This window comes from Mucilaginibacter sp. (assembly GCF_039207105.1).
Taxonomy (GTDB): Bacteria; Bacteroidota; Bacteroidia; order Sphingobacteriales; family Sphingobacteriaceae; genus Mucilaginibacter.
In genome coordinates this window covers 1-51,611 of the sequence record NZ_JBCECK010000026.1, presented here as the reverse complement: position 1 = coordinate 51,611, position 51,611 = coordinate 1, and the positions used below count along the sequence as shown (strand labels likewise).

Below are 51,611 nucleotides of genomic sequence, written 5' to 3'. Positions count from 1 at the left end.
GTGTTTATGTGTATCGTAAACCCTCCGGGTTTTCGCCCACAACACTTTCTTGCCCCTTTTTCATTCATTCGTACCTCATAAATGGAAAAATAGCGGGGTGAGAAAAATTCGCAACTCATTTTTCTTAAATCACTATATAAAGCTTATGAGCAGGAACAAGGGTGGGCGGCCTCCCAAAAATCAGGGCCAAAAAATTAAGCAAGCTCATATCAGGTTAACCGAAGATCAACACAAACAATTGCTTGATTTAGAAAACCAGATTGGTGTTAACCGCACTGATCTTTTCATTAAGCGTGTGTTAGAGAATCAGGATTATATAGTTACCCAGGACGTGATTGTTCAGCTTGCTAAAGTAGGCGCTGAAATGGGCAAGATTGGCAGCAATATTAACCAATTGGCAAAGCATGCCAATACTGTTATTAAAAATCAGCCTTTGTCACCTGCTGTAGTTGGTGCGTTCAATAGTTTATTGGAACTGCATATAGCTCATGAAGCGGATTTATATAAAGTTTTAAGACAGATGTACCGGGTCATGAAAAAATAGTATGATAGTCAAATTTCTGAACAGCAACAGTTCTTTCAATGGCGTTAGTTATAACACCAACAAAATGGACAAAGATAAAGGGGAGCTGATGAAAACCGAAAATTTCGGTTATCTGCAAAACATTCCAAATGTTATGCCCGAAGAATACAAGAATTATCTCCGGGCTTGGTCAAGTACAAATTCTTCCATAACCGATAAACAATTACACGTTGTTCTCTCCGCAGAAGGCCGCGAATATGATAAGAAGCAGTTAACTAACATGGCTGATGCTTTTATGAAAGCAATGGGTTATGGAGGGAATCCTTATATGACTGTTTTCCATAACGATACTAATAATAACCATGTTCACATTGTCAGCAGTAGGATAGATCATAACGGTAAAAAGATACATGACTCCTTCGAGCACAAGCGAGCCATGACAGCAATACAAAAGATAATTGATAATGACATTAATTATTCAACCGTTGCACTTGTTCAAAAAGCTTTCGATTATAACATTTCGACCGTTCCACAATTTAAACTCCTTTTTGAGCAATCGGGCTATTCAGTATCGTACAACGATAAGGAAATGACCTTACGCAAATATGATGACATCCAACAGAAAATATCGATGGATAAGGTAAATAACCTTATTGCAAAAAGCATCATAGATGGCGTAAGAGTGCAACAATTAAAGGCCATATTTCAAAAGTACAAGAGCCGTGTAGATACAGCCGTTAAGATCGTGTATGAACCATCTAAGTACGACAGTAAGAAAAAACCAATCGGCTATACATCAGAATTTGCAGCATTACTTAAGCAAAAATTCGGAGTTGAAATCGTTTTTCATGGTAAGGATGGGAAAGAACCTTATGGCTATACAGTAATAGATTATAAAACCAATTCGGTTTTAAAAGGAGGGGAGATATTGCCACTTAAAGAATTATTAAACAATAGCGGGTCAAAAATTGAATCAAATAAGCCTAACCCACCAATCAATATTAGTATTGATGGATTTAAAGAAAAAGAAGCATCGGTGAAGATTTTTGGAAGCCGGTTAGGAAACATCACATTTACCGCAATTCCCAAAGAACAGCTCGCACTAATTAATGTCGTTCTCAAATCTGCACTGTATGAATATAATTCGTTAGGTGAGGGATTAAGCCGCCATCAAATAGAAGTCCTTTCAGATAAAAAAGAGTTATTTGTTTTTGACAAACGGAACAATGTAGTCATTGATGCCAAACGAGTTCTAAGCGCCTCAGACTATGCTTTAATGGCAAGGCGATCAGGTATAAAATTACCGCAAAAAGAAAAGGAAATTTTACTTCATACAGATACCAGTAAAGCCTACTCTTTAAAAGGAATACTTAAAAATCATGGTGCAGCTACTTATCAATTTGAAAAAGATGCTAAGCCAAGCTACTTTATAGAACTTATAAAATTTGATGGTACTTCAAAGATAGTTTGGGGTATAGACCTCAAACGCGCTATTGCACAATCAGGTTACCAAATTGGAGATAACGTTCAACTCAACTTTAAGGGTTCCAACGCCGTGCAAATTCAAGTACCAGTTAAAGATGAACAAGGAAAGATTACCCACTTTGAAGATAAGGTCGTTAACCGGAATGATTGGGAAATTTCAGCACCCTATGAAAATTCGGAACCTGATCATTATAACAATGATAATACCGCTGCCCAAACGCAAAGATCGTCTGATCAAAGGTCGTCGGTAGAAAATTCTACCCACGATGAAAATCTATTGTTAGATGCAATTCAGGGTTTTGAATTAAGCATAGCTGATGATATTGATGATGAACAGATCAACGGAAGAAATAGGCGCAGGAGTAGGAAAGCACGAGTAAACACCAGATAAATCAAAATAACATGATAACACTATTCGGAAACCAAAAGGGCGGGGTAGGTAAGTCTACGCTCGCGGTTTTATTTGCCAATTACCTGTCATTGGTGCAGAACAAAGAGGTCGTTCTATTCGACATGGATAACCAACGGTCAATCTATAATAAGTTTCAAGCAGCCCAGGTTTTGGAAAATAAGCCTTTGTACGAAGTTGAGATTGCCGAAATGGAGCAATTTGAAACGATAAATTCAATCGTCAGGGAAAGGCCTAACCTTATAACACTCTTAGACGTGGCGGGCAACATAGAGAACGATAACTTAATGCCGATTTTCAAAGGGGTTGATCTAATCATCTGCCCATTTGCTTATGATGAATTTTCAGTTGGTGCTACAATTGATTTTGCAGAGGTTGTTCGGACACTAAATGAGGAGGCTATAATAATCTTCATTCCTAACCGGATAAAAACGAATGTAAAATATGAAACACTTGAAAGTGTAAATAAAGTGCTGGCTAATTATGGGGCTGTTACTAAACCTATTCCCGAAAGGATAGACTTTCAAAGGATAACAACGTTTGAAACCCCGGCAAGTATTATCCAGGCGGTATCGCCTGTATTCGATCTAATTTATAATGGTTTCATCAATCAAAAATTAGGGCTATGGGCGAAGGTATAAAGGATATAACAGAGCGAGTACGTAAAGAACGGGAGCAGGGGTTGGCTAAAAATACCACGCTGCTACCGGAATCGCAGCCCAATAGTTCGCCGTTAACTGATGCAGCCCCTGAACCAACCAGGGAAGATTTAAACAACCTGATAGCTCAAATTACATCGGTGAAGGTTTCTGGTCAAACGAAAATGGTTATCAGGTTTGACGATAAACACATACCTGTGCTTAACATGCTGCAACCGGCATTAAAAATTAATGTGGTTCAGTTTGTAAACTATTTGGTAGAAAGTTTTTTTGAAACGAATCCTGATACAAAAACCCTTATGAAAAACCGAGTTAAAAACTCACTCAAAGACATTTAATTATGAATTGGTCAAAATTTACAATCCTGCTTTTAGTTGCTTATGTAGCATATTATTCAATCGCGATTATTATTGATCTGATAAAAAGCAAAAATGTACGGCCTATATCTACAGATGGGGACGTTTTAACATTCAGCGAGGAAATACAACCCACACCGGTCGAACACGAAGAAGAACCGGCCATTGTTCCAGCTGCTATCATTCAAGATGAATTGGAAAACGACAGCCAAGCAGCGGTTTGGGACAGACAAGAAGAAGATACCGAGGAATTAAACATTGTTTCGCATAATGTAAATAGTTCAACGGGAGGAATTACTCAAATGGCCGAAATCATCAAACTCGCCCAAAACAACACAATTGATTATAAGCGTTCACTCGTTTTCTGATTATGAGATATTATAAAAAAATTTACTTCATAAGGGCTGCATTGACAGCCCTTTTTTGTTTCCTAATCCTTCAATCGCAAGCTCAGGGCCCGCCTGGGCTTGAAGAATTTGGGGATGCAACCAGGATGGTAAAAAGTCAATATCATGCCCTCACCTATACAGCTTCTATATTGGGTGCCATTTTTGGTTTAGTAGGAGGACTAAGGGTTTATAATAACTGGCAGTCGGGTAAACATCACATCGATGCGCAGGTAATGGGTTGGTTAGGCGCTTTTATATTCCTTCAATTGATTGCCGTCATAATGGGAGGCATTTACGGTGTCTAAATAAAATACTATCATTTCAATCCCGGAGCGGGCACAGATCAGGCCAGGCCTGCCGCTAAACTGATAGCAAAACAATAAAACAGCTCGAAGATCCGCAGCTCAATTTGATAGCATTTCTATTTCCTGCAGCCAGCCAGGCCAAAACAAATTGATAGTAAAACTATCATCCAGCTTCACAATTCACAAAAGTTTATTCAATCAAATCATTCAATTTTTTAATCCATTAAATTTTATCTGTTATGAAAATCTCTAAAAAAGTAAAGAAAGGTTTAGCCGTTGCAACTTTAGTCGCAGTTTCCGCAAGCCAATCAATGGCACAAGATGGTGTTACCGGTATCAATGCCGCGAATACCTCACTTCGCCAGTATGTTGACCCTGTATCAACTTTATGCCTTGCCATCGGTGCGGTTGTTGGCATCATTGGCGGTGTTCGCGTTTATATTAAATGGAATAGCGGCGATCAAGATATCAATAAAGAAATCATGGGGTGGGGTGGTTCCTGCCTGTTCTTAGTCTTGGTGGGAGTTATCATTAAAGCGTTCTTCGGCGTGTAATGGCTAAACAATTCAACATTTATAGGGGGCTGCAAAAGCCCCTTATTTATCGTGGTTTTCAAGGAAAATTCATCGGTTGGGGCGTGGCATCCCTTGTGATCAGCTTGGTTGCCGGTGGTGTAGTCGGAAGCTTAACGAGTATGGCCTATGGCGGGCTAATTTGTGTTGGAGGATTTGCAGGAGGCTTGTTTTTCACTGCCCAACAGCAAAAGAAAGGGCTACATTTTAAAACGAGGCATACAGGCATATTCAAGTTTGGTACTGATTTTAAAAAATTGAGAAATGGCACAAAAACGTAAAACAGAGTTCACATTACCATATTTTGGTATTGATGAAAACGATAGATATCCAACCCTATATAACTTAAAGGGTGATTACGCTGTGGTTTTCAGGCTTAATAATCCTGTTCTGCAATATTCAGCAGACCCCGGCGCTTACGACGGTTCACACCAGTTATTTGTTAACATGACAAAAATTTTGGGCGAGGGATATGTTATTCAAAAGCAAGATATTTTAACCAAAAAGATTTATAATAAAGCGGATAGCACCGAGTATTTGCAGCAGAAATATGACGAACATTTTAACGGTCGCGAATACACCGATCTTACAACCTATTTAGTAATTACCCGTAAGGCTAAACGGGGTTCATTTTACACCTACAACAAAAAGAACTACACCGATTTTGAGCAAAATATCGGAAAGTTGGATGATCTGTTAAAGAGAAATGGCTTACAGCCTCAAATCTTAAACAGAAATGAAATTGATCTTTACGTGAAACGCATACTTAGTATGAACTTTAAGAATGATTACGTTTCACTTAATAATATGCGAGCTACGGATATAGAAATACAGATGGGCGATATTGCCGTCCGTAGCGTTCCCCTGGTTAATATCGATACCATCGATTTGCCGGAAAAGATTTCTACCCACATAGAAAGAAACGACAAAGATACTCTCAAAGGGTTCCCCATTGATACAATGGGTTTCTTATACAACGTTCCACTTTACCAAACTATAGTTTATAATCAGGTAATCGATATACCGGCCCAGAATATTACACAACGAAAATTAGAACTTAAAAGAAAAAGACATTCCGGCATTCCCGACCCAGCCAATCTGATGTGCGTTGAGGACATTGATAACCTCCTGGTAGATGTAGCAAGGGAAAACCAAATGCTCGTTTATTGCCACTTCAACATTTTAGTTTGCGCTTCACTGGATAACATTCAGCAAACGTGTAATTATATTGAAAGCTCTCTTTTTCAGCAAGGCATCATACCTAATAAAAATGCTTATAATCAAATGGAGCTGTTTAGAACGGCGCTGCCATGTAATACAGTTGAATTAGATGATTACGACTTGTTTTTGACTACTTCCGATGCTGCTCTTTGTTTTTTTTTTAAAGAAGCCCTAAGTAAAGATGAAGTGAGTGGCTTTCAAATTCGCTTTACTGATAGACAGGGCATACCGGTAGCTATCGACCCCGCAGACCTGCCAATGCGAACCAATAGAATAAATAATAGAAACAAATTTGTGCTTGGCCCCAGTGGTTCGGGTAAGTCTTTTTTTATGAATGCGCTGATAGAGCAATACTGTATGTATAATAATTCAGCAAACCCCAAGTGGTTGATGGATGTGGTAATCGTTGATACCGGTCACTCATATTCGGGCCTGTGTTCATATTATGGTGGTAAATACATTACCTATAGCGAGGAAAAGCCAATTACAATGAACCCTTTTGCAATCAGTGAGGGTGAATACAATATAGAAAAGAAAGATTTTTTAAAGACCCTGATTAGTCTTTTGTGGAAAGGTGCAGAGGGCAGTGTTAATCAGGTTGAAAGTGATGTTATAGCCCAGGCCATTTCATCCTATTACAGCAACTATTTTTCTAAGCCGGTTTTTGAAGATGTTTCAGAGGAACAGATGAATGAGATTGAACGTCAGGCAAGGATTGATGCAAATAATACGGATTTTTCTGCCAGAGCCAATGAGCTTGTCGAAAAGGATATTGAGCAAATGAAGGCGCAAGCCCAGGAACTTACCAATAACTTTGTCGGTAGCGACGATAATAAAGTGACTTTTTATCAGAATGAGTATAACCGCCTGTATCAAGAAAATACACAAAATACAATTCAATGGTTAAAAGATGCCGAAGCAGACGAACTATATAATCTCCGGTACTTTGAAGCGAAAGAAAAAGCAACACTGGACTTCAACCGGCGAACCGTTAGCGAGTTAAACTTTAATTCCTTCTACGAATTTGCTCTTTACAAAATACCTGAAATCAAGCAACAGGAAAATATACCTTTTGATATTGACGAGTTTAGGTTTGTACTCAAAAAATTCTATAAAGGCGGCGAGTTTGAAGCAATTTTAAATGAAGAAGCCGATAGTTCTATGTTTACAGAATCATTCGTAGTCTTTGAAATTGACAGTATAAAGGAGCACAAAACGCTTTTTCCCATCGTCACACTCATAATTATGGACGTATTTATTCAGAAAATGCGTTTCAGGACGGAGCAACGCAAGGCATTGATTATTGAAGAAGCCTGGAAGGCAATTGCATCGCCTTTAATGGCCGGTTATATTCTTTATTTGTACAAAACGGTAAGGAAGTTTTGGGGTGAAGCAATCGTTGTTACCCAGGAACTGGGAGATATTATCGGGAACGCCGTGGTTAAGGATAGTATAATTAATAACTCTGATACTACCATGCTTTTAGATCAGTCCAAATTCAAAGATAATTTCGATGAAATTGCCAAGCTGCTATCTATCAATGTACATGAGCGTAAAAAGATTTTAACGATCAACCAACTCGACAACCAGGAAAACCGAGGACGTTTCAAAGAAGTCTATATAAGGAGGGGAGCAACCGGTGAAGTATACGGCGTAGAAGTTGCCCTCGAACAGTATTTGATCTATACTACCGAAAAGCCAGAGAAAACAGCAGTAGAATATTACAGTAACTTCTATGGCAGCTACAGGGATGGTATAAATCATTTTGTTAAGGATTTAAAACGTTCAGGCTTAAAACTCCCGGACTTCTTTAATAAGGTAAACCGTGCCCGTAAACCTATTTATGAGGCTGTCGAAAATGACGTACTACAATTAGTCGGTTAATTCATCCCCATTTATTTATGAAAACAAGATTTTTATTAATGCTTGTGCTATTCTTAATAGTGAGGGTAGTTCAGGCGCAAGTACTTTACATTGACCCTGCCACCTCTGCCGCACAATTAGCCCATGCAGCTATTATTAATTCCCAATTAAATACCACCAAAGATAAATTAACACTTGTAGAACAGGGGCAGCTTGCCGTAACCGGTCAATTAGGAATTGTGAACGATATGCAATCCAAAATTTATAAAGGTCTTTCGCAGGTGTCATCAATTTTAACCACCCTGGCGGATGTTCAGGAGATTTCCCGAATTACCATAGGCATGACGGATGATATTAATAAAGGATTAGCCGTTGCTGCCAAAAATCCGGTTTTGTTGGTTTTCGCCCAGGAACAGGCGAATTACTTCTATACGAGAGCCGCAAAGCTGGCTTTAGAAGTAAGCCAGTTTGCTTTAAAAGGCGGTGGGGATAATTTAATGGATAGCGGAGAACGAGCAAAGCTTATAAATAAGGTTTTGACGGAAATGCTTATTCTAAGATCATTAACGTATGGTATGTATCGCGCCATGTACTATGCCCAAATGAGAGGGGTTTTACGCTCACTCAACCCATTTCAGGGATACGTTAACATCGATCAGCAAATCATGGACGATATTCTTAATAAACGCAAGTACCTAAAATAATGAAGTATGAAACGAGTTTTATTTACGCTGCTTGTTGGGGTAATTACCTTACAGGCTAAAGCACAACTGAATGTGCCGTTGTTGCACCAGTTGGTTGATAATAGTCAAACGGAGAATAAGAAACAGATCGCCGCAAAAGATGAACAAGGTAAATCAACCGCCATCGAGGCCAGCAACAGAAGTTTAACCGCTCAGCTCAAATCCAAATACAGAACCTTGCAAGAGCGTTTTGCCAAAATGAGTATCGTTTTTGATGCTGCCAATATTGGAATAAGCGCAACCCCTCTCGTTAAAGAAATCATCAAACAACAACAAGTTATTGTCACCTATGCGCAAAGCGACCCTCTTTTATTACCGGTTGCTATGGATAGCGAGGTCATTTTTGTACAGCGAGCCAACTCGCTTGTAAACTATCTCATTGGTTTGTGCGCAACTATTGGTGATATCAATCAGATGAAAGTAAGCGACCGCAGGATTTTATTTCAATTTATTATAGAAGAACTTAAAACCATATCCTATATGGCCGGTGGTGTCGCCAGATCATTACAGGCAGCGGTCATTAAAAGTCGCGGTACCGATCCGTTTTCGGGTTATGTAAATCAGGAAATGAATATTGTCGATCAGATCATGATTAATGCAAAAACGTTGGCAAAATGAAGCGCACAACACTAATTATAGCTTTACTTTTCGGTGTAAAGGTTAGCTATTGTCAAAGGATTGTGTTTGACCCCGGCCATTTGGAAATTGTAAATTCAAACGCAGCCACACGGCTTGCCGCAGAACTTTCGTATGATAACTCACTTGAGCAAATCCATAAAAATACTGATGATATCGCGTTGAATCTTTCCAGTGTTGCATTGGTTCAAACGATGATACATCGCTCCTTAACAGAAGTTAATGAAGCGCTTAAAGATGGCATCCAAATTAAGCAATTAGGAACCTTAGTCGCCAGTATCACTAAATATAGCAATCAAGCACTTGATTTAGCTAAAGATAACCCGGAGTTGATGCTTTTTGCCGAATCAGCTACACAGCAGATGAAGGAGAGGGGAATTAAAATTGTTACCGAAGTATCGACAGTAGTCTTACAGCAAAAAGAAGATTTACTCATGAATTATAACGTTCGTGATGAACTTATCAGGAAAGTAGTCAACGAGCTGCAAATAATGAACGCCCTGGCGTATGGGATATGGCAAAATATGTACTGGGCAAAAGAACGGGGAATAATCAAAAGCCTGAATCCCTATCGCCAATATGTGGCTAAAGATGATGCCATAATGGATGATATACTACGTAAACGTCGAATCATAAAGTAATTAGTCATGAAAAAATCTATCTACCTACTCTTGTTCTTTGCAGGGGGAAGCTATTCATGTTTTGGACAAATGCTAATTCATGACCAAGCAATTATCAATCAGGAAGAACGAATGGTATATAAACAATGGGATAAAAGCAAATTTACCCCTGAATTTAAATGGTATAAACCAAGCTCGTATTATGCCTATTCACTCACATGGTTACTTCATTTAGGTTATAAAAATGGCCCCGATTTACGCCCACTTCGGGCCGGTGGTGAACAAACCCAAAGACTTGCTTTAGCAGCAGCTATGCAGGTCACTAATAATTATTATAAGAAAGAGGCCGACACTTTGAGAAATACGGCCATAGCTGAATTTGCCAATTATTCAGGTACGGTATCAGCTGCCGACCCATTATATATATTATTTTATAAAAAAGAACTCGCACCATTGGATAACATTGTAGGTAACGCATTTGTGAATGTTCCTGCTAATGTTATTCAATATATGGCAGAAAGTGGTGCCTACAATTGGTATCTAACTGAAATGAATAGCCTGAAAGAACGATACGACAATGCCAGGCGCGTAGACATTGACCGAGGCCAGCGCATCTTACTGTACCATCGTATCATGTTAGAGCATCGTAAGCTGGCTGATAATTGGAAATACAAATTATCAATGGCACAAACCATGGTGGATTACCAGGCTAAAATGAAAAATAAGAACGATAAGGCCAGTGATTATTTTAATGGCTCTACGAAAACCGAGGACGAAATCATGAACCAAATTCTAAGCAACCGTAAAACTCTCAAACCATGAAAAAGAAATATATCATTTTAATTATCCTGTTGATTGGGATATGTACAAGTTTGGGGGTCAAAGCCCAAACGCCGGTGCCCCCTGATCAGTACAAGGATGCCATAGGCTTTTTACAGGGCAATGATGTTTATGACCGCCCAGTAATGAAGTTTTTTGAAGGAATGCGCGATTATGCCTTTGGCAATTTTGCTGCATTTATTTATGATGCCCAGGGCTTGGCCTGTATTTTTATGCTTATGTTTTTCTCTATCAAATCTTATGAAATGATGTCAGGAGATAAACAGTTGGAGGTTATGCCGCTTTTAAGGCCATTCGGTTTAATGATGGTCATCATGTGGTGGGGCGTTTTTTGCCGTGTGCTCGCCTATCCTACTGATCTTGTCGCAGCTAAGGCCGAGGCGATGTTTGGTGAGCAACAAGACGAAATAAATGCCATGCGGCTTGAACGAGCGGGCTTAATGATACAGGTCGGTGATCAATTAATGACCTTCCAAGCTAAAACGGAAATCGCAGCGGACGAAGCAAAAGACACCAATAAGGGTGTAGGTCAGCAGATTGTTGAGAGCGTTAAAGGTTTTTTTGCTGATAACATCTACAACCCTATCGTTGAAATGAAAATCCGCATGCAAACCAGTTTACAGTTATTAGTAACACAAGCACTTGAACTGATAGCTATTTGGATATTACGGATTTGCGTTTACATCGTGTTTATGCTACAAATCATATACTCAACCGTTTTGGTCATACTTGGGCCATTCTCAGTCGCTGTAAGTGTTCTTCCGGCTTATAGGGATGCTTTTAGCACTTGGGTAGCTCGGTTTATCTCCGTTAACCTTTATGTAGGGGTTGCTTATTTAATTCTCTACATAGTGGGAATGCTTCAAAAGTACTCCCTGGGCGTGGAAATTGAAAAATACAAATCCCTAACTGGCAGTAACGGGGATGCAATGGAAAAAATGGCTTGGTTTGCAGGGAATGGCATATTAAGCTTTGGGCTTGTAATTGTGGCCTTTTTGGTCGGCGCTATCGCCATTACGACGGTGCCAAGTATTAGTACCTGGATAATCTCTACTTCCGGTATATCATCCGCAAGTTCAACCGCTGCACGAACAGGTTCACAGGTTGCCCGTATCGCATCTAAAGCCATTTTAAAAAAATAACCTTTTACCATCACCTTATAAGGGGCTTGAAATTCAAGCCCCTTTTTTATTTAACCAAGTTATGCTAATTAAAAATATTGAGAATAAAATAAGGCTGTCCTTATTTATCGCAGTCGGAAGTTTTGCAACTTCAATCATCATTTGCATTATCGTTAGCTATTCATCTTATAAGCAGGTTAGCAACGCGCGGCAAAGCATCTATATACTCGATAACAATGTGCCTATATTAGCTAAGCAGACAAACATGCAGCTTAATAGACCGGCAGAATATCGCGCAAGTATTGACCTATTCCATTCAATTTTCTTTTCACTTACCCCGGACGACAAGTACATCGAGTATCAAATGAAGCGGGCAATGTACCTGGTAGATGAAAGTGGTGCTTTGCAGTATAATAACCTAAAAGAAAAGGGTTTTTTCAACTCCATTTTATCGTCCAGCTCTGTATTGACTATCCAAACTGATAGCATTCAGCTCGATATGATTAACAAGCGATTTGTATACTACGGTAAGCAAATCATAGATAGGCGCAGCTCTACCGTTACGCGGTCACTGATAACCACAGGCAACCTAAAGGATATCCCCAGGAGTGATAATAATTCGCACGGTGTTTTAATAACAAACTGGAAAACAATCGAAAATAAAGACTTAAGCAATGTTCAAAAGAATCAGTTCTAATGTTGACCCGGATGCAACAGTTGCAAAGGAGATACGCCGAGAGTTTGGTAAATATTTTGACCAAGCAACAGCTAACCGGAATCGGTTTTTAAACGCATATCCAAAGGAAATCTTTATAGGTATGGTTGCCATGATAGTGATTTCAGCGGTCGTCTGTTTTTTAGTATTTACTCCAAGTCAACGGCAAAAAGAGAAGATGCCCGATGTATTTAAGGGTACAACCAATGTAGGAAATCAGGTAACCAGTGGCGTAGGCCAAATCATAACACTGGGTACGAAAATATCTGATCTCAATAAACTTAGAAAGCAGGTCGAGGCGGTTCTACAGAAACCCAAGTTATCACATGCTGATACAGTGTTTTTACAAAGCGCAATTCAACAGCTGGAACCAAGTATGAGAAGTAAGAAACCTTAATTAAAAGAAGATGACAATAGATTTTAAAAAACCCAAGTATATTATCCCATTAATTATACTACCCTTCATTTTCCTATTTAACTTTTGTGCTCAATCTTTTACAAAAGAGAAGGGCAAAACAGTTGAAAATAAACCGGAATTGCAATCGAGTGTAGCCAGTGTATCGGATGATATCAAGAAGAAGGATTTGGCTGATAAGCTTGATGCTTTTAAAGATCAATATAAAACGGGAGATCGCTATACCGCTGTAAACAATTTGGATGAAGACCCGACAGCAACTACCCAGTTGAAGGGTAATTATAATGAACACGAAAAGTATATCTTGGACAGCGTGGAAGCTGCCTATAAACAAAAATATAACACCCCGTCATCATCTGGCCGCAGCAATTATTCCGGCACTACACGTAATGCTATCCCTCAAAGCCTGTCAGCTTATCAAAATCACGGCAGCACCAATTCGTTAAGCAAAGAGGATAAGGATTTAGCTAATGCGCTGTCCAATTTGAAAAATACCGGTAAATCAGGAAACACCCAACCAACTGAACCTGGAGCTAAAAAATACGATGACCCAATGGCGCTGTTTCGTGATCAAATGAAACTTATAGACAGCGTAGGAAAAGCCAATGACCCGGAGTATAAAGCCCAAAAACAAAAGGAAGAATTACTTAACAAGGTTGACAAAGAAGTTGCCAAACTTCCTAAGCTTGATGTTGCCAAAGCCTCTGATCTTAATGATGCTTTTAATACTGTTCAGGTTGCAAAGAAGAATGATTTTATAAAGGCTATCATCGACCAGACCGTTACTGGTTATGCGGGTTCAAGAGTCCGTATTCGCTTGTTAGAGGACATTAAAGCGGGCAAACATTTAATAAAAAAAGGCACATATATCTATGCGCTTATATCCGGTTTCGATGCGCAGCGGGTTAAGCTAACTGTAACCTCTGTCATGACCGATGATAAGATCTTGCCGGTGAAGTTGGAGTTATACGATTTAGACGGTATGCAAGGCCTTTATGTACCGGCGTCCGCGTTTCGGGCTTTTACGAAAGAGGTAAGTGATTTAGGGTCAAGTATTCAAATGCAGCAAGACCCATCCAGCGCTAACCAACTTTACATGAGCGCCCTTTCAAAGCTATTCACTTCAACATCTACAGCGATTTCGAAGCTTATAAGGCAAAACAAGGCAAAATTGAAATACAGCACGTTTGTGTACCTAATTGACCCGGACGAACTAAAAGAACAACAGCAAAACTATTAAAGCATAGCCACATGAAAAAGATACTTATTTTATTATCAATCGTTTCTATCATAGCCGCTAAAGGCTATTCCCAAGAGAAAATTAAGGACGGCACTTTACAAAAAAGTAAGCTTAAAAAGATTTATATAACGGATGGTGTTTCGTTACACTTTGTTTCACCGGAGCCTATACAATATGCGGATATCTCTACCAAAAGCATGTTGGGTGACCTGCCGGTAAAGAATGTTTTAAGATTAAAGTTTGTGCCTGATAGCGCGAAGCAATTCGGGTTTCCAAATCGGAGCCTGGGTATTGTTACCATTGTCGGTGAAAAATTTATCGCGCAGTATGATGTTTGGTATACAGACGTTCAAGATAGCGTTCAAACGCAACTTGAAATTCAGCCAAAAAATACAAATCCTTTGAACGTTGGGAATATCACGATGTCGCAGAATGATCTTCATAATTATGCTTTGCAAGCATTGAAAGAAGGAACCCGCACCCACGCCATCCGTTCTTCCGCTTATGGAATGGATGCTCAGGTCAACAACGTTTACACAGTAGATGATTATGTGTTTATCGACGTGACGTATACCAACAACACTAATCTTAAATATGATGTTGACGAGTTCAGGTTCAAAATCGATGATAAGCGAATCACTAAAGCAACGAATGTTCAATCTGTCGAAATTAAACCAGCGTTTCAACTTTATGACAAAGCGGCCTTTAAACGCAAATACAGAAACGTTTTTGCCTTTAAAAAATTCACGTTCCCTGATAACAAAGTATTAGCGATTGAACTTACAGAAAAACAAATTTCGGGTAGGGTTATAACCTTACAGCTCGACTATTCGGATGTACTTAACGCAGATACTCTATAATGAAAAAGGTTTTATTATTTGCTTTTATATTTATGGTAGCTATGAATGTTAAGGCGCAAAATGGCACAAAGTTTTTTAGCTTACGGGGTGGTTGGGTAGCAAAACATGCTTACACCGGCACCTTAAGTTTTGATATCAGTACCAGATATTTCAACCAGGATGAAATATACGGGGAGTATTACCAAAACTATAAAGATCATGATATTAAAACCATTATGGCAGGTTTTGTTCTTAAGCCGGTTTTATTCAGAAGTGGAAACACCGCACTACGGTTTCGGCTGGGTGGGGGATTGGGTTCAACAACCCGAAGATTTGTCGCAGCTCCCCAACTTGGTTTAGAATATGCTCAAAGCATCGGGAAAGGCTGTGATCTGCTTATTTTAAACCGGAATCAGGTTTTATTTTGGGGTGACCATAAAGACACATGGCGCATCGGGCTTGAAGCCGGAATTAGAATACCAATCAATTAAACACACTATGGCAAGCATTGTAACACAACCCTCAATCATCAATATAAAGCAGGTGGGATATATCTTCGGGGGCTTTTTGCTCGTGGTTTTATCTTTAGTTAGTGAACCTTACTTACACAAATTAAGTCCCTATCTGATAGTTGCAGGAATCTCCTTTGGATTGTTTACCGTTGAAGGAACCCTGTTGAAAGTAATATACAGCACATTGATATCAAAGAAAAGTCGCGTAAAAGAGTGGTCGAAAAAGAACAGGTTTTTAGCGTTCATTATAGTTATATTCGCTTTTATCTGGACACTTATGCTATTTGAAATTAGCAAAGGTGTTTACTACTCCGTATTCGCACATAAAATTTAAATAAACAGGAGGTTCGGCTAAGAAAGATGGTGAGAGATCACCATCTTTTTTTTTACCTAAAATTTAAAAAGATGGAAGAAAAGAAAGAGTTACAGAAGCTTCATGGTATGCTGCAATTCTTAGTATACCTATTGATTTTCTTTGAAATAATTGTTTTTGTATATGCTGATAAACTATTTATTTCAGGAAAGTTGGGTAAGGGATTTGCCCAAATATTTCTTAAGATTTCGCATTTGGTTATTTATAGAAATGTGTTCTACAGCAAGTTTTCGATTTTATTAATCATCTGCTTAGTGTCTATCGGAACTCTAAGTAAAAAGAAACTTGAATTAGACCCAAAGAAACATATTGTATATCCCTTAACTGTCGGCTTGTTAATGTTTTTTGGTAGCATTTGGTTTCTTAATCAACCAGGCCCGGATGCCTTTCTTTATACCTCATGGTATAACGTGGGATTTATGGTCTGCACATTGATTGGTGCCGTTCTAATTCATACGTCGATGGATAATATTTCAAAAATCATTCATAGTGGGTTTGGTAAAGATGAATGGAATATTGAAGGTGAAAGTTTTATGCAATCTGTTAAAGCGGATATCACCCCCTACTCAGTAAATATTCCGATGCAGTTTTACTATAAGAAAAAAGTGCATGATGGATATATAAATGTGGTCAACCCCTTTAGAGGTACTATACTTATTGGCACTCCGGGTTCGGGTAAGTCTTTTGGTGTTGTTAATCCATTTATCAGACAGATGATAGCCAAAGGTTATACCATGTGTCTGTACGATTTTAAGTTTCCCGACCTGGGCCAGATTGCTTACTATCATTACCTTTTAGCTAAACAAAACGATAAAATAAAAGATTTTGAGTTCAACGTTATAAATCTTGATAAGGTTGAAAAGAGCAAGCGCATCAATCCATTAAGATCTGATTTTATAGAAACTCTTGCCGATGCCTCTGAAACTGCCGAAGCCATTGTTGAAAGCTTACAAAAGAGTGATAGCACGGGTGGAAGTGATAAGTTCTTTACTCAATCAGCGGTTAACTTTTTGGCCTCCTGCATTTATTTCGTATCACGGCATGAAAAAGGCCAATACTCAACCTTCGCACATTTATTGGCTTTTCTGAATCGGACTTATGAAGAAATCTTTCAGTGTTTAACACGCTTCCCGGTTTTGGAAAGCTTGCTTTCGCCTTTTAGGTCTGCACTTGAAAAAAAGGCTTATGATCAGTTAGAAGGGCAGATAGGAACGTTAAAAATTTTCATATCCCGGTTAAACACCGAAGAAACAGCCTGGGTGTTTTCGGGTGATGATTTTAACTTAAAAATCAGCGACCCCAAAAATCCATCGATTTTGATCTTGGCGAATAGTCCCGCCACGCAAAACATTAATTCGACTTGCTATGCAGTTGTAGTAAACCGTTTGACGCGCTTAATAAACACGAAGGGTAATCTACCGACTGCCATAATCGCTGATGAAGCCCCTACCCTATTTATACACAAAATTGAAAACCTTATTTCAACGGCGCGAAGTAACAAGGTTGCCGTTTTATTAGGCCTCCAAGAGTTACCCCAATTGAAACAGCTTCAAGGAAAAGATACGGCAACTACTATAACAGCAGTTATAGGAAATGTGCTTTCGGGTTCGGTAAGGAATAAGGAAACCTTAGATTGGTTGGAGCGACTATTTGGCAAGAAAAAGCAAATTGGTGAAGGCTTAAGCATTGACCGGTCTAAAACTTCGGTGTCACTAAACGAAAAATACGATCCGTTAATTCCTGCCGGAAAGATTGCCCAGTTAGGTACCGGTGAGTTGGTCGGGCTTCTTGCCGCAGATGTGAGCAATGACTATACTGGTAAATACACCACCTCTAATATACATTGCAAGGTAAATCTTAACTACGCCGATATACAAAAGGAAGAGAAAGGTTATAGGGAATTGCCTAACTTCTATGATTTCAAGGGCAATAAATCTAAAATTTTAAATTCCAACTTTTTGAAGATACGTAAAGATGTGGAAGGCATCATTGAGTATTATTCTAATTAATGCTATCATTCTTAACCCGGAGCGGGCGCAGATCAGGCCAGGCCAGGCGAAGAAATGATAGCATAATTTTTTGCCGGCGCGCAGCTGCTCAGTTGGTTTTGATAGTAAAATCTTATCCTGGAGATCTTCCGGAATCGTCATAATGATAGCGTTTAGGTTCTCTGCAGAGAACCAGGCCTTGAAATTATGATAGTATTTCAGGTTGGCCGACCGGCTGATCATTCACTTTTTTGATAGTAAAGCATTATGAAGCATTTTAATTTGTGCCTGATATTGGTTTTTCTTTTTGCCGTCAATGGTTTTTCGCAAGATTTTAATTCCGTTTTGCATGTTGAACAGGTCAACACTATTGCCGTTAAAAAGAAGCCTGTCATAAAGGACACCATTATAAAGGAAAAAGTCGTTCGTGATACAATTTATTCCTCAACCTATCTACCCGAAAAAGAGCCACTGGCTTTATCTTCCCTGCCGTTAGAGGATATTAAGCTTACTTCGGGTTTTGGCTATCGCATTCACCCCATACTGGGCAGTGTGAAATTTCATAACGGGATTGACTTATCAGCACGTGAGGCCAATGTTTTTTCAGTACTTCATGGCACGGTGATTACTTCTGCATACGATAATATAATCGGGAATTACGTAGTCATCAACCACGGCCTGTATGAAACCACATACGGGCATCTATCCATTCGCTTTGTTAAAGCCGGAGATTTGGTTAAACCAGGAACCATTATTGGCATAAGTGGCCGTACCGGACGTGTTACCGGCGAACATCTACACTTTATCGTGAAGTATAAAGGTCAAAGCATTAACCCCTTACCTTTTTTGAAAGAAATCCTTACCGTAAATGGTAAAGAGCAGTTAACCAATTTCTTAACTAATACAATTGATGATGGCAAGTAAAAATAATACTCACCAGACCTTAATCGCCAAGTTACAGCGTGTCGCTGATGGTGAAAGTGTTGAATTAACTAAAGCCGAAGCGGCGCTTTATGGCGTTGATGTGGCTGATATTCTACCTGATGAAGATTTAGGAGAAGAAAAGGAGGTTTCAAATGGCAAATGAAACCAAAAAAATGTATGAACTGGTTGCTGAAAAAATCATTGAACAACTAAAAAAAGGTACCGCCCCTTGGCAAAAACCCTGGAACAGCGCTGGTACGGATTACAGCATGCCTTATAATGCTGTTACCGGTAACCCATACAAGGGACTTAACGCGCTTTATCTTCATTTGTTTAGCCCATATCAAGACCCACGTTGGGCGACATTTAAACAAGCAGAAAGCGAAGGTTGGCAAGTCCAAAAAGGAGCAAAGGGATTTATGATAAATTTTGTAAAAACCCATGACCTCCGGACTAAGCTTGATGAGCATAAACGCCCCGTTGTTGATGGGGAAGGAAAGCCCATAAAAATTAAGGTTGAATTAGCGAATCCAATTGTTACGAAAGCCTGGGTATTTAACGCAGAACAGATCAAGGGCATCCCACCACTCCCTGTGCGAGAGGTAGCAGATATTGAGCTCTGGGAAAAGGTAGCGCGAGCAGAGGCTATTATCAAAGCTTCGGGAGCTAAAATTGATCACGTTGCGGGTGATCGCGCGTTTTATGCGCCCCTGTTTGACAAAATAAATATGCCTGAACGTCCACAGTTTGAAACCGCCGACCGCTATTATTCAACCTTGCTTCACGAATTGGGCCATTGGACAGGCCATCACTCCCGGCTTGACAGGGATTTGGTTAATGGGTTTGGTACGCCGGATTATGCGCGAGAAGAATTAAGAGCCGAGATAGCTTCAATGATATTAGGTAACGAGCTTAAAATAGGACATGACCCGCAACAGCACATTGCTTATGTAGATAATTGGATAAAGGTTTTAACCGATACCCCTTATGAGATACATGCCGCGGCAGCAGATGCGCAGCGCATATTTGATTATGTTATGGATTTTGAGCGTAAGATTGATAAAAAACAGGAAGCTACTAAACAACCTGAATATAACCCCAACACACTACAGATAGGTGATGTAATCAAATATAACGGCACTTCTTATAAAGTCTTAGAAGCTGAAAAGAAAAATTTTCTTATCGAGGATTTATCAAATAAGCATAAGGTTCAACTTACCGAAAATGATGGCCTTTTCAACTCTTTAGTTGATGCCAAACGAAATAACAGAAATGCTTATCCGGTTCTCGACAACTCCCAGGATAAGGGGCGGGAGGCCGATTATAGTATTTCGACCGTGCCAGAATCAATCGGTTCTGAACAAAACAGTATGAAACGTAAAATCTAAAGTTATATAACATGAAAGAGCAATTAGACAATCAGCTGCCATTAAAAGACCTGGAAAACGTAGGTTTATTTGTTGGTGGAGCAATAACTATGGAGTGGGATAATCTCAACGCATTGAAGCGTGGTAATATGACCGACTTAGTAGAACTAAAAAACGTAAAAGGTGAAGATGGTTTTGAAATTGAAGCAATGGAGGCCCGGCTTTCCGTGGTTGATGACAACGGCCAGAATAAACTCCGAATTGACCCCATCTACAAGGATATTCAGAAACACCCGTTATTGACCGATCAGGAGCACGAGCAACTTGTTAGTGGTAAAGTTGCTAACGTAAGAAAAGAAACTACCGATAAAGCCGGTAATCCAACTACAGAGATCATTGAGTTTGACAGTCTAACTAACCAGTTTTTAAGTTACGACCCACGCAAGCTGAAAGTTCCTGAATCTATCAATAACGAAATTTTACCCCCTGAAAAGAAACGTAAATTGCGCGAGGGTGAAGTCATAACCCTGGCCGATGGCACAGAAGTGCAGTATAGAACATCTGATAAAAATGGGTTGCGTTCCAACCGGTCTGCCCTGGTGCTTTCACTGCTTATTGATGGCGGTTTAAGCTATCTTCTAATTACTGGTATCGCCCGCCTATTAGGTCGCGAATCAGCCGAAGAAAAATCCTATTCAAAAGGATATTTGACAGCGTTAAAAGAAGTTGAAAAGCAACTGGAAAGGAAGCAAAGTAAATTTCCCAACGACAAATCTATTGCCAACGAGATAAATGTTGTTAAGCACGAGTTTAGCAACGCTTCGGCTATGGCACCGGCAGAGTTAAACGCGCTCCGCGCGAAAGATGCCGATGATATCGAAAACGAATATAACGTTAACGACCCAGATCAAGGCACAGCCAAAAAGGTAAGTGATGAAGAAGATGAACCTAATCAATCAAGGGGCCGAGGCCGTTAATTATTCAGTTCCGCTACTATCGAAATTGGGCGTTGGGCAATCTGTCCAACGCTTTTTTTATAAAACTTTTTACTATGATCAGGCCGGTAGACTTGTGTTTCCCTATCAATATAATGGGCAATCAAAGGACAATGAAGTATTCGGCTTCAAGACCGTTAGGCTCGCTTGTACAAATGGCTTTTGGAGTGCCGGTGATCATCACCAGCCCAGCAACATTTTTTTGTCTTTTTCAGCAATGGAAGCTATTGCCTTCGCGCATGTCAATTATTCAAAATTTAATGGCTTCTCCCGTTGTTTATTTGTTGCTCTGGGTGTAAAACCTACAAAACCTCAAATACTTTTCTTAAAGAGACGATTTAAAAACAGCAACTTTCATACAGTTTTTAGCAACGATTTAATTGGTAAAATTTATGATTGTCAAGCCTCGCTCTGGCTTAGTAACAAAGATTGTACGTTTTGTTTAAACGACAATCTTATAACTGTTACTGCCATCGCAGATGATAAGTCAACTCAAAAGGCCGTCAGCATTTCTCGTGGTCAATTCTCTTATTTTGCCTTCCATCGGCAATTTGGCAAGCGAAGTAATCTCAAAACGCACAAACCAAGTGATCGGCAACAGTTTTCTTTTTTAAGCTTCTTAGCGCTTAAAAACGATTTTTAATAGGAAACATCTTCATATCAATATATCTAAATATAAATATATCATCTTATGACTAAATCTCTAAAATGCCCCGTTTGTAATCAGGGAGATTTGATCGAAGGCGCAAAAGGTTATATGTGTAACCATTTTAAGAGTTTAAATGATAAATGCAGTTTTACAATTTTCAAGTCGTATTTCGGTAAAGAAATGACCCTTGATTTAGTTCAACAGCTTGCCGACAAAATGGAAACTCCCTTTTTTGATGATTGGATTAATAAGAACAATCAAAGGTTTTCTGCTAAGCTAATTATAGATAATAGTGTTGTTAAGCCGCAATTTCAGAATCAGTTTTTAGATACCCCTTGCCCGAAGTGTGGTAAGAGGGTGAATGTTGTAAGTAAAGCGTTTATATGTGAAGGCTTTTTTAGTAAAGAATGTGATTTGTATTTCAATAAAAATGTTGCAGGTGTAGCGTTGTCAGATTACGATGCGGAAGTCCTTTTGAACGGTAGCTCTACAGAATATAGGACAGATTTTTTGAGTGGTATAGACTGTCATTTTGGGGCTAAACTTTATTTCGACGAAAGCTACCAGGTCAAGTTTAATTATGAGTTGATTAAGTGCCCTAAGTGCCTTTCAGGAAGTATTTCGGTGAATCATAAAGCGTATGGTTGCTCTAATTTTGGGAACGATAAAGTTAAGTGTCAGTTTACTGTATGGCGTGTTATTTCAGGTAAAGAGGTTACCGTTAAAAATTTGTTGGATTTGTGCCATAAAGGACGAACAGAAGTAATAAAATTTAAGCCAGGTAAAGGCGATCAGTTTTCCGGATTTTTCCAGTTTGATAAAGATTTTAAGCTTTCGATAGTTAAGGGTTCATAAATTCAAAATTTGAGCATCCCCTACGGGCGGGCTATCCGTTCATATCTTTTTGCCCACTCCCCCACTCCAACCATCACTTGCAAAAAGGATAACCACTACTATCCCTGATGCACACTCATGAGATTTATCATAAGATTATTAATCATAAATGTTTGTACTATGGAAATTAAGCCAAACCCAGTTCAGGTGATACCACCGACTAATGAACAAAAAGAGCTTTTTGAAGCTCCTTTTAAGCAAGAAGCAGACCTTGCGGTCGCTCTTGAAAAACCCAAATTAACATCCGAGCAATTGACCTCAATCCCGGATATTATTGACGGATATCAATTATCTTCAAAGGATAAACATGATTTATTATTCGATGCCCTGGTTATAGATCAAAAGGAGTTATACTACTTCGTTGATGAAAAGGGCTACATCATGCGACATTTTACCGACGAACCAACCGGGGATGATAAGAGATTTGTTAATTTTGAGGATGTATTGATGGATATGAAGAAAACTCAACTTAACGAACAAAACTTTGAATACCTCAAAACCGGCCTTAAGTATCTGGGCTTCGGGGATAATCTTAGCTACGCTTTGGAAGTTCGTTTAAAAGAGGGTTCGGATAAATTTACCCTGGGCGCATCGGCTGCATTTCCTACACCGACCGCAAAAGATATGGTGAATTATGAATTACGGTTTAGCAAGAGCAAATCTACCGACAACTATTTTTTGAACGACTATAAAGCCTCCCTTGAAAAGGGAAATCCTGATGGAACTTTTCAGGAGCCGGTTAGCCGTGTATTTGCCTTAAATGTCGGCAATGATATTACCGCGAAAGAAGCTTACAATCTGCTTTCTGGCCGATCAATTCAAAAGAAAGCAGAAGTAACCGACAAATACACCGTCCTGGCCGGTGGGCAGGAAACGGCTAAGGTGTTAAATATACCTGATGCGCGCGCTAAAATTCAGGAACTGGCTAAGACAAGTGCTGCCGGTGATTATGCTATTCAAGGCAAGGATAATATAGTCATTAAGACTTTTGATAAAAATGGTAAGGAAACGCCCGTTAAAACGGCTCGTGAGAATTTGCAAATTATTCATGCCTTTATACAAAAAAATGATAAAGGGAATAACGATATCCCTTATGATGTTCAAGACATGGCCGGGGCAAAACAGATGGTCAAAGAGTTGATTAAAGATAAAAACACCCAGGGCATCACTCTTACAGAAAAAGGCGTTCCAATTGCCAAATTTGATGAAAAGGGCAAAGAGGTAGAGCTAACACCTACCAAACGAAAAGAGGAAGTTTGGATGAAACTCGACTTTGAAAACAAGAATGCTCAGGGCGATTATAAATTCAGAACGTTCTTCAAAAACTACGGGTATGATCTTGACAAAGCAGTTGCAGCCCACCCCATTAAGGAATTAAACGACCCCGAACAACGGGAACGTTTAATGTCCTCGCTTAAACGGGGTAATCTTCAATCGGTAACCCTCATAAAGAATGAAACCGAGGAAAAGGCTTTTGTCGCGGCAAGCCCACAGTTTAAAAACCTTACCCTCTATGATAAAGACTTAAAGCTTGTCTACGAGAAGGCACAGGACGCTAAAGTTGAAAATCAAGAGAATAGAGGTTATCAACGAAGCCGATAATATGAATAGTATCGGCATACCCAATCAGGAACGATACTTACAATTAAGCCCCACCATTTCCTACTGCTTTTTGTCAATCTTTGGATTGATATTCACGGTAGTCGTATTTTTGGTCGGGGCTTTTTGGTTAAACCTACTCTGTTTACCCGCTGTTGTAATATTAGGAATCGCTTTTTACCGGTTCTTTTATATTCGTTCAACCCTGTATATCCTTACCGAAGAAACTTTGAAAATTCGTACTGGGATATTTAGCTATACGCTGATAACGCTCGAACTTTATCGGGTTAAGGATTATATCATCAAGCAAGACCTTATAATGAGGGCCTTTCGAATTATGACCCTTACCTTATATACCACCGATAAGCAAGACCTGGTAATCGCCCTTACCGGCATCCCTCAGTCAAACTTAAATGACACTATCCGGGAATTGGTGCAGCGAGCACGAGCTAAAAGCAAAATCATCGAAATCAATTAATCTAATTACTATTTATGAAAAATTTATTATCACTATGCCTTGCGGCATTATTGTTTACTGCTTGCAGCAAAGACAAGCAAAATGATGTTAAGACCCCATCTGAAAAAAAAGTGCGTGTTGAAGTTGCGTTTTCTGGCAACTATCAAAACTACCAATTGCTTTTTTCAGTCAATTCATTAACTAAAGGCAGCGGTACATTTGTTGAACCTGTAATAACTGCTCCGGCTAATACAGCATGGACACAAGTAGTTTCCCAAGGCAACGCCTATAATTACATTGGTGATATAACGTCAGCAAGTTTTGTGGTTGAGGGCAAGGAGGCTGTTAATAGATTAGGTTTTACACTTTCAACAACTCAAACTCATAATACCGACGATACATCACAAGCTCCGATATCTGCCACAATAAAGGTTTATGCAGATAATAAACAAATAGAAACCTATACGTATAAGGCTTTACCAGCTGGGCAGGTTACTACCCCGATATCGGAAAATTTGGATATATCGACTTATTAGTTTTCTTTTAGCCGTTCCTTAATAGTTAATTTCTGGCGTTGGCTTCGGCCAACGCCTTTTTTGTTTTTAGTTAATTGGTATTATACCTCGTTTCTCCGGATTAACTGCCCATTGTACTTGCCAAGTCCTGCCGTCCAATTGGTCAAGTAGTATAAAAGTATTTATATTTTGTGTGGCTTGTAAGGTAAATCTGCCGTTTTTTTCTTCGTCTTTACCCACCAGCGGTTCCAAACTTAGGGCTGTAACAAAACGGTTATCAGTGCCCGTTGACCACTGCACCTGCCACATTTCACCATTCCTGGTATTCAGCTTGATAAAGTTCCAGATATTTTCCGTTGGGAATAAGCGATATGTAGCTTTTTCAATAATCGAATTGTCCGTACTGGAGTTTTGTTTTGTATTTTGTGTTTGCGCATGCCCCAATGAAATCATTGTCATAAGCGCGATGATCAATGAAATTGAGAGTTTCTTCATCATAGCAGGTTTAAGTTGAATAATCCTGTAAATATAATTTTAATGATAGCATATTACAATGCTGCCGGTGAGATCTCTTTTGTGATTTGATAGTATTTCTGCCCCTGGAAGATCTACCTGATTTTAATTTATGATAGTCTTTTGCTATCATAATTAAAATGGAGCGGGCGCAGATCAGGCCAGGCCTGACCGATAAATGATAGTGTTTTTTGCGCCGGGCACCAGGCGCAGCAACTCAAAATGATAGTATATTGTGTTTTCATAATATTAGACAAACAACTTTTAATAAATTATTAGTTTTGAAGTTATCAATTGATTTATGAGTACAACAACCGACAATCGCAAAAACATTCATCATGGCCGTAATATTAAACGTTTCAGGGAAATGTTTGGCCTGAAACAAGAAGCGCTTGCCTACCAACTTGGCGACGATTGGAGCCAAAAGCGAGTGTCATTATTAGAGGCGAAAGAGACCATAGATGATGACATACTTGCACAGGTGGCTACAATTCTCAAAGTTCCTGTTGAAGCAATCAAGAATTTTGATGAAGAAAAAGCGATTTATAATATTCAAAATAATTATGAAGGTTCGCATAATCAGGGGCCATTGAATAATTATGGAACTATTAATTTTAATCCCATAGATAAATTAATTGAGCTTTTTGAAGAGAATAAAAAACTCTATGAGCGTTTACTCGCGAGCGAGCGGGAAAAAATAGAGTTATTGAAAGCTAATAAATAATTGGCACCAAATGAACAGATTTTTATTAACTATATCGCTTGCATTTGTTATTTGCACAAGCGCTTTTACCCAGTCGAAGAACGTTGGCCTTATATTGCTTAGTACTGATGACCAAAATGATGCTAACTATGATAAAGCAGCTCACTTGTTTTTAGCATCGCATTTAAAACAGTTCGCCGGGTTCTCATTAACCGATTTACAAAGCCAAGCATCAAGCCAGATCAAAGATGATATCGGAAATGATAAAGGGCAATTTGATGACGCAAAAGTCCTTGCTGATGCTAAAGCCAAAGGCATTAACGTATTGGTTGTGTTGTATTATTCCCCAACTCTACAAGAAATTGCCTCAATCTCCGGGGGCGTTAAAAAAGTAAATTATGGTTGCCGAATGAACTATTATTTTCAGATCGTAAACCCTACAAGTGGCCTAATTATAGCCAGTAAGCAGTTTTATGGTTCCGTTGGCACAGCGATTAGCACTAAAGAGCATTACAAAACTAAAGATGATGCTGTTAAAGCGGCTTTTGAATCATCTACACCTGCTGATTATAATGATACCACTACTAAAAACATTGATGGCTATATTCGCCAGGTGCTAACAGAGCTGTAGTTGAAAATTTAGGTCACAAAAAAAGCCTCTCGAATGAGAGGCTTTTTCTATAATCTTTTTCTTTTTAGAATCTTAGAAAATGTATGATCTTTTGTAAAAAATGATTTATAATAAATCTATAGTCATGTTGTCGATTGTGACAACAATACAAAGATAACACAATTAAATATAAAAGTTTAAAAATTTTAATTAAAAACTTAATTAAAATTCATTTTAACCTTAAGGCCTTAACCATTCATCATCCGGTTTGGCAATCAGGCGAGCATTATTGACGGCCATATCTAACGTCAAAATAGTTGAAGCTCTATAAATATTATTTTCCTTTTCAACCACTAACGCTAAATCGGCCACCCCCTTACTTTGTAAACATAATGGCAATAATAACTGTAACTTCCCATTAAAGTATTGAGGAATGGCTGTCTTGTAATTCCTTTTCACGCGTTTTTTCGCGTCGTTTATGGTTCCTTGTAATAAATTTCCCAGTTGATAGGTGTCCATTGTTTTCATACCATCAGGAAACCGTGTGATGTTATCGGTAATTATGTGATCGGTATTTACCCTTAGTTCACAACGTGTGTCATAGATCAGTTCCGTTGGATTTTCAAAATAATCAGCCGTTTCTGGTAAAGCTGAAAAGTTTAATAAATCTCTATGGCTTTCCTTTCGCCAACCGATAAAAAACCACGGAATGGTTGCACCTGGACGTTTGTTTTTGTTGAAGTATGCATATATGCCCTCTTGATTATCTGTAACAAGGCCTGTATTAAAAATACACTTTTCACCTTCAATCAATACTTTATTTTCTGCTTCAACCTTATTAAAGGTATGATGAATGTAGTTAAATAATATAGGATGGCCGTTGCCAACCGGCGCGTTATTATAATCCCAGTTTTCAGTCATTGCCAAATTTGCAAGTTCTTCTAACCGAGTGCTGAAATCGGGCTGAAACCAGCCAAAATTAAAAAGAGGAAATCTGTTTATCATAAATTAAGTTTTTACAAAGTTAATAAGTATCTTTTGATCGAGGCGGCAGCTTAATGATTTGATATTTTGTTGAATGATAGCAAAAGTCCCGTTTGCCGGCAAGATCTTCACTCAATTTTGATAGTATTAATCCAAGCTGCAGATCTACCAGGTTTATGATAATGATAGTAAATGGCCTGTTTCCGCCACTAACAGCTGTAATTTTTTATGCAAAGGTTTAACCTTTCGCTTATAGTGTTCAAGGGTATATAAACGGCTCGTACCTCACCGCCCTTGACCGCTATGCTCACGGTTTTTTATCGATGCAAAAAAATAAAGCTTATCGTTATGGACACAAACATTCATCCTTCATTACTTACTGAAAATCATTACACTAAAAATATCGGTAGCAATAAAGTAGATGTACATTTTAAATTTAAACCTTTTAACGTGCTTAAAGCAAATGGCCTACCTTGTATTTCACACCTACAGGTCGGTTGCACTAACTTAATCACTGGAAAGAAAAACGGAAAATCACACTACTTCCATCCTGAAACGCTTATTAGTTATACTTCATTTCAGAGCTTTGCCGAGGATGCTATTACTCATTTCATTAAAGAAGAATACATCACTATAGCAACTGAAAGTCAATATTCCCTTTTCTAAGGGATTGATAGTAGATTAGCGACCTGGTGAAAGTCCGGGCGCTTTTATTTGATAGCAAAATTTGATGGCCAGCTCAACCGGCGCTCGTCAGAATGATAGCGTTTCTATTATATAAGGGTGTGTTTTACTTTAAGCCGATGGTAGAAGTCATATTATCAGTTTAAATACAAAGTTCGGCACCTAATCCCGAAATGTGGGCCAGCTCCTACCCCATCCCTTCAAATAATTTTAAAACAAAATGGGTATCCCGATGGGAACCCCACCGCATTTTCTTTCAAAATTTTTTGCACTTATTCGGTATCAGTGCCGAGTGACCGCATGTAAACTAATTCAGGTTTACGATAAAATTAATATCATGAAAGATTTGAGGTTAAACAACACTATTGAATTTAACCAGTTTTTGGGCGGTTCAGAGAATTTTTACAAGTACAAGTTTGGAATCCTTATTACTGATGGGGTTAAATACCTCGCTGATAAATATGAATGTTACTGGTTAGTTGATTTAATCAGTATTCATTCCAGGGATATAAAAGACACCCAAGATTTTCAGGTTTGGATTTTAAAAAGATTAACCGGGTCTTACTTTAAACTCTCTGTTGAGGATGGCAACAAAAACGTTATTAAAGTGATAGACATTCCGATTTCTCATTTTGAAGCCGACGAAGTTCATGTTTGGTTAGAAAATGAGGTTATTTACTTACCTAACGAACGTTAGCTTTAAGCCCCTCGGGGCTTTTTTTATGGTCATATTCATTCGGTCGAAATACTATAATGCTTGTATTAGGTACACAGTGCTTATTTCAGACGCTTTTTACAATGTAATCAGCAAAAAGAAAAATTGTGTAGATTTACCTTTATGCCAAAAAATATTTAATGAGTTTTTTTAAATCAATGATATATTGATATCTTTGTATATAGATATCAAAAACGTACTTATATGGAAGGTAGCATATTGTCTGAAAAATCTAAAGAGTTAAGCTTTACCCTATCTCGTGTTGATAGAAGTGTTGCTGATAACCTGATGGATATTGATAACAGCTTTGAAGGTGACGCACAAAACGTTTTAGATTTCATCATTTTCATGAGTAAAAAGCTTAATACTAACCTTTTTGGGTACACGAAGTTTACTATTAAAGAATATAGCGACTTTACGGGCATAAGCGCTCCAAATTTATGCGCTATTCACCCCGATATCGCCAGTGGCCGCGTTAAGGCTCCCGTTTACGAGGGCCACAAGTTTGAAAGCGTACTTGACTATACGCTGTACCGGATGCTTAGAACCAATATAATTTTTTCTAAAGTACATGATTACAGGGAAGATGGTAAGATTTTAAAACTTGAAAACTTCCCAATTTTAAAGGATATCTATTTACAGAGCGGTTCAGTCCTGGGCACTAAGAAGGTTTATGAGGTTAGGCTATCTGATGTCATTATTGAGGGATTTGTAAAGCGATATTATACACTTGATACTACCCGCCTACCGGCCATCGGCAAAGGCAAAGGAGGCCATTCTCGCAAGAAGATTTATATATGGCTAAATAAAATCTTTCATATCTATTCCTCACAACAAGGTAAGGTTGACAGTCCACTTTATTCAATAGATTATTTGGCTGATCTTGCCGGGGTGCGTTACATGAAGGAGCCTGATAAAAAAGGGAACCCTGTCGAAAAGGAACCCAAACACAAGAAAGAAGCCGTAGGCAATATTCTTAAGTCCATTCATAAAAACATCAATAGTGACAAAAAGCTTCACTTCTCTTTTGAATACAAATTTGTTAGTGGCAATCTCAATAACAAATATGTTGAGGACTATTTTGTTAAGTTTGATTTTACGTCAAATATGAATCAAGAGTTAGTCCAGCGTATGCAAATGGATCATAAGCTGAAATTAACTCTTTTAAAGGATTTGCGCCATCTATTTGATAGTATGTACCCCCAAGAGCGCTTAAGTCGAATTACAGCCTTTGAAAAGGAAACTGATGCCTTTCAACGGTGGCTTAACTCTACCCAAACGGATTTACAAAAAAAGGTAGAGCTGCTAAAAAGCGTATACTTCAAGGCAAACGAATGGAATAAAGAAAAACAACTTAAGGATAGCGAAGCAATCAGAATGATAAATGAAGGTTTTTTAAGCATTGAGCCAGTTATCGGACTATTATAACATACCGACTACGCATTATAGTATTTCGACCCACCCTTATAGTATTTCGACCATCTGCCCTATTTCCATTATACTATTTCGACCTACCATTATAGTATACCGACCTGATCGCTTTAACTATTATAGTATTTCGGCTTAGAATTATAGTATTTCGACCCAGGAGGGGTACCATTATAGTATTTCGACCATACCTGAAAACAAAAAAGGCTTTTTCTTAGGTGAAAAGGCCTCTTTTTTTTGAAAGCATTATAGTATTTCGACCAATATTATATCTTAATAGCATAATCTATATATAAAGGATTTTGCTGCGCAAAAAGTTGTTTTACTCCCTTCGGTCGATAAGCAATTAAAGAGTTAGCTCCTTTCAAACGAATTTATTTTAACAAAACGATGTATCTGTTCACAAAAATAGAAATATTGCGGCAGATTGCATTAAAATAGCCTGAAATGGATAACTATGCCAAATCAATAAACAGCAAAAAGAAAAAATATTTGTGGTTTCCAGAGTATCGAGTTTAAATTGAACCTGAAAGGCCTTAATTCAGCTTGTAGTCAATTTTTGTAGGACTGCTGTTAAAATTTACCATTTGATTTGAGGAATGAGTTTAAAAGTCTAATTTGTTCTTCCCGGTCGCGATTTTTTCTCGATGATGAAGATGATGCCCAGGCGAAGATTACCCAAACCAATATCGCAAGCAGTATCAGCATGGTTGGATGTTTTGAACCTAACGCCCCCACCATTAAAAAGAAGCTAATAATTGTAGCTACTAAAAATTTTCCAAACCCAGTCATAACCCAAACTTTACTGTTTAAATAGAGATACATTTATATCAAGGTATCTTTATATAAAGTTACAAACTTCATTCCAAAAAGTGAAAAAAAATTGTAATAAAATTATATAAAGATATCAATATATCAAGATATTTTTATATCTTTGATTTTTAGGTCACTATTAAATTTAAGGTCATGGGAGTTTTAACCGTTAGATTAACTGAAATTGAAGAACAACTGATTGATGAAATTAAAAAAAAATACAACATCAATGTAAATACAAAAGCGCTTCTATATGCAGCTTTGAAGTGTATGAGCCTTGAAAAAGAGGTAGCAGAGCTAAAGCGTGATAAGGCTGCCCTACAGGCCCAGGTAAGGGATTACAGGCAGGGTACTTTGGACTTATTTAGTGGATTAGAACAACTTAAAAGACTTACTAATAATTGATATCAATATATTCTGATATCATGATATAATTATCTCAACTATGAAAAATTCAGATTATGTAAACCACCCAATTTACAGAAAAGCTAAACGCCAATACTATTTTGATCGCTGGAAGTGGGTAGTCTGGAATGCTTTCATTTCAGTTTTATTGCTCGCAAGGTTAAGAGAAAATTACAATTCAATAGATGCCGCTCTTTTCTTGCTCACAACTGTTGTTCCCTTTTTTCTTATGGCAGTAATGCCCAAAACCAAATTTGAAAACTCAAAAGAATCTGACCAAATAAAACGAGAAATTGACGATATATAGATATCAAGATATAAATACATAATTATATATGTACTATGGAAACAGAAAAATATGTATTTCAGGTAGAACATTTCGGCAAGTTAGAAATGGACGGCGAGAACGTTTATAAAGCTTTGGAAACGCTTAAAAAAGAGTTAAGCCCAGACATCCAATTTAATATTCTGCAAGCTCATGTTATAAAGGACAATGACTTTCTAATAGATATTTCAGAATACGTAACCACAGTTAAAGATTTAAAGCGATGAAACTAAACGTACTGGTAATTAATACAGATATCATAAAAGGTGAAAATCTGGAAGCGGTAATACAGATCGCAAAAAATGATTATGAATGTCTCAGATTACCCAGTTCTAATCATTACATATTATGTGCAGTCCTGGATGAATACGTTGATGACATCCTTACCGACCTTGAAGATTTAAATTTAAGTAACCCGGCTTTTGAAATTACGTCCCGTGAAATAAACAGTCAGATCGAGCTGGAAGCACTTTCTTTAATTTTACAAATGGAACCTCGCTAAAATGCTTTTGATAGCAAAAGATTTCCGGAGCGGGGGCAGATCAGGCCTGGCCTGTTCAATATATGATAGCATAATTACTTCATGCCGGCAGCTGCAGCTTTTAAAAATGATAGTATTTTTAAATATTGTAGATCCACCAGGTTAAAGTTATTGATAGCATAATCGTCATTTCCTTAACCTTTTGTCCATTGACAGATTAATAGATACCTTTGGTATATACCAAAACATCCTTATGAAAACGACGATTATAACATTATTATCAGCATTTATATTTTTAAGTAGCTGCTCTAATGGGCAGAAAACAACCGAAACTAAAAGCACTGATACAGTAACTACTTCTGATACGATAAAAAAAGACACTGTTAAAAAAGACACAGTAGCCTTAAAAAAGTCTAAGTCAGAAACCGAGGAAGAACGCAATATGAAGATGATGAACGATATTGTGAAGAAAAGAAAAACAATGAAATAATATAAAAAATACTCATGGACTTAGCTAAATTAATTGACAGATATAATGCACTGGGCATAGCCGAGGTGGTAGACCATGAGAAATTCAATCTAATTTCAATCGTTCATCACTCCACTAAAATTGAAGGTTCCACTTTAACTGAACTTGAAACGCGTGTTTTACTTGAAGATGGTTTAACACCTAATAATAAAGCCCTTCACGACACTTTAATGGCTACAGATCATTATGCCGCTTTACTTTTTACACTGAAAGAGGCGCGCGCTAAACGTCCTGTATCAATTGAGTTTTTAAAAGAGATTAATTCGCTTGTAGTCCGTAACACCGGCCAGATATATAATACCCCACTCGGAACTGTTGACGCAACTAAAGGCGAATTAAGACTTGGTAATGTTCAAGCCGGTAACACCTACTTTCCGAATTATAGTAAGGTAGTACCTTATCTTACTGATATGGTTGCTAAGATGAAAGACTTAATGAAAAAGCCTTTAAAGCAATCAGAACAAATTAACCTTTCTTTCGATGCTCATTACAACCTCGTCAATATACACCCTTGGTATGATGGCAATGGTCGTTCATCCCGTCTTTTAATGAACTATGTTCAATCATTCTATAACCTGCCACTGGCAATAGTACATAATGAATCTAAACCGGATTATATTACAGCTTTAAATGAATCACTGGAAAAAACCGATATTAAATTTTTTAGGGAGTTTATGAGCAAGGAGTATTCTAAGCTGCTTCAAACTGAAATCAAAAGATTTGAAGAAATTGATAAACCTAAGTGGGGGAGAGGCTTTACATTGATTTTTTAATTGATATCAAGATATCAAAATATAAAGATATAAAATATCATTTTTCCTATACAACCAAAAAAAACTGAAAATAAAAATCACATGTGATATCAAAATATAAAGATATTTTTATATCTTTATATAAATCATTTAGATATGGCATGTACAATAGAAATTCAACCGGTACAACTTCCTAACTTAACCGGCCAGGACTTAATCGAAGAATTTAGTTCAAATCTTAAAAAGTATACCTGGGCAGATTTATTTAATGTTTTAGACTTTGAATTAAGCCCCATAGTTAAAATTATAGTTCGGGCTGCTATTAGAGCTAAGGAGCAAAATAAACCTTTTGTATTAACCTTAGAACGTGCGATAAGCCGTTTGAATCAAATAGAAAACACTAAAAGGAAAAATATAATACGGCGACTTTATAAAAAGTGGGGGCTGTTTGCTATCCATGAAATCAATAAATTATATCCTGGTTATAATGCTGAAATGTTGCCAGCAGATGTATTAATAAAAAATTCTAAAAGGAAACCTGGTAAGAAAAAAACAGGTGATGATTTTAGAACAAGGCAATTAGCCAAACTCGAAATTCAGTATTATATAACTAATAAAAATTCAACTGCATTCAATAAAATTTGTGAACGTATAGCCTCACTAACTGCCGCCCTGAAACTACGTAGACCAATAGTTCTAACCGTTAAATTACAAGGTGAAGTATATGCATATCCTTTTCACTGGTTGACCAGCGAAAGAATCATAAAGGATTTTCATGCCCTTGCTAATAAAAAAGGTAGCACCCACGCCATGTTACAAGAATATCGAGCTGTATCTATAGACAGAACCGTAAAATTTTAAAATCCTATTACCTATGATCGAATTAAAAACCGCAGTTTTCCTACCTAAGAAGATTAGTTCTTACTGGGAAAATGATATTGTGCAGCGCGAGTATAAAAGTGTCTATTCGCAAGATCAAGTAAATATGGCTGACTGCATTAAGTCAGACGAAGTGGCGCTTGATAGTTATATCAAAGAGTGCGAGGCGTTGTATCAAGATAAAGAATCGGTTGGTTTTGTACCTTTCTATGAAAACTATCCGCTTTATTTAATAGATGTTGAATTTGCGTCCAGGTTGAATGTCGGTGATACTATAAGTTTGACATCTGATAGCTTCGACCCTGTATTTTTTGATGAATCTTATATTGAGGATAACGAGCTGATCATGTACCGGCTTTTTATTGATACCTTTATTTGGAAAGGAGGTTACCAGCGGCTTCTAATTGTTGGAAAGCGTTTCTCAATAGGGGACAGGACTTTAATTTTTGACGTAGTTATAATTTAATTAAGCAGTATGAAATTCACTTATGACGAGAACGTAAGGCCGTTAAATACCCTTACCGACGACGAACTTTTAAAGATTGTTGATCTGTACGCCATCGATATGTTACAGGTCAACGCCCAGGAAGTAATCAAAGTAGAAACGCAGTTACATGAAGTACCTGATGTTTCAGAAATTTATTTTAAAATAACTACTCAACATCGGGACGATCAAACCTTGCACCCGCAGCGAGTTTTTGGCTTTGCAATTTCTTTTTGGAGTGAAGATTTTGATAATTTAAGATTTACACCATTCAGCCAGTTAACTTACTTTGATAGTTTTTTGAATGAAGTTGGTATTACTGATCACTTTGCAAGTCATTGGTTAAGTATTGATAAAGTTTATAAGCTTTTTCATGAGGATTTGAGGATATGGGATAAAACAGATGCACATCCAACAATCCCCAATACTACAATAGAACATTGGCATGAAGTGGAAGGAATTGAGGTGTTAGATCATTATTAATTAATACTATGATTAAAGTGCAACACCCTTTGGCCTCATGCAATCAGCAACAAGCTGATCTATTACAGTCCTGTCCGGAAGATCAAAAAAGGTATCATGAATTGATGTTTAATTATGGTAACGCAGTTTATCGCTATCATGGTTTGGCTAACGATAATTATGAACCTACCCACGAAGATTTTAAAGAGTGGTTAGAAGGACTGCCGGAAAACATTCGTAATGGCATGGCAGATAAAGGCTTTGAAGCATGTAAGAGCGCTTTACCGTTTACAAGATATGTAAACGAAAAAAACGATGTGGGGTTAGAAGAATTTGTACAAAAGCTGATGGGGAAAGAACTTTATCAGGAATACAAGAAGTTATTACACGATTAATGTCAAGATAAATAATGTTCATCGTTGGCTTTATAAAAACAGATCGCCCGGAGGTACTAATTAATCCGGTACAATGTCGTAACGAAGTTGACTTATATACTTGGTTAGCCAGTTTTTTTAGTGATGAAAATTTTAAGCTCGATAGTCCACTTACCCAAGAAGTAATTACAAAGTCACTGGCCGAGCAAGTGCCTATCCGTATTGCTATTGCCGGTTATCAGGCAGCAATAGTTTTTGGCGAAGAAAGCGTTATAAACAATAATATCGAAAGGGTTTTTAATACTGATCTTTTTGATTACAAAGACTTAATGGCTAAATGAATTATGGATATTAAAGATATTAAACACCGTTTAGACAACAAACAAACTATAGAGCTTCATAATGGCGAGGATTTGGCGCACATCAGTAAGTCTAAGTTAACAGCTGACTATTTATTTATTTTCAATACAAAGCCTCTTTTTGGGTACAAAACGTTCACGACTTTCATGAAAAAGGTAAACGAAAAAGTAAATCAGTATCGGCTTACGGAATCAATATCAGAGAAATAAATTAATTACTTGTAGTGGTGTTCAATTTGGGCACCAATTTCATCAATAAGCTTTTGGGGTAGAATAGTACCTGATGCTTGAAGCCAGGTGAAATCTTCGGTGTGTTCAATGGAAGCTATCCATTGATTATTAAATTGGATATCATAAGAGTTATCTCTCATAATAACTTCACAATAAACGAGTTCGTCGCCATAGTCAATGCCAAATCCGAAGGCTGGATATTCGTTTTCTTCCATGTGGCTAAAATACCAAAATAAAACTTTACAACTCCTTTGGTGTTGCTAATATTTTTAGCATAATTTTGTAATTCTTAATTTAATAAGAAAATAGCAGATCATGTAAAAGGTATGGGAGTTCAAGCAGTAAATAAAAATTATCGCGGAAATATAAAAATTCCGTTAGCAGGGTGGGTAATTCATGCTGCTTTTGAAAGTCCGGCTACCGATTATGAGGAAGATCGGATTAGCCTGGATGAATACGTAACAAACCACCCCGAAGCTGCTTTTTATATCCGGGTTACTGGCAATTGCATGATTGGTTCTGGTATCAATGATGGCGATTTGCTAATTGTTGACCGGAGCTTAAACCCCATTAGCGGCGATATCGTAATTGGTGTGTTAAATGGTGAGCATATAATTGCCTGTTACCTGGAATATAGCGGCCTGAAATATTTGGTGCCCGACAATCCGAAATATGACCCAGTAAAAATAGAGCAATACACTGAATTTAACATTGAAGGCGTGGTGCCTCATACACTTTTAAATCAACGGAGACAGGCCAATGTACGCGCTAATCGACTGCAACAATTTTTATGTGAGTTGCGAAAGGGTGTTTCAACCACACCTTCGCGGCAAGCCAGGCGTAGTTCTTAGCAACAATGATGGGTGCGCAATAGCACGAAGTCAGGAGGCTAAAGATATGAGTATCAAAATGGGTACCCCCTTTTTTGAACTTAAAGCATTAGTAGATGCCGGGAAACTTTGGTGGCGTTCATCGAACTATGCGCTTTATCAAGATATGATGTATCGCATTACCGCGATAGTGGGTGAGTTGTGGCCGGAGATTGAAATCTACAGTATAGATGAAAGTTTTTGTGATCTCCATTTATTTAAGAGGCACGATTTATATAAAATGGCAATAGCCCTTAAGCAAAAAATATTTCAATATACTGGGGTTCCTGTTTGTATTGGAATTGGGCCAACAAGGACACTTGCTAAAGCTGCAAACCGGGTTGCAAAGAAGCATTTTAAAGAAGGTGTTTTCATGATAGATGACGAGTTAAGCAGGATGCTTGTATTGAAAAAACTCCCGATAGAAGATGTATGGGGCATAGGGCCACGTAATGCAGCTAAACTAACAAAGATAGGTGTCAGCACAGCATGGGACTTTGCCGTAATTAACGACTATGCTTATATTGAGAAACGCTTTACCATTACTGGCCTACGTACATGGTATGAATTGCGCGGCACACCCTGTTTGAAAATGGAGTATGTACGAGCGGATAAAAAAGGTATAAATACCGGTAGAAGCTTCGGCCAAAAGACAGACGATTTTAAAGTTATAGAGGATGCTTTGTGTTCATTCGTACAAAACTCTGCTCCGAAATTACGCGAACAAGGTTCGCTTTGCGGTCAAATACAAGTTTTCCTGATGACCAGTCAGTTTGAGGTTACGCATAAAGTTAAAGCTGCTTCGGCAGTTATAGATATTGGCATACCTACAAACATTACCCAGGAACTATTGCGGTATGCTGGCGAATGCTTAAAAAAGATTTATCAGCCAGGTTTTCCTTATCAGAAAGTCGGGGTTTATATGACACGTTTTTCTCCGGCCACCGGCGGGCAGCTTTATCTTTTGGATGATGCTGATAAAAGGAAAAAATTAGCTAATGTAAGCCGATTAGCTGATAAACTAAATAGTCGCTTCGGGAAGGATTTTGTACGCTTTGCAGCTATGGGGTATGAACAAAAATGGAAAATGCGGCAAGATCATTTATCAAAACGATATACAACACGAATTAACGAGTTATTAGAAATCGGGGTTCACCCTTTTTTTATTCAAAAAGGTTAAGTTGGCTATCATCATCTTTTGCACCAGGTTTAAAAGTTTGATCGCGGTTCATTTCATCATCTGGCATTATAGTAAGAACGTCGAGATAATCTTCGATTTTTGGCAAGTCCTTGCTCAGCCATAGTTTTTCCTGCTCTTTAGTTAAAGCAACCGGCATCCGGTTTTTCGTATGAACTTCGGCTACCTGGTCATTGGCAAGATTAGTGATTATTGCAAATGAACGATATACAGAGCCGGTTTGCGGGTCACGCCATTCAGACCACAATCCGGCCATCGAAAATACTTTACGTTCTTTTAATTTAAACATCCAATGTTTAGTGCGATCTGCATCCACATGTTCGGGTTCAGTGAAACCGCTGGTTAAGATAATGCAACGTTTGTGGTTACGCATTAGCTTTGACCACAACCGGCTTTTAAGTAAATTTTCCTTTTTTGCATTAAATGTTGACTTCACCATCATGCAAGTAGGAGCATCCCAGGGAACCAATCCAAAGTGCATTTGTTGTAAGCGCTCCGGCTCATCGGCGGTGATCACCCAAGCTTCATCCGTGATACGGATATCTTTTTTAACTGGTTTTCCTATGCAATCTTCACCGATCTCTGCTGCATAAGCGGATGTTAGATCATCTTCGGAAACTTCAAAGGTTATACGTGAACACATATTATACTGCCAGTGCGTTTATCAAGGATGTATTAAATACGAGATTATGCCGTCATTTGTTTATTTTGCCGTTTATGGAATTTGGACGAATTAACGTTGACCAGCTTTCTGCAATAAACTTTTCTTTGCCGAGCGACCCACAACATACCGTGGCAATATTAAAGCAATCAGGGGCAATTGGCAAATCTGAAATTTTTATTGGTTGTAGCAGATGGGGACATAAAACTTGGGTTGGAAAGATATACCCACCTCTCACTAAAGACAAAGAATTTCTCCAAGAGTACGTTAAGCACTTTAATGCTGTAGAATCAAAAAGTACTTTCTATCAAACGGCTACTTACGAACAAGTTACAGAATGGGAGGCGAAAACCAGGAGTTATCCCAGTTTCAAATTTTACCCATTGATGCCGCAAAGTATAACACATATACGCCGTTTAAAAAATGCTGATCACATAACTGCCACCCACCTTGCCAGCTTGACCGCATTCGGCAAAAAACTTGGGCCTTCATTATTACAGTTAGGGCAAAATTTTTCACCTCGAAGTTTTAAAGAGCTGCAAGCTTACTTAATGGCCTTACCGCAGAATTTTAGGTTATTTATTGAAATGCGTCATAAGGATTGGTTTACTGATAAGGCTTTTAAGGAGGTTTTGGAATTGCTTAGTGCTCACAATATTGGTTTAGCGATAACTGATACACCAGGAAGGCGTGATGCGGTACACATGAATTTAACTGTCCCACATGCTTATGTCCGTTTTTCGGCATCAGGCGATGATCATATTGATCGGCATAGACTGAAAGAATGGTCACATAAAATTAAGAATTGGGAAGCAGCCGGTATGCAGTCAATCGGCTTCTTTATCAGCCATAATGAGCCGCGATATGAACCCGAGTTATCACTATATTTGAAGGAATGCCTTAAATAGTTGTAATATGAATATAGAAAACGAGGAAGATTACCTTTTTGATAAAGCTGATAGAGAATGGCAAAAGCAGGAAGATCAACAAAAGCTTTGGGACGAACGAGAAAAATTTTTAGAATCCCTGTCTGATGAAGATATAGAAGATTTACGGGCGGCTGATGAAGAACGGAAAAGGCTAAACCGGCTTAAGCGAAATAAATTGCCCAACCAGTAAAAGACTTACATTAAAACGAACGTTTTTATGTAATTAAATGAACCGATCAGAAGTCGGTTTTTTTTATGTCTAAATCATTACACTAAACCGTTACACAAAACTGTTTACACTTTATTTATTAATACCTACCTTTAAATGTAAAATTATGAGTACCCAAAAAGACTATGCAGTATTAACCGCAGAAGCGGCAAGAATTAAATCGGAAATGTCTTTGCTTGATTATTTTTTCAGGCTCGAAAGTATAGGCGCTTTACGATATGAGGGCAAAAAGGGGAAGGAATATTTTTTTGGCTTCGACCATCAAAAAACAGGCTCCATTAGTATTAAAGACAACGAGAACGTTTGGTATGATCACGCGACAAGCGAGGGAGGGGATATTATAAGAGCTGTACAAATGTTTGAGAAAAAAACATTCGTGGAGGCCATCAAACGTTTATCGAACAACACAGATATAGTAGCTGATGGTTACCACGCTTTTTTTAAGAAAAATGGCGAAACAGAATACAATATTGAGATTTTGAAAGTTTTGGATAAGGTGCAACATCCCGCCTTAGTAAATTATTTACATAGCCGAGGATTGGAACTAAAAGATGTCGACGGAGTAGCGAAAGAAGTGCACTGGTCAAATGGCACAGGCAATTTTTTTGCATTAGGCTTTGTAAATGCGAATCAGGGTTATGCTGTCCGATCAAGTGTGTATAAGGGCAACCTTAACGGCGGCGGGATTTCCACCTTTACTATCGGTAATCATCCACAAAGTATAAAGCTTTTTGAAGGTTCTATGGATTTTGCCAGCTATAGGCATTTATTTCCTCACGAGAGTTATAATGCCATCTTACTAAACGGAACCGGCAACCTTACCGAAACCTTATGTAAGAAAGTTGAGCAAAAATCGACCGAAAAGGGAATCCCAGTACATACTTACTTCGATAATGGCCGTGATGGGGTAGGTGGTAAGCATGCCACTCAAAAAGCTAAAAATTTAATAAAGTCGGCTACTGATCAGAGCGCGTTTTATGCAGAGAAAGGGTTTAATGACATTAACGATTTTTTGGTAGCGCAGCGCAAGCCCGAATATAAAATCAAGCGATAATATTATGGTATTTGGATATAAACGAGTTTCAAAAAAAGATCAAAACTTGCACTTGCAAGATGATGCTTTAAATAAATATGAATGCGATAAGCTCTTTTTTGAAAAAGAAAGTGGCGTAAAGTATCGGAAGGAGTGGGAGGCCTTATATACTCAGCTCAGGGCCGGTGATACAGTCGTAGTTTGGAAGATTGATCGGTTGGGGCGTACAGCCTGGGAGTTAATCAAGCTGATGACGGAATTTAAAGAAAAAGATATAAGGTTTATTTCTATTAGTGAGGGGATAGATACAGCAACCCCAATGGGTAAAATATGGTTTAGCCTAAACGCCATTCTTGCGGAAAATGAAAGAACCATTCAAATTGAAAGGACGATGGCCGGTTTAAAAGCAGCTAAAGAACGGGGTAGAGTAGGAGGGCGACCGAAAGGCTTAACGCAAGAAGCAGAAATTAAAATGAAAGCGGTAAAAAAGCTTTATGCAGCTAAGGTGCCTATTGCAGATATTAGAAAAACGCTTGATATCAAAAGCAATACTACCATTTACAAATACGTTAATTATAAATAATACTATCAGTCTAATACTGGCGCATCCTACGATCGGGCCGAGCTAAAAGCTAAAATGATAGCAAAATATTTCGCCGGCCACGAGATCTCCGAGCAGTTATGATAGCAATTTCTTTTCCTGGAGATCTTCGAGCTGGTCTGTTATGATAGTGAAATCGATTATTTCTTAATTAAATTCGTTTATCAGTAAGTACGTTAACTTTACCCACCCTAACCTTATGAAAAACATAGAAAAGACTTTTGCAGATTTTAGTGAATCTGCTACCAATATCAAAAAATTTAAGGCAGCGAGCGACCTTTTTACCATTATGTTAAAAAATGGTCGCATCGTGCATTACACCTCGAAAGAGCCTTTAAAATTCAAAAAGTGGTTATTAGAAAACGACGTTGAAGATATTGGGGAAGAATAATAATGCTATCATTTAAAACCCGGAGCGGGCGCAGATCAGGCCAGGCCTGCCGGATTAATGATAGTGTTTTTGCGACCGGCTGCCAGGCGACGTTTGTTATTTTGATAGTATTCCGTTATTTCACTGTAGGCTATTTTTCTTCTGGTACCGGCCTAAAGTTTCTTTTACTATTATATATGTAAGCTTCAGTTATTGAATCAAGGCATTTATATCCCTGTGAGCTATTCACTTTATTTCGTTTTAAGAATCCTAAAATGACTTTCATATCCGGAGCCAAATCTTTACTTTCTAATAACTTTATACCTGTTTGATCAATTAAGGCAATAAACCTTTTCCCATGTGGTGAGTAGGTGCCGAATATATATACCATCACAGTTTTTGCCGATTGTTTGATTTTTAAAATTGGACGGTCATACATTACATCTAAATTCGAGGGAATGGTATCGCTATAGTCGGTTAACTCCTTTTGATTAAGCAAAAATTTAATCATAGTAAGATGCCGTTTTTCATCTTGCTTTTGTTGTGCGCGGCTTTGTTGACCGCAAAGCATCGCCACCGTAAAAATGCCTATGATATAATATAACCTCATAATTTCGCAGGTATTGGTAAAGGAATCGATTTGATTACATCTTTCATCACGTTGTTTTGCAAGATTTGGGTTTCGTTTGCATTTGGCGCTTTTTCAGTATCGAAGTTAGTGCCTTTTGTGAGATTTGATTTAACCTGGCTTTGATTAGTTTGATCTGTCGCGTGAATCCGCTCATGACCGGCTGCTGCTGCCACAACTGCATCTTTATCACCCGCCTGTAAAGCAGCGGTTTGTAAGTGGCCTTTATCACCCGCGTAGACAGTTCCATTAGCAACCTTGTTAGCCATATCATCAATAGCCCCGCCATAAACTGTAACAGTGGATTTCGCCACTTGGTCGGTACCGTGAATATATGAGTTATCGGTATGCCCGATTTCGTTTGGATTGTTTTCGGTAGAATAAACCAAAGTTACTTGAACTTTTGAATCCCTAAAAGCATTCAAGTCACCAACGGCTCCGCTTTTAACTAAAGCATTCCCGATGATTTGTGTCCCAGCCGATGCGTTTTTTGACCAAGAGACGGCACCCTCTTTGTTAATTGAATATGTAACCGCCTTACCATCGGTTCCGATAATCTCTTTTCCATTAGGGTCAATGTTGTTCATTGGATTATCGTTTACATAATTATAAGGGGATAATTGAGGATATTTCTCTGCTTTTGGGTCTACCGTCACCCATCTTAACAAGTCCTGATCTGTATAAGTAATAACCTTAATTAAACTATCTCGGTCGCCTAATAACCGAATTACCTTATTCTGCCTGTCTAAAGTTAAATACTTAATTTTTGAATCTTTATCAGCGTTATTTACTTTATAAATATCCAAAGGGCTGTCTTTATATTCAGCTTTTGGTTTGTACCCAAAGATTTTATAAGGATTATCTTGCGCCTGGGATATTCCCGCAATAATGCAAATTAAAAGGGTCACGATCAGTTTTTTCATTTTTGGATAGGTTGTTGGTTATTGCTTTTAATAAGTCCCCGTTTCTTTTTTTCTTTTTCTACAGATTGTACCCAATCTCTATATAATTCTATAGGCATATCTTTATAACCCAATTGATTAACATCGGCCATTGCCCGCTTATGTAAGGCTATGTTTGCAAAAAGGATAGCTGTATCGGGCTTGGTTTTCTTTTTTTCTTTGTTAATCATTGACAATAGGCAGTTCGCCCTTAATTGTACTAACGGAACACATTTAGGGTAATATTTTAACGCAGTATTTGAAACCTGTAGCACAAACTTATCATAGCCAAATAACGATTTATAACCACAGGCAAGATCAAACATTGTCATAGCAACGCTCTCTTTTTCCGTTAGTGGGTTCATGTAGATGTTTTTCTTTATGGCTTCAACGCTTATCGCCATTTCTTTGATTATCCACTGATCGCGCGGAAAGCCGGGGTTTGTAAGTTCTACATTCGTCCATTGGTTTTTTTCGTCCAGGTGCTTAATATAAACATGGTTTGGTGCCAGGGCTAAAAAAGCCTTTGACCCAATTTCTTCGCAAATTATTTTGTATAAGAAGGGTAGGGAATGGCAATTGCCGGAATGGGTTTTTAAAAGCTTGGTAACAAATTGCTTTGACCAGTCTTTTATGCCCGTAAAATCATCAAAATCATAAGTAAATGGTTTATATGAGTTTGCCGGTATTGTATCAGTCATAAATGTAAAAGCAGCCCAATTACCTGCTGTTTTATAACCTGTAATACCTTTATTTTGTATCAGTTGTCTTAACTGTATGGCTATTTTAGTAATATCCCCACAAAAGGATTGATAATTGAGCTTTCCTCCATAATATGCACTTTCAGTTAAGAAAACAGACCGTTTGAAATTAGGACTGGTTTTCCCATTCAACATGCTCAATTGTTCGTTATAAGCGTTAATGTAAGATTGCTTATTTGTTTGCGAGAAAGAAACACTGCAAAAAGAGAGGTATAGTATTATAGATAAAAGTATTCGCATAATATGATAAGTAGGTCGATTTAAAATTATGATTTATTATACAGATTTAAAAACCTTTTGCTATCATTTTTAATCCGGAACAGGGGCAGATCAGCCCAGGCCTACCGGATTTATGATAGTGTTTTTTGCGCCGGGCACCAGGTGCAGCGCAAGGATTTGATAGTATTCTTTCTAACCCTTAATATCCTGTTGCCACATGTAAACCAAGTCCATAAGTTCCAGAACGCTTGATTTAAGTCTATTAAATTCCACCGAATTTAAATCTTTTATAGTTTTACCCTTGCCGAAAATCATAAAGAGAAACCATTTAGTCAATTCTTCATTTACCGGTGTTTGCTCATTATCGTCAATGAGGTATCGTAGCTTAAACTCTCTAACTATAGCGTTTGCATCCATTTGCTTAATATTAAATCATAGTATTATTCCGGTTTTAAGCCCAGCTTTTTGTTGATTTTGCTATCATATTCATCAGCTGGAGAATTTACCTGGTTGAAAATATGATAGTGTTTTTACGCGGCCATACGCCTGATCAGTTTAACTAATGCTATCATTTTCTTTTTGCTGTTATTATCTAAAGGGTTATATAAAATATTGTGCCTTTCGCTTTGGTACTGGTAAATCTAATGCTGCCCTGATGCCGCTCAATACTTTGCTTGCTGAAGCATAGCCCCAAGCCAGTTGTAGGCTCGTTATTAGTTCCTGGCCTTCGAGCTTGGGTGAATTTATCAAATACGTAAGGTTGCAAGTCGCCTGGTATACCAATACCAGAATCAGTTATTTTTAAAGTTACTTTGTCACCTCCGATCATACTCCCCACCTTAATGCTACTATTTGGGTATGAAAATTTGATGGCGTTCGATAACACATTTTGAATTGCTCTTTTTAACTGATTTTTATCTATCCGCTTTATTATTTTTTTATCGCTTATTACGTTCACAAGCTCAATATGCTTTAACTGGCATAGCACTTGCATTTCACTTATACATTCTTTGAAGAAGGCGTTTAGTTCGGTAGGCTCTTTGTTTAAGGCCTTATTTTCATCCAACTCAACAAATATTAAGTCATCTAAAATATCAGCCATGTGCTTTGATGAATGCTTACAAAGGTCGATCAATTCCCTTATCTCATTATCTTCTGTTACCGAATCTGCCAATAAAAAGGTAAGACCTTGAATGTTAGATAAGGGGTTTCTTAAGTCATGAACAACCTTTTGGTACGTTTGCTGATTTTCACTGATAATTACAGCAAGCCGGTCAGCAACATCTTTTAAAGAAATAGTCCCCAGAAAAACCCTGTTTTCATATACCGGTAATACATCCGTATCGGCCTCTGCCATTAACTTCTGTACTTGCAATAATGTATTTTCAGGGGTAACTTTTGGCTTTATAAAGTTACAATCAATCACTGCACGGCATTCCGGCTGTCTGATCAAGTCTTGATGTGTAATTATTCCTACAATGTTACCTTCGTCATCTTCAACGGCGAGGTATGAGCAGGTTTTAAACCATTCCATTATGTCTCGTGTATCTTCTAATACAGAAACTGAATGAAATTTTTTGTCGATGAGCTTGTTTACTTTCATTGAACAGATTTTGCGGTTTAGGTTCTCAAAGAATGGCGTAGAACCTACCTATCCGTATAGAGGTACTGGTATACCCGTGCACAAAATAAGCAAGCCCACGCCATAGCATGAGCGTCCTGCCTATCCCTCGTGCACTAAAAATTACCAGTTTTCTATACGAGTTTTAGCTTAACGCAATATCTTCAATAAGTCATAATCATTCATTACTCCGTTGAGTATGAAATGAAAATTTCACAAAAGTATATATTTTGTTTATTATAATGCTCTACTGATTTTCAGATAACAACCTCATATAATGAGGACGTTTAAAGCGACAAGATTAGCCCAGGCCTTACCCCAATAAATTACCGACCCCTTATACTTTGTCGACCCTCAAAAATACGAACTGAAATCAAGTACTTACTTTCGTTTCCTTTTATCAAATGATAGTTAAAACACAATTTTTAATTTTATAATATGAACTTAGAACAACAATATCATTGGTCATCTAACGGACTTAACCCCAGGCGGGATTTAATTATGGATGTAATTTACGAATTGGTAATAGAGGTTATACCAATGGATGAAGATGAGCAACAAGAAATTAATGATGCCGAAGTGCAGTATTATGGAAATGATTACGGTGACCCTTTAATGTTTCAAACTATTGGCTATAAAGATCAGCCGGACTATGCTATAGAATCGGCAATCAAGTGGTATGCAGCTGGGCCACTTGATTACCCCGAAATGGAGCTTTCAAGAACCCCTATTTAAAAATTCCGGAGCTTTAAAACTCGACACCATCCAAATCTGCATCCTCATGGTCTTTAATGAATGCTGCAAGCTGCACAATTTCTGAATAAGATAAATCTGGCATTTCCCCATGCTCCCAATGCTCGTGGGCATCATCAAATGCGATATATCCATGACTATGTTCTTCTTCCAAAATTTCATACGCGCCGGTAAAGCGTTTTTCGCTTTCTATAAAGTCCGGTACTATCGTTACGGTTCTTGTACCTCCTTCTGGTGTATCAATATCAAGAATCACTGGTGTTACAAAATATCCCATGTTATATATATTTAATTTTTAGCCGGTTCTTAACAGAACCAGTAGATTTGTATTAACCTACAAAAACCGTACTCAAAGGCTTAAAAACTAATGAATTGTTAAATTATGCAAAATTCAATTTGCACTTTCTTATGAATAAAATGATATATTCGCGTTCATTGAACTGGTAAACTTACCGGTTTAATTGTGATAAGGTTTAGGTTAAAAGCCGTCTGAAGCAAGTTTGGACGGCTTTTTCTTTACGACTACAATCAACCTAATTACTTAATTCAGCAGGTGGTTATAATGGTTATTCCGCTAAATATTGCAGATTTAAAAACTAACATATTTGGTATATTTGACATTTATTCCAGCCAAAGTTCATAGGAAAAAATGCATATATCCTTACAAATATTTCTTTACATTTAACAACTATAAACCTTATAAATGCAACTATCCGTAGAAGAAAAACAATTTATATTAGACAAAATTTCGTCGGGTGAGTTCTTACCAGATGATTTTAAAGAGAAATTATTTCCTACTGTTCAGAAGGAATATGAATTACGTTATGCCGGGAAAATGCGTAAGCAAGATGTGCTTAGAGGGGAAGATAGTGTTTTGCCAGTGCCATTACAGATCGAAAAAATTTTTAACGGTGAGCGGGAGTTATTTGATGACGGATGGCGTAACATGATAGTATTTGGAGATAATCTTCAATTTCTCAAAACTTGTTATCAAAATTCAGATGAATTAATCAAAGATAGAGTAAAGGGCAAGGTTAAACTAATTTACATCGACCCACCATTTGGGACTGCCAGCGATTTTGATGCTAAGACAGGCCAAATAGCTTATACTGATAAAGCTAAAAATAGCGATTTTATAGAATTTATCAGAAGGAGATTAATAGTTGCAAGAGAGTTGTTAGCAGTAGATGGAACTGTATATGTTCACTTGGACTGGAAAAAAAGCCATTACATCAAAGTAATAATGGACGAGGTTTTTGGTGAAAGCTGCTTTGTTAATAATGTTGTATGGTGCTATAAAACAAGACAGTTTTCAAAGCGATATTGGAACAGAAAGCACGATGATTTATTGATGTACTCAAAAACAGCTAATGGACATATTTTTAATTGGGATAAAGTACTTGAAAATTATTCAAGTAATACTATAAAAAAATATAAATATCGGGATGAAAATGGGCAGCCATATAGATTGAGCGGAAGGGGTATAGCCGAAAGTCCAATTAGGTCACAAAAAGATGTTGACCCTCAATGGGAAATCACAAATCCTGAATGGGTGGTCAGGGAATATTTAGGGGACGGATATGCCCCATTCGATTATTGGCAAATTGATATAGTAAATCAGGCAGCAATTGAAAGAACTTTTTACCCAACCCAAAAACCTGAACAACTTCTTGAAAGGGTTATTAAGGCATCCACTAACCCCGATGACCTGGTACTTGATTTTTTTGGCGGCAGTGGTACTACAGCGGCAGTGGCTGAAAAATTAGGCCGTCGTTGGATAACTTGTGATATTGGTAAGCTATCATTTTATACAATGCAAAAGCGGATGCTTACCATCCAAGATACCAAAGATTTAGAATCTGGTAAACGATATGACAAGAAGGCTAAAAGCTTTATTACCGTAAACGTCGGTCACTACGACCTTGCTAAACTCTTTGAATTAGGAAAAGATAAATACATTGATTTTGTATTGCCTCTTTTTGAAGTAGTTAAAACCCCTAAAAAAGTAAAAGGGTATGAAATTGTTGGTGACAAGAATGGGTCTTACGTCTTAGTTTGGGAGTTTTGGAAATATCAAACTGATGCAAGCGTGGATGTTACTTTTTTAGAGCAATTACACGAAGCAATAGGAAAACAAGTAGGTAAGAGATTTTATATAATAGCTCCTGCAAACGCTATTGATTTCATATCGGATTATTATGAAATCGATGATGTTAGATACTATTTTTTAAAAGTACCGTATCAGATAATACAAGAGCTACATAAACAAGAATTTAAGAAGTTTCGGCAGCCACAAAGCAAAGGCAAGCTAAATACGCTTGACGATGCCGTAGGATTTCATTTCAAACGCGACCCGGAAGTGGTATCGAGTTTCGACAACAAAAAATTAGTCATATCGAGATTTTTATCTACTCTCCCGGAGGATGGTACGGGTCGAGATATGGATAATTTTGAAAGTTTATCTATGGTTGTGGTTGATGCAGATTTTAACGGCAAAGAATTTTCAATGACTGAAAATCATTTTGCAGCCGATCTACTTAATCTAAAAAAGAAAAAGAAGGAGCAGGAAAATGAAGACATTGCCGACGATCTAATCAAAGAGGAGCTTAAACATCAAAAAGAACTCGTAATATACCCTCAAAATTGTGGAGAGAGAATTTGTGTTAAATATATAGATGTGTACGGTAATGAATTTACGGAAGAATTTAAAAACCAGTAGGTTCGTATGCAAGATAAATTAGTTTTTAAAACCCAGTCGCTTGTTCTCAATGTTAATCCTGTGGTTAACCCCCTTACCTTTCCTATAGAAGATTGGGACAGGTTTTTAGATATTTTGTGTGTAGATAGAACCTATCAAAAACAAGCAATTCTAATAGGGATTAAATATTTATTTTCTGGCCGTTACAAAAGCATTGAAGGCTTAGTCGAAGAAAATTTTAATCACAATTCGGAGCTAAGGGAGCGGTATAAAACAGTTGATGATTATAAAAAAGATCTCCAATTGCCAGGCAAGCTTTCAGGAACAATTGACTTAGCTACAGGTACCGGAAAAAGTTTTGTAATGTATGGAATTGCACAAATTGCCTTGGGCTTAGGCCTTGTCGACAAGGTGCTAATTTTGTGCCCATCTTTGACAATTGAGAAGGGGTTAACCGACAAGTTTAATTACTTAAATAATGATCCTATTTTAGCCAGCTCAATACCGGAATCAGCTTTAATTAAAAGCCCTAATATCATTGATGCATCTAAAACTATTTTCCCTGGTGATATATGTATAGAGAACATTCATGCGGTTTATTTAAAAAATCGCACTTCTATTTTTGATAGTTTAGGTTTTAATAAAGGTGAAAAATGTTTAGTGCTAAATGATGAAGTTCATCATGCTTACAATACCATTGAAGCCAGCACGGATGATCAAAAAGCAATAAAAAAATGGAAAAACTTTTTGACGGACACCACCTATAATTTTCGTTACATTTTGGGGTTCACTGGAACCGCTTACATAGAAAGCGAATATTTTAATGATGTTATATATAGATTTTCACTTAATGCGGCCATTGAAAGCAATTTTGTGAAAACTGTTTATTATACTGATAAAGATGAGGTTCATGATGAACCGATTAAGTATCAAAAAATTTATCAAATTCACCATTCTAATAAAGAAGTTTACCAAAAAATTAAACCTCTTACCCTTTTAATAACTAAAGACATCCGGTTAGCAAGACAATTCAAATCACTCCTTTGCGACTTTCTTGTCAAAATGGATGGAATTTCATACGAAGATGCAAGTAACAAAAAGGTCTTAATAGTAACCTCAGCAAAAGAGCACGAAAGCAATGTAAA

67 protein-coding genes are annotated in these 51,611 nt (G+C 37.8%); 55 read left to right on the top strand and 12 right to left on the bottom strand.

Annotated features, from left to right (window positions below; all coding sequences use genetic code 11):
- Window positions 1-145 precede the first annotated feature (145 nt).
- The 29 genes from AAGC65_RS08005 (at window position 146) to AAGC65_RS07865 (ending at window position 25,245) form a co-directional block, all read left to right on the top strand.
- Window positions 146-544 carry a plasmid mobilization protein gene (locus tag AAGC65_RS08005; protein ID WP_343111910.1) on the top strand — a complete coding sequence of 133 codons (399 nt, stop codon included), beginning with the start codon at window positions 146-148 and terminating at the stop codon, window positions 542-544.
- Between the two features lies 1 nt (window position 545).
- Window positions 546-2,399 carry a relaxase/mobilization nuclease domain-containing protein gene (locus AAGC65_RS08000; protein WP_407940662.1) on the top strand — a complete coding sequence of 618 codons (1,854 nt, stop codon included), beginning with the start codon at window positions 546-548 and terminating at the stop codon, window positions 2,397-2,399.
- Window positions 2,400-2,410: 11 nt separating this feature from the next.
- The gene (locus AAGC65_RS07995) at window positions 2,411-3,058 is read left to right on the top strand and encodes a ParA family protein (RefSeq protein WP_343111908.1); all 648 of its coding nucleotides are present in this window, start codon (window positions 2,411-2,413) and stop codon (window positions 3,056-3,058) included.
- The gene (locus tag AAGC65_RS07990; protein WP_343111907.1) at window positions 3,043-3,414 is read left to right on the top strand and encodes a hypothetical protein; all 372 of its coding nucleotides are present in this window, start codon (window positions 3,043-3,045) and stop codon (window positions 3,412-3,414) included. Before AAGC65_RS07995 ends, AAGC65_RS07990 begins: the two co-directional genes overlap by 16 nt.
- Before the next feature lie 2 nt (window positions 3,415-3,416).
- Window positions 3,417-3,800 carry a hypothetical protein gene (locus AAGC65_RS07985; protein ID WP_343111906.1) on the top strand — a complete coding sequence of 128 codons (384 nt, stop codon included), beginning with the start codon at window positions 3,417-3,419 and terminating at the stop codon, window positions 3,798-3,800.
- A gap of 2 nt (window positions 3,801-3,802) precedes the next feature.
- A complete protein-coding gene (locus tag AAGC65_RS07980) occupies window positions 3,803-4,126 on the top strand; it encodes a DUF4134 family protein (protein WP_343111905.1) in 324 nt (107 codons plus the stop codon).
- A 239-nt stretch (window positions 4,127-4,365) separates the two neighbouring features.
- Window positions 4,366-4,680: a DUF4134 domain-containing protein gene (locus tag AAGC65_RS07975; protein ID WP_343111904.1), complete on the top strand. Its 315-nt coding sequence runs from the start codon at window positions 4,366-4,368 to the stop codon at window positions 4,678-4,680.
- Window positions 4,680-4,979: a plasmid transfer protein gene (locus AAGC65_RS07970; RefSeq protein ID WP_343111903.1), complete on the top strand. Its 300-nt coding sequence runs from the start codon at window positions 4,680-4,682 to the stop codon at window positions 4,977-4,979. The genes AAGC65_RS07975 and AAGC65_RS07970 overlap by 1 nt, the downstream gene beginning before the upstream one ends.
- Window positions 4,963-7,803 (top strand): helicase HerA domain-containing protein, encoded by a 2,841-nt coding sequence (locus AAGC65_RS07965; protein WP_343111902.1) that lies wholly within the window; start codon window positions 4,963-4,965, stop codon window positions 7,801-7,803. The genes AAGC65_RS07970 and AAGC65_RS07965 overlap by 17 nt, the downstream gene beginning before the upstream one ends.
- Before the next feature lie 17 nt (window positions 7,804-7,820).
- Window positions 7,821-8,486 (top strand): hypothetical protein, encoded by a 666-nt coding sequence (locus AAGC65_RS07960; protein WP_343111901.1) that lies wholly within the window; start codon window positions 7,821-7,823, stop codon window positions 8,484-8,486.
- A gap of 6 nt (window positions 8,487-8,492) precedes the next feature.
- On the top strand, window positions 8,493-9,143 hold the full coding sequence (locus tag AAGC65_RS07955; protein ID WP_343111900.1) for a hypothetical protein: 651 nt from the start codon (window positions 8,493-8,495) through the stop codon (window positions 9,141-9,143).
- Window positions 9,140-9,802, top strand: coding sequence for a hypothetical protein (locus tag AAGC65_RS07950; protein ID WP_343111899.1), 663 nt, complete (start codon window positions 9,140-9,142; stop codon window positions 9,800-9,802). Before AAGC65_RS07955 ends, AAGC65_RS07950 begins: the two co-directional genes overlap by 4 nt.
- Before the next feature lie 6 nt (window positions 9,803-9,808).
- Entirely contained in the window at window positions 9,809-10,603 is a 795-nt protein-coding gene (locus tag AAGC65_RS07945; RefSeq protein WP_343111898.1) for a hypothetical protein, read from the top strand.
- Complete coding sequence (locus tag AAGC65_RS07940; RefSeq protein WP_343111897.1) at window positions 10,600-11,763, top strand: plasmid transfer protein; 1,164 nt, start codon at window positions 10,600-10,602, stop codon at window positions 11,761-11,763. Before AAGC65_RS07945 ends, AAGC65_RS07940 begins: the two co-directional genes overlap by 4 nt.
- Before the next feature lie 61 nt (window positions 11,764-11,824).
- A complete protein-coding gene (traK, locus tag AAGC65_RS07935) occupies window positions 11,825-12,439 on the top strand; it encodes a conjugative transposon protein TraK (protein ID WP_343111896.1) in 615 nt (204 codons plus the stop codon).
- Window positions 12,417-12,854 (top strand): hypothetical protein, encoded by a 438-nt coding sequence (locus AAGC65_RS07930; protein WP_343111895.1) that lies wholly within the window; start codon window positions 12,417-12,419, stop codon window positions 12,852-12,854. The genes traK and AAGC65_RS07930 overlap by 23 nt, the downstream gene beginning before the upstream one ends.
- 10 nt (window positions 12,855-12,864) lie before the next feature.
- Window positions 12,865-14,112, top strand: a complete 1,248-nt coding sequence (gene traM / locus AAGC65_RS07925) for a conjugative transposon protein TraM (RefSeq protein ID WP_343111894.1) — start codon at window positions 12,865-12,867, stop codon at window positions 14,110-14,112.
- 11 nt (window positions 14,113-14,123) lie between these two features.
- Window positions 14,124-14,972, top strand: a complete 849-nt coding sequence (gene traN / locus AAGC65_RS07920; RefSeq protein ID WP_343111893.1) for a conjugative transposon protein TraN — start codon at window positions 14,124-14,126, stop codon at window positions 14,970-14,972.
- Window positions 14,972-15,442: a hypothetical protein gene (locus AAGC65_RS07915; RefSeq protein WP_343111892.1), complete on the top strand. Its 471-nt coding sequence runs from the start codon at window positions 14,972-14,974 to the stop codon at window positions 15,440-15,442. Before traN ends, AAGC65_RS07915 begins: the two co-directional genes overlap by 1 nt.
- 426 nt (window positions 15,443-15,868) lie before the next feature.
- Window positions 15,869-17,845 carry a type IV secretion system DNA-binding domain-containing protein gene (locus AAGC65_RS07910; RefSeq protein WP_343111891.1) on the top strand — a complete coding sequence of 659 codons (1,977 nt, stop codon included), beginning with the start codon at window positions 15,869-15,871 and terminating at the stop codon, window positions 17,843-17,845.
- 246 nt (window positions 17,846-18,091) lie between these two features.
- Window positions 18,092-18,748, top strand: a complete 657-nt coding sequence (locus AAGC65_RS07905) for a M23 family metallopeptidase (protein ID WP_343111890.1) — start codon at window positions 18,092-18,094, stop codon at window positions 18,746-18,748.
- A complete protein-coding gene (locus AAGC65_RS07900; protein ID WP_343111889.1) occupies window positions 18,735-18,911 on the top strand; it encodes a hypothetical protein in 177 nt (58 codons plus the stop codon). Before AAGC65_RS07905 ends, AAGC65_RS07900 begins: the two co-directional genes overlap by 14 nt.
- Window positions 18,901-20,136, top strand: a complete 1,236-nt coding sequence (locus AAGC65_RS07895) for a zincin-like metallopeptidase domain-containing protein (RefSeq protein WP_343111888.1) — start codon at window positions 18,901-18,903, stop codon at window positions 20,134-20,136. Before AAGC65_RS07900 ends, AAGC65_RS07895 begins: the two co-directional genes overlap by 11 nt.
- Window positions 20,137-20,147: 11 nt before the next feature.
- The gene (locus tag AAGC65_RS07890; RefSeq protein WP_343111887.1) at window positions 20,148-21,092 is read left to right on the top strand and encodes a DUF4099 domain-containing protein; all 945 of its coding nucleotides are present in this window, start codon (window positions 20,148-20,150) and stop codon (window positions 21,090-21,092) included.
- Window positions 21,049-21,753, top strand: a complete 705-nt coding sequence (locus tag AAGC65_RS07885; protein ID WP_343111886.1) for a hypothetical protein — start codon at window positions 21,049-21,051, stop codon at window positions 21,751-21,753. The genes AAGC65_RS07890 and AAGC65_RS07885 overlap by 44 nt, the downstream gene beginning before the upstream one ends.
- Before the next feature lie 48 nt (window positions 21,754-21,801).
- Window positions 21,802-22,614, top strand: coding sequence for a topoisomerase C-terminal repeat-containing protein (locus AAGC65_RS07880; protein ID WP_343111885.1), 813 nt, complete (start codon window positions 21,802-21,804; stop codon window positions 22,612-22,614).
- Between the two features lie 159 nt (window positions 22,615-22,773).
- On the top strand, window positions 22,774-24,255 hold the full coding sequence (locus tag AAGC65_RS07875; protein ID WP_343111884.1) for a hypothetical protein: 1,482 nt from the start codon (window positions 22,774-22,776) through the stop codon (window positions 24,253-24,255).
- A 1-nt stretch (window position 24,256) separates the two neighbouring features.
- Window positions 24,257-24,730, top strand: coding sequence for a PH domain-containing protein (locus AAGC65_RS07870; protein ID WP_343111911.1), 474 nt, complete (start codon window positions 24,257-24,259; stop codon window positions 24,728-24,730).
- 14 nt (window positions 24,731-24,744) lie between these two features.
- Window positions 24,745-25,245, top strand: a complete 501-nt coding sequence (locus tag AAGC65_RS07865; RefSeq protein WP_343111883.1) for a hypothetical protein — start codon at window positions 24,745-24,747, stop codon at window positions 25,243-25,245.
- Window positions 25,246-25,311: 66 nt separating this feature from the next.
- Here the strand turns inward: AAGC65_RS07865 and AAGC65_RS07860 are convergent, their stop codons facing one another.
- The gene (locus AAGC65_RS07860; RefSeq protein WP_343111882.1) at window positions 25,312-25,722 is read right to left on the bottom strand and encodes a hypothetical protein; all 411 of its coding nucleotides are present in this window, start codon (window positions 25,720-25,722) and stop codon (window positions 25,312-25,314) included.
- Window positions 25,723-25,847: 125 nt separating this feature from the next.
- Window positions 25,848-25,982, bottom strand: a complete 135-nt coding sequence (locus AAGC65_RS07855; protein ID WP_343111881.1) for a hypothetical protein — start codon at window positions 25,980-25,982, stop codon at window positions 25,848-25,850.
- A 56-nt stretch (window positions 25,983-26,038) separates the two neighbouring features.
- Between AAGC65_RS07855 and AAGC65_RS07850 the strand changes: the two genes are divergently transcribed.
- Together AAGC65_RS07850 and AAGC65_RS07845 are read left to right on the top strand one after the other, a co-directional pair.
- Window positions 26,039-26,461: a helix-turn-helix transcriptional regulator gene (locus tag AAGC65_RS07850; RefSeq protein ID WP_343111880.1), complete on the top strand. Its 423-nt coding sequence runs from the start codon at window positions 26,039-26,041 to the stop codon at window positions 26,459-26,461.
- Window positions 26,462-26,471: 10 nt separating this feature from the next.
- Window positions 26,472-27,071 (top strand): hypothetical protein, encoded by a 600-nt coding sequence (locus AAGC65_RS07845; protein ID WP_343111879.1) that lies wholly within the window; start codon window positions 26,472-26,474, stop codon window positions 27,069-27,071.
- A 219-nt stretch (window positions 27,072-27,290) separates the two neighbouring features.
- On the opposite strand, the gene AAGC65_RS07840 is transcribed toward AAGC65_RS07845, so the two are convergent.
- A complete protein-coding gene (locus tag AAGC65_RS07840; RefSeq protein WP_343111878.1) occupies window positions 27,291-28,055 on the bottom strand; it encodes a DUF3825 domain-containing protein in 765 nt (254 codons plus the stop codon).
- Between the two features lie 327 nt (window positions 28,056-28,382).
- On the opposite strand from AAGC65_RS07840, the gene AAGC65_RS07835 reads away from it, so the two are divergent.
- From AAGC65_RS07835 to AAGC65_RS07825, 3 genes are all read left to right on the top strand, one after another.
- Entirely contained in the window at window positions 28,383-28,700 is a 318-nt protein-coding gene (locus AAGC65_RS07835; RefSeq protein ID WP_343111877.1) for a hypothetical protein, read from the top strand.
- 355 nt (window positions 28,701-29,055) lie between these two features.
- Window positions 29,056-29,415 carry a DUF6876 family protein gene (locus AAGC65_RS07830; RefSeq protein WP_343111876.1) on the top strand — a complete coding sequence of 120 codons (360 nt, stop codon included), beginning with the start codon at window positions 29,056-29,058 and terminating at the stop codon, window positions 29,413-29,415.
- Between the two features lie 222 nt (window positions 29,416-29,637).
- The gene (locus tag AAGC65_RS07825) at window positions 29,638-30,861 is read left to right on the top strand and encodes a hypothetical protein (protein ID WP_343111875.1); all 1,224 of its coding nucleotides are present in this window, start codon (window positions 29,638-29,640) and stop codon (window positions 30,859-30,861) included.
- A gap of 573 nt (window positions 30,862-31,434) precedes the next feature.
- Here the strand turns inward: AAGC65_RS07825 and AAGC65_RS07820 are convergent.
- Window positions 31,435-31,653 carry a hypothetical protein gene (locus tag AAGC65_RS07820; protein ID WP_343111874.1) on the bottom strand — a complete coding sequence of 73 codons (219 nt, stop codon included), beginning with the start codon at window positions 31,651-31,653 and terminating at the stop codon, window positions 31,435-31,437.
- A 174-nt stretch (window positions 31,654-31,827) separates the two neighbouring features.
- Between AAGC65_RS07820 and AAGC65_RS07815 the strand changes: the two genes are divergently transcribed.
- The 11 genes from AAGC65_RS07815 to AAGC65_RS07765 all read left to right on the top strand — a co-directional run bounded on the left by AAGC65_RS07815 (window position 31,828) and on the right by AAGC65_RS07765 (window position 36,706).
- Complete coding sequence (locus AAGC65_RS07815; RefSeq protein WP_343111873.1) at window positions 31,828-32,079, top strand: hypothetical protein; 252 nt, start codon at window positions 31,828-31,830, stop codon at window positions 32,077-32,079.
- Between the two features lie 40 nt (window positions 32,080-32,119).
- On the top strand, window positions 32,120-32,386 hold the full coding sequence (locus AAGC65_RS07810) for a hypothetical protein (RefSeq protein WP_343111872.1): 267 nt from the start codon (window positions 32,120-32,122) through the stop codon (window positions 32,384-32,386).
- A 35-nt stretch (window positions 32,387-32,421) separates the two neighbouring features.
- On the top strand, window positions 32,422-32,631 hold the full coding sequence (locus tag AAGC65_RS07805; RefSeq protein ID WP_343111871.1) for a hypothetical protein: 210 nt from the start codon (window positions 32,422-32,424) through the stop codon (window positions 32,629-32,631).
- Window positions 32,628-32,906: a hypothetical protein gene (locus AAGC65_RS07800; RefSeq protein ID WP_343111870.1), complete on the top strand. Its 279-nt coding sequence runs from the start codon at window positions 32,628-32,630 to the stop codon at window positions 32,904-32,906. Before AAGC65_RS07805 ends, AAGC65_RS07800 begins: the two co-directional genes overlap by 4 nt.
- Window positions 32,907-33,138: 232 nt before the next feature.
- Window positions 33,139-33,375: a hypothetical protein gene (locus AAGC65_RS07795; RefSeq protein ID WP_343111869.1), complete on the top strand. Its 237-nt coding sequence runs from the start codon at window positions 33,139-33,141 to the stop codon at window positions 33,373-33,375.
- A gap of 14 nt (window positions 33,376-33,389) precedes the next feature.
- Window positions 33,390-34,187, top strand: a complete 798-nt coding sequence (locus tag AAGC65_RS07790; RefSeq protein WP_343111868.1) for a Fic family protein — start codon at window positions 33,390-33,392, stop codon at window positions 34,185-34,187.
- A gap of 135 nt (window positions 34,188-34,322) precedes the next feature.
- Window positions 34,323-35,027, top strand: coding sequence for a hypothetical protein (locus tag AAGC65_RS07785; RefSeq protein ID WP_343111867.1), 705 nt, complete (start codon window positions 34,323-34,325; stop codon window positions 35,025-35,027).
- Between the two features lie 13 nt (window positions 35,028-35,040).
- Window positions 35,041-35,511, top strand: coding sequence for a hypothetical protein (locus AAGC65_RS07780; RefSeq protein ID WP_343111866.1), 471 nt, complete (start codon window positions 35,041-35,043; stop codon window positions 35,509-35,511).
- A 9-nt stretch (window positions 35,512-35,520) separates the two neighbouring features.
- Window positions 35,521-36,012 carry a hypothetical protein gene (locus AAGC65_RS07775; protein ID WP_343111865.1) on the top strand — a complete coding sequence of 164 codons (492 nt, stop codon included), beginning with the start codon at window positions 35,521-35,523 and terminating at the stop codon, window positions 36,010-36,012.
- An 8-nt stretch (window positions 36,013-36,020) separates the two neighbouring features.
- Complete coding sequence (locus AAGC65_RS07770) at window positions 36,021-36,386, top strand: hypothetical protein (RefSeq protein WP_343111864.1); 366 nt, start codon at window positions 36,021-36,023, stop codon at window positions 36,384-36,386.
- A gap of 14 nt (window positions 36,387-36,400) precedes the next feature.
- On the top strand, window positions 36,401-36,706 hold the full coding sequence (locus tag AAGC65_RS07765; RefSeq protein WP_343111863.1) for a hypothetical protein: 306 nt from the start codon (window positions 36,401-36,403) through the stop codon (window positions 36,704-36,706).
- A gap of 233 nt (window positions 36,707-36,939) precedes the next feature.
- On the opposite strand, the gene AAGC65_RS07760 is transcribed toward AAGC65_RS07765, so the two are convergent.
- Window positions 36,940-37,170 carry a hypothetical protein gene (locus AAGC65_RS07760; RefSeq protein WP_343111862.1) on the bottom strand — a complete coding sequence of 77 codons (231 nt, stop codon included), beginning with the start codon at window positions 37,168-37,170 and terminating at the stop codon, window positions 36,940-36,942.
- A gap of 111 nt (window positions 37,171-37,281) precedes the next feature.
- Between AAGC65_RS07760 and AAGC65_RS07755 the strand changes: the two genes are divergently transcribed.
- Together AAGC65_RS07755 and AAGC65_RS07750 are read left to right on the top strand one after the other, a co-directional pair.
- Window positions 37,282-37,806: a S24 family peptidase gene (locus AAGC65_RS07755; protein ID WP_343111861.1), complete on the top strand. Its 525-nt coding sequence runs from the start codon at window positions 37,282-37,284 to the stop codon at window positions 37,804-37,806.
- On the top strand, window positions 37,715-39,004 hold the full coding sequence (locus AAGC65_RS07750) for a Y-family DNA polymerase (RefSeq protein ID WP_343111860.1): 1,290 nt from the start codon (window positions 37,715-37,717) through the stop codon (window positions 39,002-39,004). The genes AAGC65_RS07755 and AAGC65_RS07750 overlap by 92 nt, the downstream gene beginning before the upstream one ends.
- Here AAGC65_RS07750 and AAGC65_RS07745 read toward each other — a convergent pair.
- Complete coding sequence (locus AAGC65_RS07745; protein ID WP_343111859.1) at window positions 38,988-39,665, bottom strand: SOS response-associated peptidase; 678 nt, start codon at window positions 39,663-39,665, stop codon at window positions 38,988-38,990. The two genes, AAGC65_RS07750 and AAGC65_RS07745, sit on opposite strands and share 17 nt — an antisense overlap.
- A 74-nt stretch (window positions 39,666-39,739) precedes the next feature.
- On the opposite strand from AAGC65_RS07745, the gene AAGC65_RS07740 reads away from it, so the two are divergent.
- The 5 genes from AAGC65_RS07740 (at window position 39,740) to AAGC65_RS07720 (ending at window position 42,866) form a co-directional block, all read left to right on the top strand.
- A complete protein-coding gene (locus AAGC65_RS07740) occupies window positions 39,740-40,591 on the top strand; it encodes a DUF72 domain-containing protein (protein ID WP_343111858.1) in 852 nt (283 codons plus the stop codon).
- A 7-nt stretch (window positions 40,592-40,598) separates the two neighbouring features.
- Entirely contained in the window at window positions 40,599-40,802 is a 204-nt protein-coding gene (locus AAGC65_RS07735) for a hypothetical protein (RefSeq protein WP_343111857.1), read from the top strand.
- 145 nt (window positions 40,803-40,947) lie between these two features.
- The gene (locus tag AAGC65_RS07730; protein WP_343111856.1) at window positions 40,948-41,895 is read left to right on the top strand and encodes a toprim domain-containing protein; all 948 of its coding nucleotides are present in this window, start codon (window positions 40,948-40,950) and stop codon (window positions 41,893-41,895) included.
- Window positions 41,896-41,899: 4 nt separating this feature from the next.
- A complete protein-coding gene (locus tag AAGC65_RS07725) occupies window positions 41,900-42,457 on the top strand; it encodes a recombinase family protein (protein ID WP_343111855.1) in 558 nt (185 codons plus the stop codon).
- Window positions 42,458-42,674: 217 nt separating this feature from the next.
- On the top strand, window positions 42,675-42,866 hold the full coding sequence (locus AAGC65_RS07720; RefSeq protein WP_343111854.1) for a hypothetical protein: 192 nt from the start codon (window positions 42,675-42,677) through the stop codon (window positions 42,864-42,866).
- Window positions 42,867-42,996: 130 nt separating this feature from the next.
- Here AAGC65_RS07720 and AAGC65_RS07715 read toward each other — a convergent pair whose 3' ends face one another.
- The 5 genes from AAGC65_RS07715 to AAGC65_RS07695 all read right to left on the bottom strand — a co-directional run bounded on the left by AAGC65_RS07715 (window position 42,997) and on the right by AAGC65_RS07695 (window position 46,997).
- The gene (locus AAGC65_RS07715; protein WP_343111853.1) at window positions 42,997-43,455 is read right to left on the bottom strand and encodes a hypothetical protein; all 459 of its coding nucleotides are present in this window, start codon (window positions 43,453-43,455) and stop codon (window positions 42,997-42,999) included.
- Window positions 43,452-44,396 carry a hypothetical protein gene (locus AAGC65_RS07710; protein WP_343111852.1) on the bottom strand — a complete coding sequence of 315 codons (945 nt, stop codon included), beginning with the start codon at window positions 44,394-44,396 and terminating at the stop codon, window positions 43,452-43,454. Before AAGC65_RS07710 ends, AAGC65_RS07715 begins: the two co-directional genes overlap by 4 nt.
- Window positions 44,393-45,310 carry a hypothetical protein gene (locus AAGC65_RS07705; RefSeq protein ID WP_343111851.1) on the bottom strand — a complete coding sequence of 306 codons (918 nt, stop codon included), beginning with the start codon at window positions 45,308-45,310 and terminating at the stop codon, window positions 44,393-44,395. The genes AAGC65_RS07710 and AAGC65_RS07705 overlap by 4 nt, the downstream gene beginning before the upstream one ends.
- Before the next feature lie 276 nt (window positions 45,311-45,586).
- Window positions 45,587-45,811 (bottom strand): hypothetical protein, encoded by a 225-nt coding sequence (locus AAGC65_RS07700; RefSeq protein ID WP_343111850.1) that lies wholly within the window; start codon window positions 45,809-45,811, stop codon window positions 45,587-45,589.
- Window positions 45,812-45,986: 175 nt separating this feature from the next.
- Window positions 45,987-46,997: an ATP-binding protein gene (locus AAGC65_RS07695; protein WP_343111849.1), complete on the bottom strand. Its 1,011-nt coding sequence runs from the start codon at window positions 46,995-46,997 to the stop codon at window positions 45,987-45,989.
- A gap of 456 nt (window positions 46,998-47,453) precedes the next feature.
- On the opposite strand from AAGC65_RS07695, the gene AAGC65_RS07690 reads away from it, so the two are divergent.
- A complete protein-coding gene (locus AAGC65_RS07690) occupies window positions 47,454-47,750 on the top strand; it encodes a hypothetical protein (protein ID WP_343111848.1) in 297 nt (98 codons plus the stop codon).
- Between the two features lie 13 nt (window positions 47,751-47,763).
- Here the strand turns inward: AAGC65_RS07690 and AAGC65_RS07685 are convergent, their stop codons facing one another.
- Window positions 47,764-48,045 (bottom strand): hypothetical protein, encoded by a 282-nt coding sequence (locus AAGC65_RS07685; protein WP_343111847.1) that lies wholly within the window; start codon window positions 48,043-48,045, stop codon window positions 47,764-47,766.
- A 426-nt stretch (window positions 48,046-48,471) separates the two neighbouring features.
- On the opposite strand from AAGC65_RS07685, the gene AAGC65_RS07680 reads away from it, so the two are divergent.
- Both AAGC65_RS07680 and AAGC65_RS07675 read left to right on the top strand, forming a co-directional pair.
- On the top strand, window positions 48,472-50,487 hold the full coding sequence (locus tag AAGC65_RS07680) for a site-specific DNA-methyltransferase (protein ID WP_343111846.1): 2,016 nt from the start codon (window positions 48,472-48,474) through the stop codon (window positions 50,485-50,487).
- 6 nt (window positions 50,488-50,493) lie between these two features.
- Window positions 50,494-51,611, top strand: a 1,118-nt coding sequence (locus AAGC65_RS07675) for a DEAD/DEAH box helicase family protein (protein ID WP_343111845.1), incomplete at its 3' end; no start/stop codon positions are given.

Coding starts and splice junctions, on each gene's coding strand:
- AAGC65_RS08005 (WP_343111910.1), top strand. CDS start 146: ATGAGCAGGAACAAGGGTGGGCGGCCTCCCAAAAATCAGGGCCAAAAA.
- AAGC65_RS08000 (WP_407940662.1), top strand. CDS start 546: ATGATAGTCAAATTTCTGAACAGCAACAGTTCTTTCAATGGCGTTAGT.
- AAGC65_RS07995 (WP_343111908.1), top strand. CDS start 2,411: ATGATAACACTATTCGGAAACCAAAAGGGCGGGGTAGGTAAGTCTACG.
- AAGC65_RS07990 (WP_343111907.1), top strand. CDS start 3,043: ATGGGCGAAGGTATAAAGGATATAACAGAGCGAGTACGTAAAGAACGG.
- AAGC65_RS07985 (WP_343111906.1), top strand. CDS start 3,417: ATGAATTGGTCAAAATTTACAATCCTGCTTTTAGTTGCTTATGTAGCA.
- AAGC65_RS07980 (WP_343111905.1), top strand. CDS start 3,803: ATGAGATATTATAAAAAAATTTACTTCATAAGGGCTGCATTGACAGCC.
- AAGC65_RS07975 (WP_343111904.1), top strand. CDS start 4,366: ATGAAAATCTCTAAAAAAGTAAAGAAAGGTTTAGCCGTTGCAACTTTA.
- AAGC65_RS07970 (WP_343111903.1), top strand. CDS start 4,680: ATGGCTAAACAATTCAACATTTATAGGGGGCTGCAAAAGCCCCTTATT.
- AAGC65_RS07965 (WP_343111902.1), top strand. CDS start 4,963: ATGGCACAAAAACGTAAAACAGAGTTCACATTACCATATTTTGGTATT.
- AAGC65_RS07960 (WP_343111901.1), top strand. CDS start 7,821: ATGAAAACAAGATTTTTATTAATGCTTGTGCTATTCTTAATAGTGAGG.
- AAGC65_RS07955 (WP_343111900.1), top strand. CDS start 8,493: ATGAAACGAGTTTTATTTACGCTGCTTGTTGGGGTAATTACCTTACAG.
- AAGC65_RS07950 (WP_343111899.1), top strand. CDS start 9,140: ATGAAGCGCACAACACTAATTATAGCTTTACTTTTCGGTGTAAAGGTT.
- AAGC65_RS07945 (WP_343111898.1), top strand. CDS start 9,809: ATGAAAAAATCTATCTACCTACTCTTGTTCTTTGCAGGGGGAAGCTAT.
- AAGC65_RS07940 (WP_343111897.1), top strand. CDS start 10,600: ATGAAAAAGAAATATATCATTTTAATTATCCTGTTGATTGGGATATGT.
- traK (WP_343111896.1), top strand. CDS start 11,825: ATGCTAATTAAAAATATTGAGAATAAAATAAGGCTGTCCTTATTTATC.
- AAGC65_RS07930 (WP_343111895.1), top strand. CDS start 12,417: ATGTTCAAAAGAATCAGTTCTAATGTTGACCCGGATGCAACAGTTGCA.
- traM (WP_343111894.1), top strand. CDS start 12,865: ATGACAATAGATTTTAAAAAACCCAAGTATATTATCCCATTAATTATA.
- traN (WP_343111893.1), top strand. CDS start 14,124: ATGAAAAAGATACTTATTTTATTATCAATCGTTTCTATCATAGCCGCT.
- AAGC65_RS07915 (WP_343111892.1), top strand. CDS start 14,972: ATGAAAAAGGTTTTATTATTTGCTTTTATATTTATGGTAGCTATGAAT.
- AAGC65_RS07910 (WP_343111891.1), top strand. CDS start 15,869: ATGGAAGAAAAGAAAGAGTTACAGAAGCTTCATGGTATGCTGCAATTC.
- AAGC65_RS07905 (WP_343111890.1), top strand. CDS start 18,092: ATGAAGCATTTTAATTTGTGCCTGATATTGGTTTTTCTTTTTGCCGTC.
- AAGC65_RS07900 (WP_343111889.1), top strand. CDS start 18,735: ATGATGGCAAGTAAAAATAATACTCACCAGACCTTAATCGCCAAGTTA.
- AAGC65_RS07895 (WP_343111888.1), top strand. CDS start 18,901: ATGGCAAATGAAACCAAAAAAATGTATGAACTGGTTGCTGAAAAAATC.
- AAGC65_RS07890 (WP_343111887.1), top strand. CDS start 20,148: ATGAAAGAGCAATTAGACAATCAGCTGCCATTAAAAGACCTGGAAAAC.
- AAGC65_RS07885 (WP_343111886.1), top strand. CDS start 21,049: ATGAAGAAGATGAACCTAATCAATCAAGGGGCCGAGGCCGTTAATTAT.
- AAGC65_RS07880 (WP_343111885.1), top strand. CDS start 21,802: ATGACTAAATCTCTAAAATGCCCCGTTTGTAATCAGGGAGATTTGATC.
- AAGC65_RS07875 (WP_343111884.1), top strand. CDS start 22,774: ATGGAAATTAAGCCAAACCCAGTTCAGGTGATACCACCGACTAATGAA.
- AAGC65_RS07870 (WP_343111911.1), top strand. CDS start 24,257: ATGAATAGTATCGGCATACCCAATCAGGAACGATACTTACAATTAAGC.
- AAGC65_RS07865 (WP_343111883.1), top strand. CDS start 24,745: ATGAAAAATTTATTATCACTATGCCTTGCGGCATTATTGTTTACTGCT.
- AAGC65_RS07860 (WP_343111882.1), bottom strand. CDS start 25,722: ATGATGAAGAAACTCTCAATTTCATTGATCATCGCGCTTATGACAATG.
- AAGC65_RS07855 (WP_343111881.1), bottom strand. CDS start 25,982: ATGAAAACACAATATACTATCATTTTGAGTTGCTGCGCCTGGTGCCCG.
- AAGC65_RS07850 (WP_343111880.1), top strand. CDS start 26,039: ATGAGTACAACAACCGACAATCGCAAAAACATTCATCATGGCCGTAAT.
- AAGC65_RS07845 (WP_343111879.1), top strand. CDS start 26,472: ATGAACAGATTTTTATTAACTATATCGCTTGCATTTGTTATTTGCACA.
- AAGC65_RS07840 (WP_343111878.1), bottom strand. CDS start 28,055: ATGATAAACAGATTTCCTCTTTTTAATTTTGGCTGGTTTCAGCCCGAT.
- AAGC65_RS07835 (WP_343111877.1), top strand. CDS start 28,383: ATGGACACAAACATTCATCCTTCATTACTTACTGAAAATCATTACACT.
- AAGC65_RS07830 (WP_343111876.1), top strand. CDS start 29,056: ATGAAAGATTTGAGGTTAAACAACACTATTGAATTTAACCAGTTTTTG.
- AAGC65_RS07825 (WP_343111875.1), top strand. CDS start 29,638: ATGGAAGGTAGCATATTGTCTGAAAAATCTAAAGAGTTAAGCTTTACC.
- AAGC65_RS07820 (WP_343111874.1), bottom strand. CDS start 31,653: ATGACTGGGTTTGGAAAATTTTTAGTAGCTACAATTATTAGCTTCTTT.
- AAGC65_RS07815 (WP_343111873.1), top strand. CDS start 31,828: ATGGGAGTTTTAACCGTTAGATTAACTGAAATTGAAGAACAACTGATT.
- AAGC65_RS07810 (WP_343111872.1), top strand. CDS start 32,120: ATGAAAAATTCAGATTATGTAAACCACCCAATTTACAGAAAAGCTAAA.
- AAGC65_RS07805 (WP_343111871.1), top strand. CDS start 32,422: ATGGAAACAGAAAAATATGTATTTCAGGTAGAACATTTCGGCAAGTTA.
- AAGC65_RS07800 (WP_343111870.1), top strand. CDS start 32,628: ATGAAACTAAACGTACTGGTAATTAATACAGATATCATAAAAGGTGAA.
- AAGC65_RS07795 (WP_343111869.1), top strand. CDS start 33,139: ATGAAAACGACGATTATAACATTATTATCAGCATTTATATTTTTAAGT.
- AAGC65_RS07790 (WP_343111868.1), top strand. CDS start 33,390: ATGGACTTAGCTAAATTAATTGACAGATATAATGCACTGGGCATAGCC.
- AAGC65_RS07785 (WP_343111867.1), top strand. CDS start 34,323: ATGGCATGTACAATAGAAATTCAACCGGTACAACTTCCTAACTTAACC.
- AAGC65_RS07780 (WP_343111866.1), top strand. CDS start 35,041: ATGATCGAATTAAAAACCGCAGTTTTCCTACCTAAGAAGATTAGTTCT.
- AAGC65_RS07775 (WP_343111865.1), top strand. CDS start 35,521: ATGAAATTCACTTATGACGAGAACGTAAGGCCGTTAAATACCCTTACC.
- AAGC65_RS07770 (WP_343111864.1), top strand. CDS start 36,021: ATGATTAAAGTGCAACACCCTTTGGCCTCATGCAATCAGCAACAAGCT.
- AAGC65_RS07765 (WP_343111863.1), top strand. CDS start 36,401: ATGTTCATCGTTGGCTTTATAAAAACAGATCGCCCGGAGGTACTAATT.
- AAGC65_RS07760 (WP_343111862.1), bottom strand. CDS start 37,170: ATGGAAGAAAACGAATATCCAGCCTTCGGATTTGGCATTGACTATGGC.
- AAGC65_RS07755 (WP_343111861.1), top strand. CDS start 37,282: ATGGGAGTTCAAGCAGTAAATAAAAATTATCGCGGAAATATAAAAATT.
- AAGC65_RS07750 (WP_343111860.1), top strand. CDS start 37,715: ATGTACGCGCTAATCGACTGCAACAATTTTTATGTGAGTTGCGAAAGG.
- AAGC65_RS07745 (WP_343111859.1), bottom strand. CDS start 39,665: ATGTGTTCACGTATAACCTTTGAAGTTTCCGAAGATGATCTAACATCC.
- AAGC65_RS07740 (WP_343111858.1), top strand. CDS start 39,740: ATGGAATTTGGACGAATTAACGTTGACCAGCTTTCTGCAATAAACTTT.
- AAGC65_RS07735 (WP_343111857.1), top strand. CDS start 40,599: ATGAATATAGAAAACGAGGAAGATTACCTTTTTGATAAAGCTGATAGA.
- AAGC65_RS07730 (WP_343111856.1), top strand. CDS start 40,948: ATGAGTACCCAAAAAGACTATGCAGTATTAACCGCAGAAGCGGCAAGA.
- AAGC65_RS07725 (WP_343111855.1), top strand. CDS start 41,900: ATGGTATTTGGATATAAACGAGTTTCAAAAAAAGATCAAAACTTGCAC.
- AAGC65_RS07720 (WP_343111854.1), top strand. CDS start 42,675: ATGAAAAACATAGAAAAGACTTTTGCAGATTTTAGTGAATCTGCTACC.
- AAGC65_RS07715 (WP_343111853.1), bottom strand. CDS start 43,455: ATGAGGTTATATTATATCATAGGCATTTTTACGGTGGCGATGCTTTGC.
- AAGC65_RS07710 (WP_343111852.1), bottom strand. CDS start 44,396: ATGAAAAAACTGATCGTGACCCTTTTAATTTGCATTATTGCGGGAATA.
- AAGC65_RS07705 (WP_343111851.1), bottom strand. CDS start 45,310: ATGTTGAATGGGAAAACCAGTCCTAATTTCAAACGGTCTGTTTTCTTA.
- AAGC65_RS07700 (WP_343111850.1), bottom strand. CDS start 45,811: ATGGATGCAAACGCTATAGTTAGAGAGTTTAAGCTACGATACCTCATT.
- AAGC65_RS07695 (WP_343111849.1), bottom strand. CDS start 46,997: ATGAAAGTAAACAAGCTCATCGACAAAAAATTTCATTCAGTTTCTGTA.
- AAGC65_RS07690 (WP_343111848.1), top strand. CDS start 47,454: ATGAACTTAGAACAACAATATCATTGGTCATCTAACGGACTTAACCCC.
- AAGC65_RS07685 (WP_343111847.1), bottom strand. CDS start 48,045: ATGGGATATTTTGTAACACCAGTGATTCTTGATATTGATACACCAGAA.
- AAGC65_RS07680 (WP_343111846.1), top strand. CDS start 48,472: ATGCAACTATCCGTAGAAGAAAAACAATTTATATTAGACAAAATTTCG.